The organism is Coprococcus hominis (ex Arizal et al. 2022) (genome assembly GCF_040094675.1).
Lineage (GTDB): Bacteria > Bacillota > Clostridia > Lachnospirales > Lachnospiraceae > Coprococcus_C > Coprococcus_C hominis.
Map to the genome: position 1 here is coordinate 1 of NZ_JBBNHG010000016.1, position 46,252 is coordinate 46,252.

Here is a 46,252-nt window from a genome sequence, read left to right on the forward strand (position 1 = left end):
TGCAGGCTTTCGCCTGCACATAACAGGCACTTCGTCTCCGCTTCGCTCCGACTCAGTGTCTGTTATCCCCCAAATACATGCATTCGCTTGCAAGCAAGCTTGCAGCGATGCATGTGCTTGGGCGATTATCACGCAAAAATTTACCCCGCGCTATGTGGAGTAGCGCGGGGCTGTTAGAGAAAGGAGTCGATTATAAATTCCATGTACGCGAATTTATGTTTCGTTGTGGTTAGTTGTTGCTAACTACATGTTGTATGTTAACGTAAACTAACTAAAAAGTCAACCACTTTTTTCATATTTTTTACTTGTTGATAATTATTCTTAACTGGACGATATTCCTTGTGGATTACTCCGCTTGTTTGCTCTATTTCTGTGTTTTTTTCGGTGCATGACAGACACTTCCACAGTGACTGCAATCCCCGCCACAGCTTGACTTGCCGGCACGCTTATCCTTCACCATCCCCCGGATGACCAAACCAACCACCGCAACAACTACCAATAATATTAAAAATGTACCTAAATTCATTTCCACGACCTCCTTACAAGGTAATATTTATTGTATTTGCAAACCATATAAACCAATGGTGTAGATGGTTCATATGTTTCCATCTAATATCCATAATATAGAATATGTTTGTGGCTTAGAAGTTCTTGGTGTTCAACTCATTTACCCAGCCATGTTTGAACACGATGTTCAAACAAGCCGCCACTGAGCCATTGACGGCGAATTGGCGGCGTTGGCGTCCACTCACAATACTTACATTGAACACCTAGAACTTCTTAGCTACAATACATCCCTATATTATGGATATCAGATGGAAATATATGCACCTTCTATCTCATCTTTTCCATGGTTTACAAACACAATTCCCACATACTTAATATAGCACCGGATATGCTCCGGTGCTATACAATCTTTCTTGAAAACTATGAATTAGTTTGTCTTGATCTTTGCAAACTGTGCATTCTTGTTTGGTCTGAACAGCATATACAGGAAGAAGGCGATGATCAAGAACGCTACAACCGTTCCTACACCAAATGTACCTGCTGTAATGAGCACACCAATCTGATATACAACGAGTGATACAAGATAAGCAAGACCACACTGATATCCGATTGCGAACCAGAACCACTTTGCACTGTTCATCTCTCGCTTGATCGCACCCATTGCTGCGAAACATGGCGCACAGAGAAGGTTGAACAACAGGAATGACAAACCACTTGGCTCTGTAAACTTGCTTGCCAGTGTCTGGTAAACAGTTGCGTCTCCGCCACCGTACAGAATACCCATCGTACCAACGATATTCTCCTTTGCTACAAGACCGGTTACACTTGCAACCGTTGCCTGCCAGTTGCCCCAGCCCTGTGGCTTGAAGATCCAGCAGATTGCGTTACCGATCTTAGCGAGGATACTGTAATCCATCTGATCCTCTGAAAGCATTCCGAAGCTTCCGTCAACCCATCCGAAGTATGTTGTAAACCATACAACGATTGTAGAAAGAAGGATGATTGTACCGGCCTTCTTGATGAAGGACCAGCCACGCTCCCACATGCTGCGTAAAACAGCGCCAACCTTTGGCCAGTGGTAAGCTGGAAGCTCCATAACGAATGGAGATGTATCACCAGCAAACATCTTTGTCTTCTTCAGGATGATACCTGAACAGATGATTGTAATAACACCGATGAAGTAAGCACCGGTTGAAATGATTGCGGAACCATTGAAGATAGCACCAGCGATCATTGCGATAAATGGAACCTTTGCACCACAAGGGATAAAGGTTGTTGTCATAATTGTCATACGACGGTCTTTCTCGTTCTCAATTGTACGAGAAGCCATGATACCTGGAACACCACATCCCATACCTACGAGCATTGGGATGAAGGACTTACCAGACAAACCAAACTTACGGAAGATACGGTCCATGATGAATGCAACACGGGCAAGGTATCCACAGTACTCAAGGATTGCAAGAAGGATGAACAGTACCAGCATCTGAGGTACGAAACCAAGTACCGCACCAACACCGGCGATGATACCATCAACGATCAATCCCTGTAACCAATCTGCGCAATTTGCTTTCTCAAGTCCTTTTGATACAAGATCCGGAATAGAAGGAATAAATACGCCATAATCTGCAGGATCTGGCTCTTCACAACCATAAGACTTGTATGTATCAACTGCGCTCTGCAGATCTGCATATGTAGACTCTGTCTCGTCAGTTGCCAGTGTCTCCTCATCTTCTACAAGATAAGTTGCTGTTGTATTGGCATCAAATACTGTCAGCAGTTCGTCAGCAGCCTTTGCAGCGTTTGCTGGATCAAACTCATCTGACTCTGCATCCATAGCATCTGCAATATCACCAACTTCTACACCATTTTCTTCACCATAAGAGATGAATCCATCGATGATCTGCATTGCCTCTGCGTAAGCATCTGCATCGTCGCTGTAAGCAACGCCATCGTCATTCTTCTCCATACCAAACAAATGGAAACCATCACCAAACAGGTTATCATTTGTCCAGTCTGTTGCAGCAGCACCGACGGTCTGCATTGCAATGTAATATACTAAGAACATGACAATTGCAAAAATAGGAAGTGCCAAAATACGGTTTGTTACAATCTTGTCAATCTTATCAGATACAGAAAGCTTCTTTCCTGACTTTGCCTTCTTCAAACATTTTCCAATGATAGAAGAAATGTACGCATAACGCTCACTTGTCACGATTGACTCTGTATCGTCGTCAAACTTATCTTCCAGTGTCTTGATCTCTGCAGATACATCTGGGATAACTTTAAGCTGATCGCCAATCTTGCTATCTTTCTCAAGAACCTTGATTGCGAAGAAACGCTTCTGTGCTTCTGCTACTGAATCATCCAGCTTTGCTTCCACTGCATCAATAGCAGCTTCCACTGCATCGTCAAACTTATGTACACGTGCAACGGCTTTCTTTGCCTTTGCAGCTGCAACTGCCTTGTCAGCAGCTTCCTTAATTCCTTCGCCCTTCAAAGCGGAGATCTCAACAACTTCACAGCCAAGTGCATTGGAAAGTGCCTTGATATCAATCTTGTCGCCGCTCTTTCTGACTACATCCATCATGTTGACAGCCATAACAACCGGGATGCCAAGCTCGATGATCTGTGTAGACAGATACAGGTTACGCTCCAGGTTCGTACCATCAATGATATTGATGATTGCGTCTGGATGCTCACCGATCAGATAATTTCTTGCTACAACTTCCTCCAATGTATATGGAGAAAGAGAATAAATACCAGGTAAGTCCATGATGGCAACATCTTTATGTCCCTTTAACTTACCTTCCTTTTTTTCTACCGTAACACCTGGCCAGTTACCAACATACTGGTTTGCGCCGGTCAAGGCGTTAAACAATGTCGTTTTACCGCAGTTCGGGTTACCTGCGAGTGCAATTGTAATTGCCATGATTTCTCTCCTTATCTTTCTTACATTTCACGCAATCGTAAATATAATACAGTTGTCCATGATTGTAATTCTTCACAGACCCGCTCTCGCTCGGTTCAGCACGCAGTGGTACTAAATTCACTCCAACTAGTTGTCGTTCATTAAGTACCAGCGTGCTTCAACGGTCTGTTTTAGAATTACAATCACGTCCAACCTGTATACCATATTTACGATTATGTGAGAATTACTCTACTTCGATAATCGCTGCATCTGCCTTACGAACAGACAGCTCATAATTACGAACTGTAATTTCAACCGGATCTCCAAGTGGAGCTACCTTACGCACGTAGATCTCAACGCCCTTTGTGATACCCATATCCATGATTCTTCTCTTGATAGGGCCTTCGCCTGCGATCTTTGTTACCTTTACGGTCTCCCCTACTTTTACCTGATTCAATGTCTTCATTGTTTCACTTCCTCTCTTACGAATACGTTCTTCTAGGCTACCTGGATTTTACTTGCCATGTCACGACCAAGAGCCACTCTTGAATCTTTCACCTTCAAAATCATGTTTCCGCCCAGCGAAGATACAACGGTTACAACTGTACCGTCCACAAAGCCGAGGTTCTCAAGGAATTTACGAACTTCCTCTTTTCCCCCCACTTTCACGATGGTTTTTGGTTCTCCTTCTTCTACCATTGACAGTGGCATAAAAATCACTCCTTTTCTGTAGTATTCATACTTTATTTCAGGTTAGTTTAGAACAACTAACTTTCTGTCGACACAATATTAGCCCAAACTAACTATTTTGTCAATAAAAAATACATCGGATTTTTATATTTGTATTTCTTATTTATAAAGCATTTTTGCAAAGCGTTTGCAAACCTGTAAAATTTGTGTTAGTATTCAGACATAGCGACGTTAACAGCACTTATTATGTAAAGGGGATTGGTTTATGAAAATACAGGAATCAGCCGAAGATTACCTGGAGGCAATTTTATTTCTTGGCAAATCACACGAGCACGTTCGTTCGATTGATGTCGTACACCATCTTGGATTATCCAAGCCGAGTGTCAGCGTGTATCTGAAGAACCTCCGTGTAAACGGATATATAAATGTCGATGACAAAGGATATTTATCACTCACAGAGGAAGGCATGAAGATCGCATCCAAGATCTACGAGCGGCATGAAACGCTTGCCCATCTTTTTATGTCTCTTGGTGTGAACGAAGAGACTGCTTACGAGGATGCCTGCCGAATCGAACATGACTTGAGCGATGAAACATTTCAGGCGTTAAAGAATCATTACATCAATCACATGAGTCAGGCATAAATGACCGCATGAAAATATTGTTCAGATAACGATATATTACATAAAAAGCACGATTTGATTCACATCAAACCGTGCTTTCTTATTTTAATTTCCAGATTCAAGTCCTGACTATGCTTTCCCGACTTCCAGCTGCCGCGCGACCTTGCGTTTACACAGGAAGAACGCCGGAATCAGGAATGCATCCGCAAGCAGCCATGCGAGCGGGCTGGAATAGCAGGCTCCGAGATAGCCAAACGCCGGCACGAGCAGCATACCCGCGATACCGCGCGCGATCATTTCCATCACACCTGCGATAATGGCGAGTGATGAAAATCCCATACCTTGAATTGTAAAGCGAACCGTATTGACCAAGGTAAGCAGACAGTAAAATGCCGATACAATGATCAAAAACTGTGTTGAATTCTGCATGATAACCGGATCCTTCTCATCTAAGAACAGCATTGTAAGCTGGTCTCCGAACAACTTCACTACGATTACCATCAGTCCAGACACGATAAATCCAATGATACATGCGGCACGCAGACCTTTCCCTACACGATCCAGCTTCCTTGCTCCGATGTTCTGTCCGGCATACGGTGCCATCGTCTGACCAAGCGCATCAAACGGACACGCAAGAAATATATTGATCTTCGAGCCGGCTGTCATAGATGCAACATAGATGGAACCTAGTCCATTTACCGCTGTCTGCAGAATTACCGAACCGATTCCCGTGATGGAATACTGCAGTCCCATCGGAATTCCAACACCCGTCAATTTTCCTGCCAGATGTCTCTCCAGCTTCCAGTCTCCCTTCTCCATCGCAAGAATATCGAATTTTTTCTTAATATATATAATGCTGATCACACCTGATACGCCCTGGGAAACAACGGTTGCAAGCGCCGCACCATCGACGCCCATCCTGAACACTATGATGAGCAGCAGATCCAGACCGATATTGATGGCAGACGAAATCGCAAGGAAGATAATCGGCGATTTGCTGTCTCCCAGCGCACGCAGGATAGCTGCCGTCATATTGTACAGAATCGTACACGGAATTCCCGCAAAGATTATAAATATGTAAATATATGCGTATTCAAATATATTCTCCGGGGTGTTCATCCATGTTAAAACCGGGCGGCAGAACAAAAGCATCAGAGTTGTAATTACAACGCTGAAAAATGTACACAGCCACACAGAATTTGTCACCATCTTCCGCAGCAGCGGAAAATCCTTGGCACCAAAGCTCTGTGAGATCGGAACCGAGAATCCACTGCAAAGTCCCATACAAAATCCAATGACAATAAAATTCAGACTGCCTGTCGAGCCAACGCCTGCAAATGGATCCACGCCCAGATATTTTCCTACGATCATCGTATCAACCAGACTGTAAAACTGCTGGAACAACAGTCCCAGAAACATCGGAAATGCAAATCCGAGAATCAGTTTCATCGGCGATCCTACGGTCAGATCTTTCGCCGGGCTGGATGATTTTTTCATTTCTTTTTTCTCTTCTGACATCTTCCAGATTCCTCCTAATTATATCTCTCAAATCTTGTACATACATCTGTGCATGGCAGTTTTTGCACATAAAGAAATCGCCATAAGCAAATACAGGCGTTGCTCACAGCGATTTCTATTCATTCCTCGTTATAAGAGAACGATTTTTATCCGATTAATCCAGATGCTCTTTGATTGCAGCAAGCAGCTCATCGTAAGTCTCATATGCTGCAAGCTCCGGATTATCCTTCTTGATCTGTTCTGTACTCTTAAACAGGAAGCCTGCCTTGCTAGCCTTGATCATACCAAGGTCGTTATAACTATCTCCACTGGCGATGGTCTCAAATCCGATCGACTGTAATGCCTTAACCGTTGTCAGCTTTGACTGCTCACAACGCATCTTGAAGCCTGTGATTTCTCCACTTTCTGCAACCTCCAGAGAGTTACAGAAAATCGTCGGCCAACCAAGCTTCTTCATCAGTGGTGTTGCAAACTGTGCAAAGGTATCACTGATAATGATTACCTGTGTCAAACTGCGCAACTCATCTAAGAATTCCTTTGCACCCGGAATCGGATCAATCTTCGCGATTGTCTCCTGAATCTCTTTCAAACCAAGTCCATGCTCCTTCAGGATGCCAAGTCTCCATGTCATCAGCTTATCATAATCTGGTTCATCTCTTGTTGTCTTTTTCAGTTCCGGAATTCCACTTGCCTCCGCAAATGCGATCCAGATCTCTGGTACCAATACGCCCTCTAAATCTAAACATACAATATTCATTGCCATAACTCTATCCTCCGTTTTTTATTTTTATCATCCATTTAACCTGATGTTAAATTTTCTATTGAATTACGATATACGGGTGCATATCTTTCGATAATTCTGCCAGATATGCAAGCACCATATCCTCCGTTGTTGCAATGCATCCCAGTGTCGGCTGCTGCCCCACATGGAAGAAAATCGCCGAACCACGCCCCGGCTCCACCGGATTCTGATTGTACTCCACGACAAATCCATATTTGTAAGCATCCGTGTATTCAATCATACGTTCTGCACTCTGCCAGGTCTTTTCTCCATCAAGTTCTATGCGTTGATTATATAATTCACTGTCCTCATCGTCAACCCAATATGTATTTTCTGTAATTTGAAATGTTGAAAGACCCGTTTTCGGTTTCTCTTCTATATAAAATGCTTCGCCGATTGGAAATACCCCGGCAGGTGTCATCCGGCTTCCCTCATAAGACTCCCGGCTCACACCATTTGCCCCGACATAGCCCTCGGTTGTCAGTCCGGTATCCGTCCATTTTCCGTCCGTATCACAGATATACATGGATATCGTCGCTTTATCGTGATCTGCATCTACGACAACCAGTTGTCTGCAGGAAACCTCCGCCAGTTGTGCATAGCTGACCAGACTCCGATTCAAAATCTCTGTCAAAGCTTCCGGCTGTGCCTCATCAGGAACCGCCGCATCTGTCCCAGTCGCATCTTGGGCTGTATGCATCTGCTCCTCCATCGGCGTTGCCACATCCCCTGCCGTTGCATCTGCAGTCGCAGTCACCTCCGTGGCTGCCATCTGTGCGTGTTTCTTTTTCTGCTGATTGTGTGTGAGATTTGCGATTACAATTCCCAGAACTGAACCGATCAAAAGCCCCATCAACATACAGAACAACATCCGCAAATTCTTCATAGATACCCCCTAATTCAATGTAATCTCAATATGTGGATTCATGTTTCCATCCAACAGTTTCAACAATTCTGTCATATTTTCTGCTGAAATATCAATACAGCCTGCTGTCTCACTGACATTGCTATAATTTCCACAGATCGTAATGACTGAGCCTTTTCCCGGTGTCACGCCATCCGAAGACAAGCCATCTCCATTATGTTCGATAAAGATAATTGCATTTAATTTTCCGTTTACGATATTGCTTCCGACATGATCAACACTCACATCGCCTACCGTATTCGTATCGACAAGTGTGTTATACAGTTCGGATTCTGCATCATCTACGATTGCGGCTGAGTCACTTGCCAGTTTAAAATTCATGTTATTTTTCGGATCAACATTTGCCATCACAAAGCCAAGCTTAAACGTTCCCATCGGTGTGACACCTTTTCCTTCTCCGTAGTCAGAACCGATTCCATTTCTGCCAAGCACACATGCAACAGAATATTTGTTAACCCAGTCGCCATGTTCCCAGTTATAAACGGTCAGCGTTCCAGATGTGCTTCCCGCATGTGCGGTTACCGTAATCTTCTGGGAATATTCATATGGACATTCCGCTTCCTCTGTGGTTGCTTCAGTCATCTCCTCTGTCGTCGTTGCTTCGGTCGTTACCTCCGTGGTTGTTGGCGCCGCGGTTGTCGTTTCTTCCTCCTGATTGACTGGATGGATCAATACAACATAGATTGCAACAGCCGCACCTATGATCAGCACAATCAGAATTGGCAGTAAAAACCGCAACATCAAGGACGCCTTCTGCGTCTCCCTTGTCACTTTTTCTTTTTTCGGTTGCAGATGCATCTCTTCCTGTGTATTATATGCATCCGCCTGCTGTACATTTCTTCGGTGATTGACCAGATCTGTTGGTTGCTGCGCCGGTGACTGTCTCCTTGGCTGCTGTACCAATGGCTGCCCGCAAGTTGGCTGTTTCGATGATTGCTCCTGTTTCTGCGCGTACATTGGCTGCATCGATGGTTGCTCTGTTTCCCGTACATACATCTGCTGCCCGGTTCCTACCGTTGGCTCCTGCAAAATATCCGCAAGCATCTGTAATTCCTCTGCAAATTCCAATGCCGTCGCATAACGTCTCGCCGGATCTGGTTCACACGCTTTCTGGATAATCTCGTCAAACACACCACTGATGCCCTGTTTCGGAATCAGCGATTTCATCAGCATGCCGAGTGCATACACATCCGTCCCTGCATGGTAAGCGCCACCCTGTGTCAGCTCCGGTGCAACAAATGTCGGGATTGTCCCCTCCGGATATTGCCGCACGTTCTCATACCCGATCAACTGATAATTTCCGGGTGACACAACCAAGATATTCCCCGGCTTTACATCCCCATGCACACGTCCCTGCTGGTGGATCACGGAAAGCGCTTCCGCAATCTGCGCACCCATACGTGCAAGCTCTGCTTCCTGCATCGGCATCTGTGCAATATATTGTTCCAAAGTCAATGGATAATTCATCCTATGTCTCCTTTTTATCATATTTAAACTAGGCATAGTTTACCACCATTTATCCCGGTTGACTAGCCGCTATCTTGAATTTATATATATTTGCTTTACCGGAAAAATGTGGTATTCTATATATTGTTATTTGTTTCCTTTTTGCGTTTGTTATGATTTGAAACAAACGCATTCACAGAAGATATGAGGATTTACTATGCGAAAGATTATCATATTTTTTATTATTCTGACGATCATCGGCACGGTCAGTCTCGTCGCGATCAATCTGCGGAAGGATTCGTCCCATACAGATGATACCTCCGAGGCAGAAATCTCACAGCCGATCGACCTTTCCGGGCTGGATTCCTATCAGCCAGTTAGTGGCAGCGTTGCAACGGTAACCAACGCCGGGGCAGATGAAAAACCAGCTTCCCAATCCTTTACCATCAGCATGAATTTCGTCGGCGATATCATGCTCGCGGGTAACGACACCGCTACCAGCAGCATCGACGCCATGGCGAACAGCCAGCCGAGCACGTATTTCTTCGAAAATGTACGGGATTATTTCTTAAATGATGATATCACAATTGCGAATTGTGAAAATGTTTTCTCCGACAATGACAATCTGGCGAAAACGGATAAGGGCGAAGCCGCCGCACTCGAACAATACAATAATGCGGTTGCGGAATATAACTCTGCAGTTGCACTTGCACAACAATCCGGAACGACTGTCAGCATGGAGAAGCCGGAATATACCTTCCGTGCATTCTGGTTCCGCTCCCACGCTGCAACTGCCAAGCTCCTGCCGGAAAATGGCGTCGATATTGTCTCGATTGACAACAACCACACTTATGATTTCGGCACCGATGGCAACATGGATACGCGTGCTGCCTTAGATGTGGCAGGTGTTGACTGGGGCAAGGACGGAAAGATCGTCTACAAGGAAATCAATGGTTTCAAGATTGCATTTGTATTCGGAAGCATGTACTCCGCCGGAGCTGAACAGGCAATGTTAGTGGATCTGGAAGAGGCAAATGCAAACAGTGATTATCAGGTTGTATATTTCCACGGCGGTGAAGAGAAGGTACACGCCTACGAGGACTGGAAACAGGCGTCCTGCCATAACTTAGTCGACCACGGTGCCGACCTCGTCATCGGTTCCCACCCACATGTCTTACAGCCGATGGAGACTTACAACGGTGTGAACATCGTATATTCACTGGGGAATTTTATCTTCGGTGGAAATAATTACCCGGAGAACAGAACGTTGATCTATAACCAGACTTTGACGATCACACAGGATGCAGCGACTGGTGGTTTCACCGTAGCGAATACAGACATCACCTTGATTCCATGTTATGTCTACACCGGGGAATCCAACAACTACCAGCCTGCCGTCATTGAAAACGAGACGGACAAGCAGCTTGTAATCGACTTTATGCAAGGAAAGCGGGAACTGCCTTACTAGGCATCCCGCTTTTTTCTTCGATACTTTTTTCTTTTTTTGCGCACAGTCTTGCCGCGTTTTGCCGCCTGTGCCTTACGGAATTCCTGAATCTCCGCAAGCATCGCGGTGTAATCCCGCTCAAATAGCGCATCACTGATTTCCTTATGAACCACCTCGACCGGTAACCGGTCTACAATGATTGTACGGACAAAATCCTTGCTTTTCTGCTTGTACATCGGCAGTCCGTATTTCTCCTGAATATGGGCAAGCTCCGGGCGCCACAGCACACGGATCGTCCGAAGAAGCTGCGCATACGGATTGTCCTGCATCTCCCGCACAATATAGAAATCCACATGATCTTCTTGCTGTTCTACCGACACGATCCCCCAGTGTGCTGGCACATGCTCCGCGACGTGACTCGCATGTGAGCTCCCGACAACCACGATATTCGCATCGAAATACAGATCATAGTCTGCGACCTGCCGCTCCAACCGCGTGTATGTATCCGCGTCACTTTTTATCTCGATTCCAACGATTTTTTCAGGAATCACCATCACAACATCCGCCCGCGAACGCCCGACGGTTTTCTCCTCCAAGATGCGCACCTTGCCGTACCGCTCTTCGAGGAACTCAAATAACGGTTCCCGTATATCTTTATCTAGTAACATCGTATGTTCCATCCTGTTTTTCTAGCACATTCTGAACACCATTTTAACAAGATCTTACATCAAAAACAAGAGTCCGAGGAACATCCCTGCACCGATTACATTTGCCTTCGCAGGAAGCTTCGTCGGCAATGTGACGACAGCTAACGGAAGCAGATTGAAGATACATGCCCATCTTGGCATCCCCCGAAACGAAACACTCGACTTCTCATAATCCTTCAAGTCCGTCAGGTTCACCTTGCCATTCGGTGCATAGATGAGCAGACAGTCCGATGCTCCACAGAAAATATGTCCGATCAATCCCAACAATAACATGAATTTCATTTGTTCTTCCCTCCCGCAGTGTTGGTCTATATGCGATTTATACAGCATGCACCAAGTGCAGAGTCAAGGAGAATTTATGACTTTAAATATATTTTCCCGTAATACTGTCTTTATTTGCTGCGATCTGCTTCGGTGTTCCAACCGCAACGACACGGCCACCGGCGGCACCACCGCCCGGTCCCATGTCTATCACATAGTCGGCGTTCCGGATCACATCTAAATCATGCTCGATCACAAGCACGGTTGCACCCTGATCGACAAGCGCCTGAAATACGCCAAGCAATGTCTGCACATCCAGCGGATGCAGCCCAATCGTTGGCTCATCGAATACAAAGACCGAATCTGCCTGTCCTTTTCCCATCTCGCTGGCAAGCTTCAACCGCTGTGCCTCTCCACCAGACAGGCTCGGCGTCTCCTCGCCCAGCGTCAGGTAACCAAGTCCCAGATTCTTCAATACCTGCAGGCGCTGGCGCACAACCTTCCACTCCGCCGCTGCTTCCAACGCAGTATTCACATCCATATCCATCAACTGTGGCAGGGAATACTTCGCTCCCTGTTTCGTCTCATAGCCGATCTGCCATGCTTCCTTCCCATACCGCGATCCGTTGCATTCCGGACATGGTACATCTACATCCGGCAGGAATTGCACATCAAGACTGATTTGCCCTGTTCCATCACACACCGGACATCGCAGCTTTCCGGTATTATAGGAGAAATCGCCTGCCTTATAGCCCGCTTCCTTCGCATCTGGTGTCTTTGCATATATCTTCCGCAGTTCATCGTGTACATTCGCATACGTTGCGACTGTCGACCGCACATTGATTCCGATTGGCGATGCGTCAATCAACTTCACATGCGCGATTCCCTCTGCCGAAATCTGCTTTACATGTGCTGGTAGCGTGGCTTCCTGCAAAGATGCTTCCAAGCCCGGAATCAGGCTTTCTAAAACCATCGTTGTCTTTCCGGAACCAGACACTCCGGTTACCACAGTCAGACGCCCCTTCGGGATATCCACTTCCAACGGTCTGACCGTGTGAATCGTATCCGTCGACAGATGCAGTGCTCCAAAGTCAAACATTTCCTCCGCGCGTGCCTGCTTGCGCACACGCATATCCGCCTTCCGCGCCAGAAATGGTCCGATCATCGAATCCGGATTTGCGATAATCTGCGGAATATCACCCTGTGCGATCACATAGCCACCACCGGCACCTGCCTCTGGTCCCATCTCAATAATCCAATCCGATTCCGATAAGATCTGTGTATCGTGGTCGACCAGAAGCACCGAATTTCCGTCTGCAACAAGGTCATGCATAACAGCATTCAAGCCTTGAATATTCGATGGATGCAGTCCGATCGACGGCTCGTCCAATACATATAATACACCGGTTGTACGATTCCGCACGGCGCGTGCAAGCTGCATCCGCTGCCGTTCCCCCGTCGAAAGTGTAGATGCTACACGATCAAGCGAAAGATAAGAAAGTCCCAAATCCATCAACCGTCTGGCTACGGTCTGGAACGACTCACAGATTGCCTCTGCCATCGGCCGCATCTCCTCCGGCAAAGAATCCGGCACACCAGCTACCCAGTCGACCAATTCCCCAAGCGTCATCTTACAGGCTTCAACCAATCCAATTCCGCGCAGCCGTGGTGCCCGCGCCGCTTCAGAAAGCCGGCTGCCACCACATGCCGGACATACCTCTTCCTTAAGGAATTTCTCAACACGCTTCATGCCCTTTTCATCCTTCACCTTCGCCAAGGCATTTTCCACTGTATAAATGGCATTGTAATATGTAAAATCAAGTTCACCCGCCTGATTCGATTTTTTCGCCTTATATAAAATATGCTTTTTCTCCGCCGGTCCATGATAGACAATGTCTTTCTCCCGCTCCGTCAGCTCACGAAATGGAACGTCTGTACGCACGCCCATCTCCCGGCAGACATCTGTCATCAAAGACCACATGAGACTGTTCCAAGGTGCAACGGCGCCATCGTCAATGCTGATGGAATCATCCGGCACAAGCGAATCAATATCCACCGTTCGGACACTGCCAGTTCCGCCACAGTTCGGACACGCCCCCTGCGAATTAAATGCCAGTTCCTCCGCACTTGGTGCCTGCACCTTCGCCCCGCACTCCGGACACAAAATCTCCTGTTCTGCTGCCACCTTTAATGTGGGCGGCACATAATGTCCGTTCGGGCAGCGATGGGATGCCAGCCGGGAATACATCAACCGCAGGCTGTTCAAAAGCTCCGTTCCGGTTCCAAATGTACTGCGAATCCCCGGAATGCCCGGCCGCTGATGCAGTGCCAGTGCTGCCGGTACATATAACACTTCATCCACCTTTGCCTTTGCCGCCCCGGTCATCCGCCGCCTTGTATAAGTCGACAACGATTCCAGATATCGTCTGGAACCCTCAGCATACAACACGCCAAGCGCAAGTGATGATTTGCCCGATCCGGACACACCTGCAATCCCAACGATCTGATGTAATGGCACATCCACATTGATATTCTTCAAATTATGTACGTTTGCGCCTCGTACTACAATCTTCTTCGGTTCATTCTCCGTCATGTTCGTTCCTCTTTTCGTCCAACGATCCAATCAATCTGTATTTCTAATTTTTTTATTCCGCCGTGCCGCCCTTCGCGACATACTCCGCAAGTGTCAAGTTCTCCGCCTTCATCCGTGCACGCATCTTCGCATAGGTTGCACATGCATTCTTTCCGCTGTTGCTGTAAAATACACACACGCCGCTCTCACATAGGATAAGGATTGCCGCATGCCATGCAAATTCCTTCATCGGTGGTGCCGCAAGCACCAGCTCCATCAATAAAACGCCAAATGTGCAGACAGAAAATACAAGCACATTCATAATCAAACTTCTTCGGTAATCGTACTGCTTATCCAGCTTCTCCATGAATTCTTCTTCGGATAATGGTGTCTGTCCTTATCTCCTGCGCCGTTCATTTTTCTTATAGTTCGTAACTGCATTTACGATATAATATACGACGATGTAAACGGTCGGAAGCGTAACTGCAACCCACGCCGGCACATTGATGGAATACCGGTTGGCAAGTACACAAGTAATTATAACGCTGGCAAACAACAGAACAATATAGATGGCATTGAGCGCGGTCGCGTTTACCTTCCGCTTCTTCACAAGTGGTCGGATCAGAAGATATATAATCAGAATCGACAAACTACCACTCAGTCCACCGAGCACAATAGCACCAATGGCACCGATATCGCTGCCCGACAGCGCGCCATCTCCGATGACAAGATCCAGAATTGCAAAGACCAGCATAATCCAAGCCATACGATATAGCGTCTTCAGAAAATCTACGAACCGGTTGCCAAGCTTGTACTCACTGAAAAAAATCTCACAGAATCCCTCGATATCATCTCCGACAATCGTCGAAACCGGTTTGCCTTCCTCCTGCGCCATAAGCATATGGTCGAGCAGTTCCATCATCAGTTCACTCTCGGTATCTTCGCCGATCAGATTGCTTGTGCTGTACATCTGTACCTTCTGAAATGCATCTTTGTATTCTCCTTTCAGCCTATCCTGTAATAAAATATAATCTGCTTTCATCCGCCTCACTCCTCCATCCTTAATATTTTCTTCGCACTTTCCGTAATGCTCTTATAACTCTCGCGGAATTCCTTCAGATGCTTTGTTCCTGCATCGGTCACCGAATAATATTTTCGGATCGGCCCGAGCGGTGATTTCTCTTTGCGGCATTGGATATAGCCGTTCTTCTCCAGCCGCGTGAGCACCGGATACATCGTTCCTTCGGCAAGCTCGGTGAATCCGGATTCCGTCAGCCGTTGCAGAATCTCATAGCCATACGTCTCATGCTCTGCAATCACCGATAGCACGCATCCTTCCAGAATTCCTTTCATTAATTGTGTATCTATCATGATAGTTCCTCCGTTATGAGGCAGTTTTCGTATTTCTTCCAAAGCGTATCCTGCCTTTCTACTTTGTATCGCCAAGTAGTATGGCAAGAAAATACCACAGCTACTTTGTATTGTCAAGTAGCTGTGGTATTTTTATTCTAGTAATTTAGAGCTATTTATTTTGCCAGACAATTGCCTCATACGGTTTCATTTTCCCTGTTGTATGCTGTTTATAATTACCAATCAGGATTGTCGAATCTTTCGAGATGCATTTTTGTACCGTTTCCGGAATCGTAACTTCATGATCTGAAAAATTACATATCACAGTTAAATTCGCATCTTCCAGGCTTCTTCGATAAATGAATAAATCCTTATGTTCCGGCTCAAGCAATTCATAATCTCCATACACAATAATTGCATTCTCATGACGCAGGCGGATCAACTCCTTGTAGTAGGAGAATACAGACTCCGGATCTCCAACTTGTCTTTGTGCATTGATCTCCTGGAAATTCGGATTGACACGAATCCATGGAATACCCGTTGTGAATCCCGCATTCGCACTGTCATCCCACTGCATCGGCGTTCTGGCGTTGTCACGGCCGATCTTCTTTAGATATCCCATCATTTCATCATGGGAAACCCCACAATTCTCAGTCAACTCCCGGTAAGCATTGATACTTTCAATATCCCGGTAATCCTCGAGATTGTCAAAATAAGCGTTGGTCATTCCCAGTTCTTCGCCCTGATACACATATGGAGTTCCCTGCATCATATGCAGACAGGTTGCAAGCATCTTTGCCGATATCTCCCGATATGCCTTACTGTCATTTCCATACCGTGAAACCGACCGCGGCTGGTCATGGTTTGACAGATACAAACTGTTCCATGCTTTACCAGCAAGTCCTGTCTGCCATTTGGACAGACATGCCTTCCATTCCGGAAGAGGCATTTTCTCACTATCCCATTTTCCATAATGATTCTCTGCGGTTGTTCTCCCTTCGCCAACATGCTCGAACTGGAATACCATATTCAGCTCCGTACCATCCGCATTTGCATATTTCATAGCCTCTTCAACGGTAACACCGGATGCCTCCCCAACCGTGATCAGATCATAGTGTGACAAAACCTTCTGATTCATTTCCTGCAAATATTCATGCACATGTGGTCCATTTGCCGCAGTATTTGCTGCATAACCAGTCTCTCCCGGCACGCCATCCGGAAATTCCATATCCTTTGAAATCAGACTGATGACATCCATCCGGAATCCATCAATGCCCTTTTCACACCACCAATTCATCATCTCAAATACCCGCTGTCGCACCTCCGGGTTATCCCAATTCAAGTCCGGTTGACGTTTTGAAAACAGATGCAGATAATACATATCCGTCTGTGCATCGTATTCCCATGCAGAACCACTAAATACAGATCCCCAGTTATTCGGTGCACTGCCATCCGCTTTTGCAGGTCGCCAGATATAAAAATCGCGATACGGATTATCCACGCTCTTTCGACTTTCTACAAACCATGCATGTGCGTCCGATGTATGATTGACGACCAGATCCATCATAATTTTGATTCCAAGCTCATGTGCACGAGCCAATAGCTTGTCGTAATCCTCCATCGTACCAAAATCACGCATTATCGCCTGATAATCACTGATATCATATCCATTATCATCGTTTGGAGACTGATACACTGGCGACAGCCAGATCACATCAATGCCTAATTCCTTCAGATACTCAAGCTTCTCTGTGATACCATTTAAATCTCCAATTCCATCCCCGTTAGAATCCTTAAAACTTCTCGGGTAAATTTGATACACAACTGCTTCTTTCCACCACGTTTTCTTCATCCTAGTTTTCACTGCAGTTTCTCTCTACTGCTTTCTCCCTTCCTTCTTCAACCAGACGGTTGACTTTTCCAGATCATATGCCCTCGTATAACCGTCATCGTCATATAACTGATAGGTGCTATTCGCATATCCAATCAGCTGCAGGCTGTCCATATCAATCTCATCCACGCACTCTGCGGCATCCACAAGCGGAATGCACTTGCCTTGACGGATAAATAATATAACCTCGTTCAACGGAACCTCGACAAAATGATGTCCCTTCGGCATTTCCGTCTGTTCGATTTTTCCGTCCGGGCAAAAACGGACAAGCATCATCGCTTCCGGCAGGTACACATATCTGCCGATTGCATTCTGCGTATACACAGGTGCGATCATGATTTCATTTCCGAGCATCAACTGATCTTCCACATTTACAGCCATCCGATCTTCCGGGTACTCAAATGCAAGCGGCTTAAACATCATGTCATCGGTCAGTGCAGCCTTCATATATTCGCTGTAAATATACGGAATCAACCGATACCGCACACCGATTATATGCCGGAAATCCTCCATGTGTTCAAACTGGTAACATTCCTGTTCTCTTGTATTCTCGCAGGTATGATCCCGCATAAGCGGCGTAAATACACCGAGTGCCAGCCAGCGGAGCAGCAGATCCCGTGTCGTGTTACAGCCAAAACCACCCAGATCGGCACCGGTATATAAGAACCCACACATGTTTAAGGATGGCAGCATCTTCAGATTCAGCAGAATATGTGACCACCAGGATTTATTATCGCCGGTCCAGATTCCACCGTAGCGATGCATTCCAATGTAGGATGAACGTGAGAACAACAGGCAACGCTTATCCGGCGAAATCTCACGGAGTCCTTCCCCCGCTGCACGCGTCATGTTATATCCGAACAGATTGTGCACCTGATCATGCCGCACCATCTTGCCATCTACATTGTGATACATAGATGCATAATCTTCCGCGTTGTTCGCAAGACCGGTCACCTGCGCCCCGATTGCCCATACGTCCTGCACGGTTTCCTCTTTGTCTATGAACGCTTTCATCGCTTCCTTTACATCTTTTACACCCTCCGGTGTAAAAAATATCGCCGGTTCATTCATATCGTTCCAAAATCCCTCTATGCCGGCATCCGTCAGGCGCTTATATTTCTCTCCAAACCATTTTCTGGCATCTGGATTTAATACATCCGGAAAATGTGTATATCCGGGCCAGACAGCGGCTACGAAATCACTTCCGTCCTGTCTCTTACAGAAATAATTCTTCTCGACTCCTTCCTCGTATACATCATATCCCTCTTCGATTTTTACGCCTGCATCAATGATCGGAACAAGCCGGATATGATCCTTCTTCAGGTTCTCTACGTACTGCGGGAAATCACGGAACTCCTCATTTACCGTAAAATCTTTATAGTTATCCATATAGTCAATATCCATATAAACCATATCTAACGGAATATGATTTTCCCTGTATTTTTCTGCCACCGCAACAAAATCCTCCGGCGTTTTATATCCCCAGCGGCTCTGCCCGAATCCAAACGCGAATTTCGGCGCAATATAGCTTCTGCCAATCATCTTCCGAAACTGCTTTGTAATATCGTATGGATTTTCGCCTGTAATAACATACAGATCCAGATCTGCCCTTTCACAGAAGATATGAAGCTCGTCCGATCTTGTGTAACCGACATCAAAGGTGAGCGTTGACGGATAATCAAAGTAAAGTCCAAACGTCTGCTCCCCTGACACGATAATAAAATTATGCGCAGCATACAGCGAATATACATCTTCATGATGATGGGGATTATCTGAATTGTTGCTGATATACTGGTAGCCGCGTTTGTTGATGCTACGGTTTGCTTCACCGAGTCCATATACGACATCCTCATCACGAAGCTTATAAGTGAAAGAAAATCCTTCCTGTAAATGAATGACGCCAAACTCCGGCATTCCTTTCGATGCTGCAAATCGCTCTGTCACTGACTCTGTTGGAAACGGGGTTCCATAGGTATATTTTTTAATCATTTCGCATTCTCCTTCCGATTGTTTTGTCCTGCGTTTTGTTAATATCATTATATTGTCAAGCAAGCTAATATTCTTGCATTATCTTCGTTATTTTATGACACAATATTGACTTTTCTTAAAATATAGCATATTTTAACTATAAGAACTTATGCAGGCACAGGTCTGGCACGAGTCTACTTACAAAAAAGGAACGATTATACGATATGAACCAGGACATTTCTCTAAAAGAAAATATTCATTACGGAACAAAAGAACATCCTATTTCCAAATTACATTTTGATACCGGGGCCGGTACACCCTATCCGGAATATTTCTTTGTTGCGCGCCACTGGCACCACTATATGGAAATTCTCTATATTGAGAAGGGGAGCTTTGAATTTGAAATCAATCTGCAGAGCTTTACTTTATCACAAGGAGATATCTGTATCCTGAATCCCGGCGACCTGCATCAGATCAAGGGGAATTCCTCCGATACCAAGCACAACGTAATCTTATTCGACCCGTGTATTCTGGATTTTTCCTATGAAGATGAAATGCAGGAAAAATGTATCAGACCACTGATAAACCAACTGGCTCTATTGCCAAATATCTACCATTGCGGTTCATCCATCCATGCCGCCCTTTCACCTAAAATCAAGGCTCTTATGGATACTGCCGCAGAAATGGATTCCTGCTGGTATATGACAAGCAAACTACTGATTCTCGATATTATATCATCCATTTATACAGCCAATCTCATGCAATCAGTCCAAAATGCACACGCACAGACAAACCAAAAGAAAATACAGAACTATAAGTCTGTCATCTCTTATATGGAGCATAATTATAACCAGCCGATCACATTGCAGGACCTGGCGGATACCATCCCATGCAACAGCCAGTACCTCTGCCGTTTTTTCAAAGATATTGCAGGTGTTTCTCCGATTCAGTATCTGCTTAATTACCGCATTCAAAAGGCATGTATTCTGCTTGAAACGACAAACAATCCAGTGCTTGATATCGCACTGGATTGCGGATTTGAAAATGTCAGTTATTTTATTCGCAAATTTAAAGAAATTATGTGTTGTACGCCCAAAGCCTATCGGAACAAACATATGCAAAGGTAATACAGGCGAATTATTCTCCGTACTGTCATCCGATCGTTTATTATTCCCAGGATAGCAGGCAATCCTGCGGCTGGATGTTCCCGCTTCCACCGTATCGTCCGGATCTTTCTGCAAAGCTCCAAGGGCACCGTTCGATATTCTTCCCAGATTTTTCACGTTCCTTCCACCTATGGACGAAGTAAACTTACAGGAAGCCTCAAAGCTTTCCGGGTGCAATCCGTAGCATTCTGTCAAGGCTGCCTGCGAGGCACCCCAGACATCCCGAGCTTCATTTATAATCATCTGTTTTTTTGTCTTATCGATATACCCAAGCAATGTCGGAACCAGAAACGCCATTTTCCGCCTTATGCATAGGAGCAAACACACACCGTGTTTATTCAGTGCAGGATTTTCGGCCATGATTTTCTGAGCGCCACATAAGAGATCAGAAAGTTTGCTAGCCAGCCGGCAGGTACGGCAAGCCAGACAAATGCGATTCCAAACCTCGGTGCACAGATCAAAGCAACTGCCAGACGAATTGCAAGATTTACCATATTGGCAACCAGAAACGGCCGCATGATTCCAAGTCCCCGAAGGACTCCATCTGTCGCCATCTTGATACCCATGAAGATAAAGAAATACCCAAGCCACCTCATATAATCCCCGGATACCTGATATGCAAAAGCAGTTCCGTCTTTCCCCAGGAACAACGAGGAAATCTGCGTATGCAGTGTTTCAATGACGATAAACGCAAGGATTGCAAAACACGCATCTAACACCAATGCAGCATGATAGCCCTTCTTGATACGCTGTGGTTTCTTCGCACCAAGATTCTGGGAAACGTATGGGGACACCGCATTGCCAATAGATACAAATATCAGTGAAAAAACATTTTCTACCCTCATCGTCGCAGCATAGCCGGCAAGTGCCTGTGTACCGAACGGATTTACAACTGCCTGTACAATCATCATACCGATTGACACGGTGGACTGCTGGAGAACCGAAGGAACGGCAATACGAAGCATGGAATACAGCTCCTGCCGTTCAAACCAGCGAAAAGGGCTCTGATACTGCCGCATCCGATGAATAAAAATCAGGAAGGACAGCACCGCGGAGATCCCTTGTGCAATAAGAGTCGCAAGAGCTGCACCAAACACGCCCAGCCCCAGACCGGCCACCAGCCAAAGATCCATAAGAATATTCAATATCGACGATACGATCAAAAGCACCAACGGAATCTTTGACTCCCCGATGGAAGTAAACATGGTTGATAGAATGTTATACATAAACAGAAACGGAAATCCCATAAAATAGACCCGCAGATACAGCACCGCATCATCCAGTATATCCGCTGGTGTGTGTAATAACCGCATCATCAAATCGGAAAAGCAAAATCCAAGGACACTCAGAAGTATGCTCAAGCTTAAAAAACTGATCAACGATGTTGATACTATTGTTTTCATTTTTCCATAATTTCTGGCACCAAAATAACGGCTTACAAGCACACCGGCACCTACACCGGCGCCCAATGCCACACAAATAAAAACATTGGTAAGTGCTGCACAGGCACCAACTGCCGCAAGCGCGGAGGAACCAACAAACTGACCAACGATTATGGAATCGGCCATATTATATACCTGCTGGAAGAAGCTGCCGAGAATCATAGGCATTGCAAATACGGTCAACGCTTTCAAAGGCGCATCTGTAATTAAATATTCATCTTTTGACATTATTGTTTCCTCCTGAACTTTCCCGGTCTGTTCATAATGTCTTTTTTAATCTTTCCAGATCATCCGCATCCGGGTGGGATAAAGCACGATCAAAATTCTCAATCAGCATATCAAGATTCGCCGGATGTTCCGGATTCTCTTTCATTTTAATATAGCGGTCACGCACAGACTGCGGCATCTTTCCCTGACACATATACGCTCCGATAACTTCATTGCTGGAATCAATAGATTGTCTGACCTGCCCAAGAATTTTGTTAAAATATGTGTCGCTTCCACCGAAGCCGGCTGTTCCAAACAAAAAAATCTTCTTATTTTTTAGTTTCGATAACAATTCTAATGTCTTATTATCTGCGTTTCCTTTGTCCGTCCAAAAACCGATATACAGCAAATCAGATTCCGGTACCTGTAATTCATTCCCGCCAAAATAATCACACATATCCTGAGGCAGCGTTTCATGGATTGTGTCTGCCAGTTTCTTTGTATTACCGGTTACGCTGCTGAAAATTATTGAATAATTATTTGTTGTCATCCTTCTTTATCTCCCTTCATTTCCTGCTAACTTCTATTAGAGTAACATAATAATAGCATATCCAGTCCAAATAAGTCGTGATAATATTTTCTTGCACGCGCTATGTCTTTCACGACAATGAGTATATTTCTTAATTTCATATTTGCTTCTCCTTATAATGCAGAAACTTCTATTCCACATTTCTCCTCAGAACAGATCCAACATATTATCCAGATAAATCGCTTCCCTCACATGAATCTGATACTCCGGCTTCGTCATGTAATAAAGCAGGAATTCCAACACCAACGCACTTCCTAATCCGCGTCCTTCAATCTTGAAATTGGAAAATCCCATCGGCAGATAGACGTCTTTTATCGCATCAACTCCAATAAATCCCGGATTCGACATTGCCTTTGAGAACCGGTATCCCTGTTCCGACTCTGGTGCCATGCATCGATGATCCGGTGCTTTTATGCCAAGTGCTTTCCGGCTCACATCCTCATAACATACTTTCCGTTCTTTGCACCCAAACCAGCAACATTCATTGCACAAAAACTCAACCTTCGCCTTTTCTTCATCCGTCAACGTATGCAGATCTTCAAACCGTTTATTCAACCGGAAATCAGGCACTACATAACGAAAGTCGTCCCGCTTTAGTTCATCCCGGAACTGTTCAAACTCCGTCAGAACCTTTGTGGTCGATGAGACAAGATACAAGCCCGGATACTGCCTCTTCAGATACGCCAGTAATAAATCCGAATGCACAATCACTCCATTTTGCACTGTTCCACCTTTTTCAAATAACGTGCAAAGTGTGTTGCATTTCTTGTCAGATAAGTGTTCTTCCTGCAGCAACGAATTACTGAATGTCAATCTCGTGGAAATACCATATTCCTGCATCAGATGCAGCACTTCCTGCGCACTGTGATCTCCGCCTCCGATCCGTCCGCCACCCCAGATACAATCTATAGGTGCCCCATAGATGGAGCCAATCTCACACCAATCATAAAAGTATTCCCGATGCTTACGAAATAACGGCAGAAATAATTCGTATAACTCATAGAATTCAAATAGCCCGGGAAGGTGGAAATATGCTGTTTTCTGTGTGGTTTGCTTCATTTATCGGTTCCTATCTCTTCATACTCTAATCTCTAGTACAAATTTCTTGCTCTTGTATTTCGCACATTTGTATCCAGCTCAACTACAACAATAACTACGCAAAAATCGAAACAGCTCTACGTTTGTCTTACCATTTACACCCTCTGCCTGAAAATATTCCGGCAGGGCAATCGCCGTAGAGCATTCCCCGCAGATATCTATACCATATACGGATGCCCGCTCCAGAAAATATTGAAGCATATGTTCAAGCATCCCCAGCGTCAGTTCGCCCTGATTCCAATTTGTTTCACTGTATTGTTCAGAAAGCACATCCTTGTCGATTGAAATGTACAACGGTACACCGCCGTGAATCCGTTTTAACCGTTCCACACCTTCTCCTTTACGGATTTCCTCTGCAGAAAAAGTTATCAGCTTATCTGGGTGCTTTGTCCGAATCTGCCGTATATCGTCTTCCGCCGGTCCGATCAAAATAAATTGTTGCAATGCCGGATTCTGATCAAGAACCATTCCCGCCCAATCGCCACAGCTCATCATTCCTTCCATTAACGGTTGCTGCATATCTGTATGATGATCGAAAACAATCAAAGAAAATGGCCTATGAATTTGATCCGTAAATATCTTTGTAACATAATGATAATTGCCAGAATCCACAAAATGGATTCCATGCACTCCATACGGCTCTATTCTCCTGCAAATCTCCCGCTCTGCCTGTGGCGAACAATACAGGTCGCTGCCTTCAATATCCGAGCAGTCAATCCACGAAAATTGCTCTCTGTCTGCACATATTTCATCATCATATACATGTGTAAAATCCAAAATCAAATGATATGGTTTCATCTGTAATTCACCCCTAATAATATACAAACAGAAAGTTATCTTTTAATAGTATCATTTTTTTCGTATGGTATTGGAAGATTATGTTCTTTCTGTAATTGCCCTATTTTATCACAAATAATGTCATACAAATTATTATCTGTATAAGCAATTTTATCAATATCAACCTCATTTTCTGGAATTATACCGCTGTTAAATTTTTGAGCATACATACCACACTCTTTTATATAAGACATTATTAACGTTATTTCTTCTTTTTCTATGTTCGAAAATATTGACTGTTCTAATAATTTCTTACTAATAAAATTGCAGAAATAAGAATGATCTTCATCCCAATTTATATTACCATCGTCTTGCGCTTCACAACGAAGTTCTTCTATTTCTCTTAACAACTCTCCCTGTAAATTATCTGCCTGTCCACTTTTAGGAACATAATTTTTCCATATATATTTACACTCATCAAAATACTTTTGACTATAATCTGTTGCTATAATTTTTTCAATTGTTAAACTACTGCTTTTCCTTTTTAATTTATCAAATATTCCCATTATTTATCCTCATAATCCATCAATAACCTGTTATATACGGAAAGCAGGACAGTTGACTTTCAATCATCTATCCTGCCTTTATTTACCTCATAACTATTTACACTTTTTCGTTTTCCCGTGCTTCCGGCACTTCCATAGTAATCGCATCCACATCGTATTCCGGAGCATGCTTCTTCACAATATCATAGATTGCAGACTCATAATCCTTACTTGAATACTCCTGTATCTTAAATTAAATGAATTGAACTATGTCGTCAAGCATTTTTATATTTATTGTGTTTTTCCTATCTGATCAACCGTGTACCAAACTGCAAGTCACACTTCACCTCTTAGAAATTATAAACTTTTACTCTTGCGGATATGGTTCGATTCCCAAAGAATACTTCACCTCGTCACACAATTCTTCATAGGATAAATCATATGGAAAAGGCTCTGCATCATCCATAATATTGTTCATTAGCTCATCCAAATCCCCACATTCTATTACAATAAAGGGCTTTTTACTAAAAAGGACTTCATCCACTCTGAAAAATAATCCTTTATATGTAAATACTGATCGTTCAGAACGATGCATTTCTTCAAAATCATCTGAACAGCTTGTTGTTTTAACCTCATAAGGTAAACGGATTTCGTATTTTGAAGCACCTAATTGAAGCATAATTTGTTCTATCGTATCTTTAACCGCTTCAAAATCAGCTCTTGATACATCTTCATACCACCACATCTTTGTCCCCTCTGCTATTTCCAATGTTACTCTCCAGCCTTTTATTATATGCAGTCAATATTCTTCCTGAATGATCCTCTGTATGTTCAAATAAAAGCCATTGTTCACATTCCTCTTCATAATGCGGATAAGCATTGGAAATATAGCATTCTATTCTCACGCCGTTATCCATTTCAACGAACAAATCATTGGATTTACTAATGGATATGCTTGTCACTTTTCCACCAATTATCTGATTCCGAAACTTATCTGTATTGAACCATTCATCATTATGTTTGCTCTCTTCTTGATCCCAAGAATTGTAATCCATCGTTGTTATTATCAAGTCATCATTAAGAAAAATTCTAGTCAATCCCAATCCATGCAATACGAGATTATCGCTGAAACAGAAATCCAGCATTTCACATATGCAGTTAAGCCCTTCAAGCCGTTTTCCAACCCAAAGATTAATAAAATCATTTATCGTTTTATCCATGATAATCCTTTCCTTATGAGTGGTCTCACCTAACACTCATATATTTTTCTGTACTTTCACTGACAATGGTTAGAATCACGAAAGTTTATATTGCATAAAATTTTTATTCGGAACAAATCCAAAGTTCGAATATAACTTAACGCCCATATCTGACGCTGTGATCTGCACTGTTCCACAGCCATATTCTTTTGCATCATGAACAACGCGTGTTAACAGCTCTTTTGCGATACTTTTTCTTCTGTAGTCCGGATCAGTAAACATGCTGGATAGTAACCCTATCTTTCCACTTGGGCAGCCAAAATATGGCGGTTTCTCTACAAAAGATATCCCACTCGTTCCAATAATCCTATCCCCGTCAAAAGCAAGCCAAGACACGAATGTTCCATCTCCCATATGGCGTATATAATACTGCTTTAATGCAGGTACCAAATCAATATCCTCCTTAGCACCTTCTTCTCTCAGTTGCTTTATCCGCATATCAATAAACGTATTCAGTTCTTTCTCTGTCAGTCTTCTATACTCTATTTTCATGATATTCTCCCATCATTCCGACCTTTTATGTATTTCATGCTTATATCATTTTTTCTTAAACAATCTCTGCTTAAATGCCTTGACTTTTGCACCATAACGGCTTGACATTATAATCCCACTAAAAAGTATTCCTACCGCTAACCCCTGCGCAAAATTCAATCCATTTCTAATAACTTGATTGTTCGCATAAATTCCTGTATCTTTCAATAGCATGTATGCCATTATCAATAACAATGCAATTAAATTGCATATGCGCACCCGTTTATTACGTTTTTCAGCCTCTGAATTTTTATAATCTACATATTACATTCTCTTTATCGGATGCCGGATAACCGTTTTCCATTTTTCAGGAGCAACTTTTCTTGCATCTGAAAGATAAATTTCATGATGCAATCTATCTTTTGACAGATCATTTTTATATCCATTTTCCTGTAAATATGTATCCATCATTTCAACAGTCGCCGGTTCATCATCAAATGCTCCGAAATGCATAATCTGAACGCATAAGCCTTCTTCTATCGTGATAAACTCTGCCGACGAGCAATCCAGTTTCTTCTTTTTTGTAGCGGTTTCTACCGCCCAGTCAAAATCCTTCTTCGTAATAAAATCTGGAAGTCTTATCACGGAAATCCAATTAAATGCATCCTTATTCGAGTAATCAATCCCATCAACATCATCCTGCCACCAAAAGCCTTCGAGCGGTGGCACAACATATTCGAAGAATCCATCTATTTTGTAATCCGTCTTGTAACTCATCTTAAGTGTATATGCAACTGCATATAAAACGCCAATCGCCTGCTGATACGCACCATCCTTTTCATTCGGATTGCCTTTTCCTCTTACTGCAATATAGTTTGCCTTTGGAACATTCACTATCTCCGGCTTGTTCTTCGGCATATAAAATTCCTTGTATTCCTTCTTAAAATCAAACGCCATTTGTTCTCCCTTTTACATTCTTTCGCTTCAACACCTCATACACGCCAAGCAATATACACCCAACGGCATAACACAGGATATCTTTCCAATCAAATACGGAACCGACCAGAATACTTAAGAAACGATTTTTCTGCCAGCCTAATGCTTCCACAATATGGAACATCTGCAAAGCCTCGACCAGTGCCGCAAAAATAAATACATACAGCGGTAACAGTTTGCATCGCTCCGGTACAAATATTCTTATAAACGTATATATCACAACCACAACCAGCACGTCACCAATATATGGTCTTACAAATGCATCATGCACATATATCGCAATCAACACTTCAATCAATAGCAAAATCACAGTTGCTATTGCATATCCGATTCGCTTCATGTTCTTCTCCATTCAACAACATGCACTATAATCTTCCTCTGTTTTCTTCTATCCATTTAACCGCATAGTCAACGATCTGTCTCTGACTCATTAATTTGACTGTTGCATTTCCAATCTGAACGGTATGTACTGTATGGAATTTCTCGAAATCTTCTCCAATCTGTGTAAAATCTTCTCCCCATATGTCTCATTATGTTTCATTTTCTGTTGAAAACACCCGACTAATTCCTTTAAAATTCATACTTTCTTAACTCACAATTCTTTATCCCAAATGCTGCAAATTCCTCGTTCGTCATATCCCGGAAATACGACTCAATAATACGGGAGATTCCGTTATGCGCCACCAACAGGTACACCGTCCCATCACTTTCCGCTTCCTTCTTAATATCATCCAGCAGATTATAGATTCTCTGGGAAAGCTTCAGCATGGACTCCCCACCATCATAACTGTTGACAAACTGCGCCTTTGCAACGGAAAATTCCGCACCATTTCGCGGTGTGGACTCATACCGTCCAAAATTCTGCTCCTTCAATCGCAGTTCTTCCTCTGCCGGAACGCCGGTCACTTCCGCGATATGCTTTGCGGTATCTGCCGCACGCATCAGCGGCGAATACAGAATCTTATCAATATGGATTCCTTCTGCCTTGATCCGTTCGCCCAATTCCTTTGCCTGTGTATGTCCAAGTTCTGTAAGTGCAATATCCGTCGCGCCACAGATTTTATTCTCTACATTCCAGATTGTCTGTCCATGTCTTGTAAAATAGAAGTATGCCATCGTATCTGTTCCTCCTGTCTTTTCTACCAAGATACTACCATATCTAATCCTTGAATTCCACCGCATGTTTTCGCTTCCAGATCGGGAAGAGGTTCCGCTGGCAGATATAATTCTCGCGCTCTTTGATTCCAACCGCATGGAAAAATGTCTTCCACATATCGGTATATTCATCCTCGTACTCTTCTGTCTTCCGAAGCGTCTTAAATTCCGCATCAGTCAGATAGCGCAGGTAATTCGTCCCGTCCTTTGGATGCACGCACGCAGTCTTCCTTGTATCATCAATGATCATCCAATATTCGGACGGCATACGATCTGCAAAATGTCTGCCAACCAGCATGATCACATCGCTTTTCGGTTCCAGATGGCACACATAGACTTTCCCATTTAACGACTGAAACCGCGCGAATTCCCGGAAATGATGGCTCTCATTTCCCACCTTCCGCCGCAGTTCCAATATCCGCATCACATGCGGATTCGTATAATAATCAAGCACGCGGCAGCCAACCGCAAATCCTACCCGCAGGAAATTATAGATTGCCTGCAATGCATCTTCCTCCGCGGAGAGTGTTGCATAATAGACATCCAGGTACGCCTCATCCGAGATATCTCTCCGAATCGAACGGATCACCTTCTCTGCCTTTTCGGCATCACCGTCCACATGGATATACTCGTCAAACATCGTCTGTTGAAATACCGGTTCTTTCTTCACTTGTATCTGATTGTGACCAATCCGCAAGGCTTCCACCCATGCATCATAGATGCAGGTCATGATATCCTCCAACCGGTCTTTACATGTATATATTTTCATAGCTACAATCTACCCAATCCCGAAATCCGCCAGAGACATCTGCGTAAACGATTCATTCGCGTGCTCCGTCTTCCATATATCCTTCTGATCGATACCGGTCAACTGCCTTGTGATATACCCTTCCTCGATCGGCGTGTGATACATCTGCCTGCCACCGCAGGTAATGAAATATTGTGCCCGCTTCAACACGACACCCATCTTCTTCAAGGAAGGGAAATCCAGCCTGCCGTAACGTCTTGCATATGTGATCCTCCCTGCCGATTTCGGTCCGATGCCCGGCACACGGAGCAGCATCGCATAGCTTGCTGTCTGCACTTCCACCGGGAATTGATCCAGATGCCGCAGTGCCCAGTCACACTTCGGATCGACCAGTTCATTGAAATTCGGTTTCTCCTCCGATAGCAATTCACCCGCCTGAAATCCATAGAACCGGAGCAGCCAGTCCGCCTGATACAACCGGTGTTCCCGCAGAAGCGGTGGCGGTGTTCCGATCTGCGGCAATACCTTATCTTCATTCAGCGGAATATACGCCGAATAAAATACACGCTTCAAGTCGAAGCCCTGATACAACTGCTGTGTCGTCTGCAGCAACGTATAATCGCTCTCGCCGGTTGCCCCGATAATCATCTGCGTACTCTGTCCCGCCGGTGCAAACCGCCGCTTTAATTTCGACATATCGAGCGGTGCGAGCTGATATGCGTTGTCCCATGTGAGAGCACTGTCCAGAACCGTTCCGTTCATCTTCGCAGCCAGATTCGCAATCGTATTCTGCACATCTGTCTCTCCCGTTACCGAACCACCTGAACCTGTGCCATGATTCTTCCCTTGATCTATGCTTCCATATGCCCCCGCATCATCACGCACAACATTTTCCGTTCCAAGTGCTGCTTTCTTCTCCTTCATCAATCCATCCGCGAACTGCTTCTTCGACTCTGTCCCGAAGATACTCTGACTCAGGAACTGATTGCCTTTGCTTCGCTCCATGTGTGCGGATTTCCCGATTGCCATCCGATGCGACGCGATCGTGTTCCGCACCTTTCCCATCGGATCTAAGATTGTCTGCATCGTCTTATTCGGTGCCAGTGTCCGCAATCCTTCCTCCGTCGGAAGCTCCATATTCACGCTGATACGGTCTGCCAGATATCCTGCTGCCGCAAGCAGTTCATCCGATGCGCCGGGAATCGTCTTCACATGGATGTAGCCGTTAAAATGATATTTCGTCCGAAGCAGAAGCAATGTCTCGCACATCTTCTCCATCGTGTATGTCGGATTCTTCAGAACGCCGGAGCTTAAGAACAATCCTTCAATATAATTCCGCTTGTAGAATTCGACCGTCAGCTCGCAGATCTCCTGCGGTGTGAAGGTCGCCCGCTTCACATCATTGCTTGCACGGTTGATGCAGTATTTGCAATCATAGACGCAGTGATTCGTCATCAATATCTTAAGCAGAGAGATACACCTGCCATCCGACGCAAAGCTGTGGCAGATGCCACACGCCGCAGCATTGCCGAGTTCTCCTTTCTTTCCCCGGCGATCCGATCCGCTCGACGTACATGCCACATCGTATTTGGCGGCATCCGCAAGAATCTGCAACTTCTCCTGTGTTGTATATTCTTCTATGTAATTGTTTGTAATCTCTGTACTCATATCCTCATTATACGAACAAACGTTCTTAGATGCAAGGATTTTTTGCGAACATCCGTTTGTTTTTTGTTCATAAATTTTCTAAAAACATCAAAACAGGCGAAGCAGAATTTCCACTTCACCTGTTTCAAGATTACGCCACTACCCGTTTCTTCGCCGACACAATATTTGCCACAATAATATAGAACACGCCATATAAAGCCATCGCCAGCATATTGATAAATACCGGTTTCAGCCCCGAGACACTTACCGTCTCCAGTGTCTTCAGATATTCATTCGTCTGAATATACCAGTACGCCGGGAAGATACGGCCCACGGCAAGCACACCATCCGGCAACCATTCAACCGGAATAAATGCACCACACAGAAATGCCGAGCCGAGTGCCACAACATTCACGATTCCATTGACCGCTTCCTTGTTGTTGAAGATGCTTGATATCAGAAATGCCATCGTCAATGCACACAAGGTAAATACGAACGAATTCACCAGATACATGGCTCCCTGCGCACTGAACATTGCCTTTCCAACAATCACAAAACTGATCAGACCATAGAACAGCCATAATGCCATCGCGAATAACAGATTCGATGCAAGCAGGATCGCATTGTGCTTCTTATAATTCATACTGCTGATCGTAATACGCTTGCGGATCGGCAACCCCTGAAAGCTCGTAAGCACCAGACAGATCACGAAGATCGCACCGGCAAGCAGACTGTAGCTTGCAAAATTATAATAACCCGCTGCCTTCGACATACTGTTTGTATCAAGTGTCGTTGTCACATGAACCGTTGACGTCTGCTCCAGCGTCTGCGTGATATCCTCGCAGACTTCCGCCTCATTCAGGGATATGTTCATTTCATCCGGATTCGCCTGCAGCGCGGCATCCACGTAGTTTTGCTGTATGGCAAGATAGCTTTCGACCATCATCTGTGCGAAGCTCGCATCCGCCGACTGGCAGCTCTTATATCGAAGTTCCGGGGTTTCGCCGTTCAGTACCGCCTGCCGGTAGCCCTGCGGAATATAGATCACAAATGCCACCTGCCGGTAGAAGATTGCATCGTCTATGTCCTCTTCGCTTTTCAGTTCTTTCAATTCACTGTGTGCCGCAATATAATCCGTAAAATTCTTCGTGATTCCGACATTTTCATCCTGATTTACAATGACGATTTCCGGCTTGTCTGCAGTAAACTGGCTCGCGGTATCCCCGCTTTTCGAGTTGATACCACCGAACAATAGAAGCAACGCCGTATACAGGATCACCATGCCTTTACATTTGTTCAATACATGCAGAAATGCTTTAAATACTGTCATACTTCTGCCTCCTTAATCCCTGTGCGGACACAAGCAGCATGAAGGCAGAGAAGATTCCAAGACTCGCTACATCCATCCAGAAACGCTTGTCCACGCCATAATAATACAGTGCATAATATCCATCCGTGATCATCGACGCCGGGTTGATCTTATCTAAGAACGGCACATGTTTCTCGATGATATATTTCATGGTAATTCCCATCATGCCAGACAGGAAACAGCACGCCATCGTGATGCCGATCAGGATTCCAAGTTTTCCATTCTCGCCGGTCTTGACAACCGTCGTCACCATAATCGCAAGCGTCAGCCCCGCCAGACTCCCCGCAAGTGCCAGCAGGATCACATATGGCAGATTCTCCCCGTAATCGACTTTCATCACGAAGATTGTATACACAAACAGAATCGCAAGCCCGATCAACTGCGTGCAATATGCAGCAAGCAGCGAGGAAAACATTGTCTTTGCCTTGCTGATTGGAACGATGGCTGTACGCTTTCCGAGATTCCCCATGTTCGGAAGATTCCGACTCAGCGCCGTCATTCCAAGGATACCGCCATACAGACACGCCATCGCAATCAATGTGTAATACTCAATCATCGTATAGCTTAGGTTCTTGCGGGATGCATCGACCAGGTTCGACTCTCTGCCTGCAACCTGTTCCATTACGTCTTTGTAGAGTGCCTCGATATCCGGCATAGTGCCCTGCTCAATCTCATTTTGTACACGTTTTTCCATGATTGCAGAGGTATGTACGATCTCGTCTACCACATATTGAAGCACTGTCTGGTTGATACCATTTTCGTGAATCCAGATCTCCGGCTCCGCGCCATTCATGTACAGCACGCCGTCGACATCCCCATCCGAAAGCAGCGTATCTGCTTCATCCTTCGACACATACACCGTGTCAAACATCTGCTCATCGCTTGATTCATCGCTCAAAGTCTCAAATGTCCGGCGGAATGCTTCGTTTCCCTGAAAATCCTCGTTATCGACAATCGCAATCGGGATCACGTTCAGCTTCTCGCTGTTCTCGATATTGGAGAATGCCAGCTTGAACATCGTGCCAAGCACGAGCGGAAACACAAATGTCCAGAACAAAAGCATCCGGTTCCGCATCAGGACTTTGAATGTATACTTAAAGTTATGTCCAAACATCAGTCTCTAAGCTCCTTTCCGGTCAGCTCCAGGAACACATCGTTGAGCGTCGGACGCTCGGAGAAGATCTTGTTGCAGGTGATTCCCGCCGCACTCAGTTCCTCGATCAGCTTCGCCACGTTATTTTTGCCGCTCTTATAGGTGATTACAAGCTGATGGCCGGCATATTCTGCCTTGTCAACATTCGGTGCCGCCTGCAGCTTCTCTAAGAATTCCGGTTTGAAATGCTTCGTCTCGATCGTAACCTTCTCCTCGATCTTCGCAAGTGCCTTTAACTCGTCGGACGTTCCCTGCGCAATGATTTTTCCCCTATCCAATATGATGATCCGGTCACACAGAATCTCGACTTCTTCCATATAATGTGTCGTGTAACAGATTGTCGCGCCATCATCCCGCAGCTTCCTGATACCATCCAAAATGTTGTTCCGGCTCTGCGGATCGACTGCAACGGTCGGCTCATCTAAGAAGATCAGCTTCGGCTTGTGCGCGATACCACATGCGATATTCAATCTCCGGAGTAATCCGCCCGACAACTGCTTCGGATAATATTTGCGGAATTCATCCAGTCCGACTAATGCAATTGCATCCTCGATATCTTTCTTGCGTTCCTGCTTGTCCTTCACGTACAAGCCACAGAAATAGTCAATATTCTCATACACCGTAAGCTCCTCAAACACCGCTACCTCCTGGAAGATGACTCCGATATCCCGCTTGATCTTATAGGCATCCGGTGTCATTTCCTCGCCGAAGATCTTGATACTTCCCGCGCTGTATTTTAACAGCGAGAGGATGCAGTTGATCGTGGTTGATTTTCCACTTCCGTTTGGACCAAGCAGCCCAAGGATTTCTCCCTGCCGGATCTCAAACGACAGGTCATCGACTGCCTTTTTCTGTTTATATTCCTTTGTCAGATTCTTTACTTCTACAACTGCGCTCATTTCGCTTTTCCACTCTCCTTTTTATTCCCAGCAATTGCGATATTGTTTCTATATATTTCAATATTGATTTATACGATATACAATGTATTGAATCTGAGAAGTTCTAAATGTTCTGATCTATATTTCCATCCAATACGCCACCGCCGCCAATTCGCCATCCATGGCTCAGTGGCGGCTTGTTTGAACATCGTGTTCAAACATGGCTAATATAATTACAGAACATTAAGAACTTCTATGATTCAAACATATCGTATATCTTTATAAATCAATATTAAAATATATACTGAAATCAATATCGCAATTTCCGTGGTTCATATTTATTCATCCCTCGGCTTCTTGTCATACATGCTTCCGATCTTCATTTGTCTTACGGTGTCCGTTAGCAGTTCTTCAATCTGCTCATCCGTAAATGCAACCGTTCCCGTTGCAACCATGCTGGCGATTCCATGTGTGAAGATCCACACCTTCAGGTGAAATGCCTCCTGTTCCGTCCTGTCATAACCGGTGAACTCTGCACCTTTCTCTAAAATCTGATTTCCCATATTATCCTTCTCAATAAATTCCGTCGGAGAAATCTTCGAATCTCCCATAAATAATATCTTGAAGAAATCCGGGTAATCCTTCGCGAACCGGATATACGCAAGTCCCATGCCCCGATATGCCAGCTCTTCCTTAGAGCCTTCGATCATATACGACTGGTATATCTTCTGGATGTGTAAGATCGTCGCCTGCTTTAAGTCCTCCATGTTCTCAAACTGATAGAAGATCGGCTGTACCGAACATCCAAGCTCCTTTGCCACCCGCCGTGCATTGATCGCAGATAAACCTTCTTTCTTCACGACAGCACTCGCCGCCTCAATAATATCTTCCTTCAAAAACTTTGTTGCCCTTGGCATAATGTCCTCCACATTTTATAACTTTTGTTATGTAACTTGTGTTATATTATAAAGAACAAAAAAAGAAACATCAAGCAGATCTCGATGAGATGCAGCTACATTCCTGTCTCCTGCACATTCATCTGCCCAACGTTTCCTTTTCTGATTCTATATTCTCACTGATTAATCATTATTGTTGCTACAATTTGCGGCGTCGATTGCGAGTACGAGCATCAATCCTAAGATCTCATCCTCTGGATTCGCAATGTCTATCACATAGGTATCGCCCCAGCGGAACAATTCCTTGCCGATATGTGCGATGCAATAACTGCCATCATACACGTCGTAATCCCATCCGAAGAGATCACCCTGCACCTGCCAGCCATGATATTCAATATCATATCTCGGCGTAAAGAGGGAGAATCGTCTCTGAATCCGACCGATTGTCCGTCCGCCGATCTCGACTTCGAACACCGGAAGCAGATGAAATATCTCCTGATGGATCACGCCTACTTCCTGATCATACATATCATAGATATGCATATGATGACCGATATTGAAGAATTCCGTCTTCACAAAATATTTTGGATTGCCATATTCATCGTAGATATCATACGTATCCGTCCACGCAAATACGCGCTGCTTTATCATTAACCGCATAGGTTATCTCCTTATAATACAAGGTCCTTCATCGAATGCAGCCCAATTGCCAGTGTCGATGTGTTGTGCATCAACGCCGAGGTTGTCGGCTGGATCACGCCTGCAACACCAAGTACGATCAGTCCGGTATTAAATCCAACGATCGTTCTGTAATTTCTTCGGATTCGTCTTGTCAGTGCGGTACTGATCTTCCGCAATGTGATCAGTTCATTCAAGTTATCTGCTCCAACGGTAATGTCCGCGATCTCCCGTGCAATCTCTGCACCATCACTGATTGCAATACCGATATCCGCTGCCGAAAGTGCCGGTGAATCATTGATGCCGTCTCCGATCATGATAACCTTGTGACCTTCTGCCTTCACACGCTCCACGTAGCTTGCCTTATCCTCCGGAAGCACCTCGGAATAATACTCATCCACGCCAACCTTCCGTGCGATCGCACTCGCTGTACGCTCGCTGTCTCCGGTCATCATAACAATCTTCGCAAATCCAAGTTCTTTCAATGTCCGGATCACATCAGCCGCCTCATCGCGGATTGGATCTTCGATACAGATCACGGCAGCCAGCCGTCCTTCGACTGCCATATACAGATGGGAGTATTCCTCCGGCAATGCATCAAACTTCTCCTGCATACCTTCCGGAACCACGCAGCCCTCATCTTCAAATACAAAATGATAGCTGCCGATAATGGTCTTTCTTCCTTCTACCGTAGTAGAAATTCCGTGTGCCACGATATAGGACACCTTCGAATGAACTTCTTCATGTACCAGATTCTTTTCGCTTGCCGCATCGACAACTGCACGCGCCATCGAATGTGGGAAATGTTCCTCGAGACATGCGGCAACCCGCAACAGTTCATCGCTATTTTCATCGCAGAAGGACACAACATCTACCACGCGCGGAGCTGCCTTCGTCAGCGTTCCGGTCTTGTCAAATACGATTGTATCTGCTTCTGCCATCGCCTCTAAGAACTTGCCACCCTTTACCGTGATGCTTGACTTGCTCGCCTGTCGGATTGCGGACAATACGGAAATCGGCATTGCCAGCTTCAACGCACAGGAGAAATCAACCATCAGGACCGACAGTGCTTTCGTCACATTCCGCGTGAAAAGATACGTTGCGGCTGTACCAAGTAACGTATACGGTACAAGCTTGTCTGCCAGATGCGACGCCTTACTCTCCAGAGAAGATTTGAGTTTCTCGGATTCCTCGATCATCGTGACAACCTTCTCATACCGGCTCGAACCACCGACCTGGCGGACACGGATGCAAAGCTCACCTTCTTCCAGCACCGTTCCTGCATAGACATAGGAATCTGCCTGCTTATGTACCGGCAAAGGCTCACCTGTCATCGACGCCTGATTCACCATCGCATCGCCATCAACAACGGTTCCGTCGAACGGAATTACATTCCCGACATGAATGACAATCTCATCGTCCACGTGGATAGATTCTGCTGATACCTGCACTTCCTGTCCGTCCTTCTTCAACCAGACTTTTCCGATATTCAAGGACATGCTCCGTGCAAGATCCCCGACAGACTTCTTGTGTGTCCACTCCTCTAAGATCTCGCCGATTCCAAGCAGGAACATGATGGAACCTGCTGTCTGGAAATCTCCACGGAATACGGATACACCGATTGCCGTGCCATCCAGAACCGGAACTTCGATCTTTCGTTTTGCTAATGTTTTCAATCCGTTCGTGATGTATTTTACCGAACGGATGGCAGTCAGGGTGTTCGCAATCGGCACCGGCAGCAACACCCGGTTGATACACCGCAGCAAAACCTTATCTACCAGTTTTTCTTTGTACTCTTCATTCACCTGTCTTCCGGAATTAGCAAGATAAGATTCCGGCACATCTGCCGTCTCATAATGGAACCGCCGGAGCGCCGTTATCATCGCTTCCCGGTTTCCCTCATAACAGACAATCGCATCACAGGTCGAATGATTCACCTTCGCAGAACTGACATGTTTCATGCTGTCAAGATAATACTGAAGCATATCGGCTTCCCGGTACGACATATTCTTCTGTGCAACATGAAAACGAATTCTGCCCCGTATTTCATGTTTAATCACAAATTTCATTTTCTTCCGCCTGCTCTTCTGTTTCTGCTTCATCCTCAACTACCTGTGCCTCAGCCTCGATCTCGCGGTCTGCGTTGATCTGCTTTGCCTCAGCATAGATGTCGCTTGCATTCTCCTGTACATTTGTCACAGTTTTCATGACACAATCCTTTGCACGAAGGACTGCGGCTGTACCATGCGAGTAAACCTTCTTTGCATCACGGCTTGTCAGAAGCTTGATTCCAGCTGTTCCGAACAATACACCTGCTGCAAAAATCCCTGTTTTCTTTCCATCGATCTTCTTAAAAAAATTTGACATAATATTTACCTCCTGTTAGTTTAATCTAACTACGTATATTATCACAAATTTTCTAAAAAATAAATATTTTTTTACCAATCTCTTCCAAGTTTACTGCAAGCCGATATTACACTGTCTATTCCTAATATAATCAGGTATGTACCTATCAAAAATCCGACTGAGAACAAAGCAATCTGCGGCCAGAATATCATCAGCACACCTACTACCAGACCGATCACATTGATGACCAGTGAGACATAGAAATACCTTCCTCTGTACAAACTCCGGATAAATCCAAGATGACACAGCTTCGATACGCTGTGTGCAATAAACCATAGCGGAAGCAGCAATGTTACAACCAGTTCGCCTATGTGCGGATATGCCATCAGCGCCAGACCGGTGATCACGCTGATCACCCCGGCAGCCAGAGACACGCACGGTGCAAACCCAATGTAACGTTCCGACTTGGCATAGAAGATAATATCGGTAATTCCGGTCACGATTGCCATCACACCATAGAAGATCGTAATCCAACGCAGAATCCCCCCCGGCGATGCAATCGCCAAAGCGCCAAGGATTATAAGAAGAATACCCTCGATCAGTTCCAGCCATCCATAGCCTGTGTGTCTTTTCATAGAGCGGCTCCCCCTTCCTTATTCAGAATCTCCATAAATTCATCACCGGTGATTGTCTCTTTCTCATAGAGGTGCATTGCCAGAATATCCAGCAGACGCTTGTTATCGACAAGCAGCTTCTTCGCTTTCTCATGCTGTGCGCGCACAAGCTCGACCACCTTATGGTCAATCTCTTTCTGTGTATCTGCAGAACAGCAAAGAGAGGTATCCCCACCCAGATACTGGTTTTCTACCGTCTCCATCGCAACCATATCGAACTCCTCGCTCATACCATAGCGGGTAATCATCGCACGTGCCAGCTTCGTTGCCTGCTCGATATCGTTCGAAGCGCCGGTTGTGATTTCACCACATGCCACTTCCTCTGCGGCACGTCCACCGGTGAGTGTTGCGATCTTGTTCTCGATTTCTTCCTTCGTCATCAGATATTTGTCGGCCTGCTCCACCTGCATTGTGTAACCAAGTGCACCGGATGTACGCGGAATGATCGTAATCTTCTGTACCGGTGCTGAATGGCTCTGCAACGCAGCCACCAATGCATGTCCGACCTCATGATATGCAACCGTCTTTTTCTCCTTATCCGAAAGCACGGCATTCTTCTTCTGATAACCGGCAATTACAACCTCGACACTTTCTTCCAGATCTGCCTCGGTTACAAATGTCCGGTTCGAACGGACAGCACGAAGCGCGCCCTCGTTGATGATATTCGCAAGCTCGGCTCCAGATGCACCGGATGCCATACGTGCAATCGTATGGAAATCTACATCATCGCCAACCTTGATTTTTCTTGCATGTACCTTGAGGATTGCCTCACGGCCTTTCAGGTCAGGCAGTTCCACCGGTACACGCCGGTCAAAACGTCCCGGTCTGGTCAGTGCCGGATCAAGGGATTCCGGACGGTTCGTTGCCGCCAGAATGATAACACCATTATTTCCTTCAAATCCATCCATCTCAGTTAAGAGCTGGTTCAATGTCTGCTCCCGTTCATCGTTGCCGCCGTACTTGCCGCCGTCACGCTTCTTACCGATGGCATCAATCTCATCGATAAATACGATACATGGGGCTTTCTCCTTTGCCTGCTTGAACAAATCACGCACCTTTGATGCGCCCATACCAACAAACATCTCGACGAACTCGGAACCGGAGATTGAGAAGAACGGTACATTTGCCTCACCTGCAACCGCCTTCGCAAGCATTGTCTTACCAGTTCCCGGAGGACCGACTAACAAAAGTCCCTTCGGCATAGATGCACCGACGTCCGTATATTTCTTCGGATTATGCAGATAATCGACAATCTCGGCTAAGTTTTCCTTCGCCTCATCCTCGCCGGCAACATCCGTAAAATGAATTCCTTCGGTGGACTGCACATATACCTTCGCATTGCTCTTTCCACCCATACCGAACATCATGGAATTCTTACCGCCAGCCTGTTCCATCATCTTCCTTGCGAGGAATCTTCCAAGAATCCAGAACAACAACAGTGGAAGAACAACCGACATCAAAAAGCTCATAAATGGAGATGTCCTCGTCTCGATTTCTTTCGAGAACTTCGCACCGCTGTCATAGAGCCGCTGTGTCAGATCATCGTCCGGCATAAGTCCGGTCTTGTAGATCGCGCTCTCCGCCTTATCTGTAAATGTGATCTGTGTGCTGTCGATCTGTACCTGACCGATATCCTTATCCTCGGTCATCTTCATAAATGTTCCGTAGTCAACTTCCTTTACCTGCCGCTCTGCCAGCATTGGGGTGATAAATAAATTAAACACCAGCAATACTACCAGCACGATTCCATAATAGAAGATCAACGGACGTTTTGGTGATTTTACTTCTTTCATCTCTGCATACTTCCTTTCTTTGTCTAGATTATTACGAACTATACAGCAATTGTATATATTGAGTCGAATTTTCCAAATATAAGATGTATTGAAGCTAAGATGTACTAGATGTTCTGTTGTATATATTCTTACCGCACGCAACCGCCGTCAATTCGCCATCCATGGCTCAGTGACGGCTTGTTTGAACATCGTGTTCAAACATTGCTGTGTATCCACAGAACATCAACTACATCTAAGCTCCAAACATAATTACATTTAGAAAACTCGACACATCTATATACTTAATTGCTGTATAGTTCATAATAATCATTTACGCTTTCTACTCTCCGTACTTCTCCTTCAATACCTTCACGATCATCTCGTAGTTCGGCATCTCTACTCCATATTGTTCTCCAAGACGAAGCGGCTCATACAGCAATCCATCGATTTCCGATGGTTTTCCTGCCCAGATATCGCGCTGCATGGAAGTCGAAGCCTCCGGTACAAGCGCATCTAAGATGTCCAGATTCGTCTTCTCAATATCAACCAAAAATGGGATTCCCATCGCTGTTGCAAGTGCGTCGATTTCCTTCATACACCGGATCAAAAGCATCCGCTCTTCTCCTGCGCGCTGGAATACTTCTGCCGTCGCATCATAATACAGACCGCAGGCTGCCATCGGCGATACATACGCGTATTTCTGAAATGCATCCCGCTCGATCTGGTCAGAAAGTACCGCATCAATGCCTGCTGCCTTTAATTCCTGCTCTAAGAGGAACATCTTCCGGCAAAGCGCCTGTCCCTTCCGTGCGCCAAATACGATACGGAAGATATCGCCTTTTTGTAAGATCACACCCGGCTCCTTGATCTCCGCCGCAATGTAGATACAGCCATCTACAACTGTTGCATCCGGCAGCGCCTGCTGCAGCTTTGCACCGGTTCCGTAGATGTTCAGGATCGGAACGATCAACGTCTCCGCATCACTATGTTCTCTCAAAAATGGAATGATATCCGGAATCGAATATCCTTTGACACACACAAACAGGACATCCGGAATCTCCGCATATCCTGCCTCATCAACTGCCTTTATGTCTGTCACGGTAAATGTCCGGCTTGGTGACTCCACACATATACCATGTTCTCTGATTGCTGCAAGATGCTCGCCACGCGCAATCAATGTTACATCCTGTCCGGCTTCCGCTAAGAATGCACCAATGCTTCCGCCGCATCCACCGGCTCCTATAATTGCATATTTCATATACGATCTGCCACTTTCTATATGCTCAAGTGGTTTCTCCTTCCCTCTTTTTTCTTCTGTCTCTGATCTGTGATACATATTCTATAACAGATTTATGTTTGTTTTGTGAACAAATCCGTTATTGGAAGAATTTTAATGAAAATATCGTTATTTGTCCTGTTTTTTCACCTTCACAATCACAATTGTAAGGTAGCTTGCCGCCTGTGTCAACGCATCTATCCCATGCATCACACGTTCCTCCGGCAGTCCGCAGTTCGAGACGCCATAGACCTCCAAATATTCTCCCTGCTGTCTTCTCCGCACAAGCTCTGTCCGAAGCATGCCGATCAGCTGTTCCAGCTTCTTCCCCGACTTCATATAGATCCGTGTCCCGTCATAGTCCGCGGTATCTTCCACCGCGTAGCTGCCCGGAATAATATGGATCTCCTCGCCCTGATCCGCAAGGGAGATTCCAAGTCTTGCCGCCACCGCACAGAAAGAAGGCACGCCGCTGATCATCGACGCAGGCATCCCCGCCGCAAGCACTCGCCGGTGAATATAATGATAGGTCGAGTACACACTTGGATCACCGATCGTAAGAAATACAAGCGTCTTTCCCTGCCGCATCCGTGCCTGCACCTCGGCAAAGCAGCGATCCTGTGCCGCACGAAGCACATCCGCATCCTTCGTCATCGGAAACTGCATCGGGCAGATCTCCTTTTCTTCGATCTCCGGTACGACCTGCCGCACGATCTTATAAGCATAACATTCTTCTTTCTTCTCATTTGGCAGTAAGATGCAGTCACTCTCCCGGATCGCACGCACCGCTGCCAGCGTCAGAAGCTCCGGATCTCCCGGGCCGACTCCGACGCCAATCAATCTTCCTTCCATCTATCTGTTTCCTCCTGCAACACATACCAGCCAGATTCGCTAACTGATAGCTGTCTGTCATATTTTAATTTTCCAGGTAATTCTCCAGTGCCGTTTTTCCACGATACGTGCTCACATTAAAGGTCCGGATACCCCGTCGGCTCGTACATAGATTACTATGATAGGTAAGCAGGCTCTGCGCCTCATCATCGTTCTCATCGGTCCAGATTCCACGTGCCTGTGCCCACTCCAAAAACTCAAACACCGCAGGCGTCCGATCCGCCGAGCCAGCCTGCAGATCATATTGCATCAGGTCGATCAGCCGGATCTCCATATCGTCCGTATCGACATCCTCCGCCATCCATGTCTGCACATCCGCACGTGCACACGCAAGATTATAACGCGCGATATACGTATCCGGATGTGACAACGCAAACGCGATATACAAACCGCCACATGCAACGATCATATATTTCATCAGTGGGAATGTATTCTTATACAGATAGATGATCGTGCCAGTGAAAAGCACAACCAATACCAGCAGTCCAAACAGCACCAGCACACGCAGATACGTCAGATGATATGCCCGAATGTACATCAACATCCGCACTGCCGAAGAGCCGATCATCACATAGGTACAGCCACACATGATCGTAAGAATCGTCCGAAGCACCCGGCTTTCTGCAAATGCACGGTTGCAAACCAGAACAATTACCAAATTTACAGCCGCAACAAAAAGCAACTGGAAGAATCCCTGTCTCGCATATTCCGAATACGAATACCCGGCTGGCAGCATCTGCTTTCCAAGAAATGGCGACAGGATCTGAATGATTGCGAACACTGCATATAATGCAGTCAGCAGACCACAGAACGTAATACCGATCATCGGCTCCACCATCCGCTTTTCTTCACAGTCGATCTTCGGCGGCTGTATCACCATCTTGCAGAAGATTCCATATACGATGACAAATACCGCAACGAGCATCATCACGAAGCCTGCCAGATTCCCGGATAACTGCAGATTTCCAATACTCCGGTCGACAATGTATTTGAAGATGGCATCAGCCTCGGACAGCACGATCAACATTAAAACCAGAAATGGCAGTGCAATCAGCACACCAACCAGCACATAGATTGCCTTGGATTTTTTCTTTTCCTGAAGCTTCACATACACGTAGCAGTCACTGAACCCGCGGAACAGATACCCAAGCGGCGAGAACACTGCACCGAGCACGGCACGGATGTATTTCCCGACACCCCATTTGTCCGCATCGCAAAAGCAGGTAAAAAACACGGTCATCGAAAGCAGGTAAATTCCTATGTAATTACATGTAATCAGGAATCGGTCTGCAGTCAGGAACGTTGACACGCCAAGCAGCAAAATTCCTATATAGTAGATCATCGTATGCGGATTCGACGTCTTATCCTCGCGGTTATCGTACGCCTTACTCTGCGGTGCGTGCGAACAGACGTAATATAAGAAGCCAATCGTTGCTGCGGCAAATAAAACCGTCATAATACCATATGCATTTTTATACAGGCAGATGGTTGTCACAACCGCGTATATGATTGCCGCAAATCCACCCGTTCCAAACCGGGTTGCCCGTTCCTTCATATCCTGATTATCTACATATGGCATCATCTGTTTTGGCTCTTGTTCCTGTATATTCTGATTGTTCAAATTTTCTTGTTTTTGTTCATTTCCCATATTGAAAACGCTCCTTTCCAGATACGTTCTATCTTATTCGTCGTTATCCTCTTCATCCTCATAGATCAATATATCTCCCGGCTGGCAGTCGAGTGCCTTACAGATCGATTCCAATGTGGAAAACCGCACCGCCTTCGCCTTGTTATTCTTCAAAATCGACAGATTCGCAAGCGTAATATCAACTTCCTTCGCAAGCTCTGTCAGCCCCTTTTTCTTCTGTGCCATCAGCACATCCAGATTCACCTTTATCGCCATATCACCACCGCCTTTTCTTATATGGTAACGTCCCTAAATCGTAAAATCATTTTCTTCCTTGTACTGCACCGCTTTGTCAAACACGATGGCAAGCACGCGGGAGAAAAGACCTGCGATCAAAAATACTACAACAATGATAAATACAGCTGGCGTGAAGTAAAGTGGAATCCTGCAAAGCATCACCGCCATGATTGCGAAGCTGTATATGCCCATCCGGTTCAGGCTCTTCACATTTTCCTTCACGAAGCAGTCATCCGCAAGCACCGTCCGAAACATCTTCCGAAGCTCTCTTAGAATCAGCACTGCGAACACACCTGCCGTCATGAAGATCAGCACCATCCAGATATAATATTCTCCGAAAAATGGATTGATCACAGTTCCATACCATTTGAATGACACCGGTAAAGTCAGCGTCACAACCATTCCAACAAAATACATGATATCCAGCAGGACCTTCGTCGCGCCGGCAATTTTATTTTCTTTCATACCTATATGTCCTCCCACATCTTTTCTAAACTGCGCGTTTTATTTCTTAACCTTTCTACACTTTACACGATTCATTATTGAATGTCAATATATTTTTATTGTTTTTCGATAACTTTTTATTGTTTATCAACCAAATGAGGAATTGTGCATAAAAAAGAGGGTGAAATGTAGAATGAGAGTCCCGTTTGTAACGCAAGAGTCCCTCTTTGTAAATGAAAATCTCATTTTGTAAAC

At 45.2% G+C, this 46,252-nt stretch carries 47 protein-coding genes and 1 pseudogene; 3 read left to right on the forward strand and 45 right to left on the reverse strand.

All coding sequences use genetic code 11. The features are described 5' to 3' along the window. Positions 1-364: 364 nt before the first annotated feature. The 4 genes from AAAT93_RS00555 to AAAT93_RS00570 all read right to left on the reverse strand — a co-directional run bounded on the left by AAAT93_RS00555 (position 365) and on the right by AAAT93_RS00570 (position 4,129). Complete coding sequence (locus tag AAAT93_RS00555) at positions 365-526, reverse strand: FeoB-associated Cys-rich membrane protein (RefSeq protein ID WP_021986246.1); 162 nt, start codon at positions 524-526, stop codon at positions 365-367. 408 nt (positions 527-934) lie between these two features. Continuing rightward, positions 935-3,439, reverse strand: coding sequence for a ferrous iron transporter B (gene feoB / locus AAAT93_RS00560; RefSeq protein WP_021986247.1), 2,505 nt, complete (start codon positions 3,437-3,439; stop codon positions 935-937). Between the two features lie 223 nt (positions 3,440-3,662). Further along, on the reverse strand, positions 3,663-3,884 hold the full coding sequence (locus AAAT93_RS00565) for a FeoA family protein (RefSeq protein WP_021986248.1): 222 nt from the start codon (positions 3,882-3,884) through the stop codon (positions 3,663-3,665). Positions 3,885-3,916: 32 nt separating this feature from the next. Then, on the reverse strand, positions 3,917-4,129 hold the full coding sequence (locus tag AAAT93_RS00570; RefSeq protein ID WP_021986249.1) for a FeoA family protein: 213 nt from the start codon (positions 4,127-4,129) through the stop codon (positions 3,917-3,919). Positions 4,130-4,373: 244 nt separating this feature from the next. Here AAAT93_RS00570 and AAAT93_RS00575 point away from each other — a divergent pair, with 244 nt between their 5' ends. Further along, positions 4,374-4,751 carry a metal-dependent transcriptional regulator gene (locus AAAT93_RS00575; protein WP_021986250.1) on the forward strand — a complete coding sequence of 126 codons (378 nt, stop codon included), beginning with the start codon at positions 4,374-4,376 and terminating at the stop codon, positions 4,749-4,751. Between the two features lie 108 nt (positions 4,752-4,859). On the opposite strand, the gene AAAT93_RS00580 is transcribed toward AAAT93_RS00575, so the two are convergent. The 4 genes from AAAT93_RS00580 to AAAT93_RS00595 all read right to left on the reverse strand — a co-directional run bounded on the left by AAAT93_RS00580 (position 4,860) and on the right by AAAT93_RS00595 (position 9,421). Then, positions 4,860-6,248 (reverse strand): MATE family efflux transporter, encoded by a 1,389-nt coding sequence (locus AAAT93_RS00580; RefSeq protein WP_227573545.1) that lies wholly within the window; start codon positions 6,246-6,248, stop codon positions 4,860-4,862. Positions 6,249-6,402: 154 nt separating this feature from the next. After that, positions 6,403-7,005 (reverse strand): bifunctional phosphoserine phosphatase/homoserine phosphotransferase ThrH, encoded by a 603-nt coding sequence (thrH, locus tag AAAT93_RS00585; RefSeq protein ID WP_117780141.1) that lies wholly within the window; start codon positions 7,003-7,005, stop codon positions 6,403-6,405. 61 nt (positions 7,006-7,066) lie between these two features. Then, positions 7,067-7,915 carry a L,D-transpeptidase family protein gene (locus AAAT93_RS00590; protein ID WP_021986253.1) on the reverse strand — a complete coding sequence of 283 codons (849 nt, stop codon included), beginning with the start codon at positions 7,913-7,915 and terminating at the stop codon, positions 7,067-7,069. Positions 7,916-7,924: 9 nt separating this feature from the next. Continuing rightward, positions 7,925-9,421: a protein kinase domain-containing protein gene (locus AAAT93_RS00595; RefSeq protein WP_021986254.1), complete on the reverse strand. Its 1,497-nt coding sequence runs from the start codon at positions 9,419-9,421 to the stop codon at positions 7,925-7,927. A gap of 196 nt (positions 9,422-9,617) precedes the next feature. Here AAAT93_RS00595 and AAAT93_RS00600 point away from each other — a divergent pair, with 196 nt between their 5' ends. Then, positions 9,618-10,868, forward strand: a complete 1,251-nt coding sequence (locus AAAT93_RS00600; RefSeq protein ID WP_021986255.1) for a CapA family protein — start codon at positions 9,618-9,620, stop codon at positions 10,866-10,868. On the opposite strand, the gene AAAT93_RS00605 is transcribed toward AAAT93_RS00600, so the two are convergent. From AAAT93_RS00605 to AAAT93_RS00640, 8 genes are all read right to left on the reverse strand, one after another. Continuing rightward, the gene (locus tag AAAT93_RS00605; RefSeq protein ID WP_117780086.1) at positions 10,865-11,515 is read right to left on the reverse strand and encodes a sce7726 family protein; all 651 of its coding nucleotides are present in this window, start codon (positions 11,513-11,515) and stop codon (positions 10,865-10,867) included. The genes AAAT93_RS00600 and AAAT93_RS00605 overlap by 4 nt on opposite strands. A 54-nt stretch (positions 11,516-11,569) precedes the next feature. Further along, the gene (locus AAAT93_RS00610; RefSeq protein WP_117780085.1) at positions 11,570-11,836 is read right to left on the reverse strand and encodes a hypothetical protein; all 267 of its coding nucleotides are present in this window, start codon (positions 11,834-11,836) and stop codon (positions 11,570-11,572) included. A gap of 82 nt (positions 11,837-11,918) precedes the next feature. Further along, positions 11,919-14,408 (reverse strand): excinuclease ABC subunit UvrA, encoded by a 2,490-nt coding sequence (locus tag AAAT93_RS00615; RefSeq protein ID WP_227573544.1) that lies wholly within the window; start codon positions 14,406-14,408, stop codon positions 11,919-11,921. Positions 14,409-14,460: 52 nt separating this feature from the next. Beyond that, a complete protein-coding gene (locus AAAT93_RS00620; RefSeq protein ID WP_227573543.1) occupies positions 14,461-14,754 on the reverse strand; it encodes a hypothetical protein in 294 nt (97 codons plus the stop codon). A 30-nt stretch (positions 14,755-14,784) separates the two neighbouring features. Then, a complete protein-coding gene (locus AAAT93_RS00625; RefSeq protein WP_227573542.1) occupies positions 14,785-15,429 on the reverse strand; it encodes a DUF1048 domain-containing protein in 645 nt (214 codons plus the stop codon). Between the two features lie 5 nt (positions 15,430-15,434). Then, positions 15,435-15,758: a PadR family transcriptional regulator gene (locus AAAT93_RS00630; protein WP_227573541.1), complete on the reverse strand. Its 324-nt coding sequence runs from the start codon at positions 15,756-15,758 to the stop codon at positions 15,435-15,437. 151 nt (positions 15,759-15,909) lie between these two features. Continuing rightward, positions 15,910-17,589 carry an alpha,alpha-phosphotrehalase gene (locus AAAT93_RS00635; protein ID WP_227573540.1) on the reverse strand — a complete coding sequence of 560 codons (1,680 nt, stop codon included), beginning with the start codon at positions 17,587-17,589 and terminating at the stop codon, positions 15,910-15,912. A gap of 24 nt (positions 17,590-17,613) precedes the next feature. Then, positions 17,614-19,617, reverse strand: a complete 2,004-nt coding sequence (locus AAAT93_RS00640) for a glycoside hydrolase family 31 protein (protein ID WP_227573539.1) — start codon at positions 19,615-19,617, stop codon at positions 17,614-17,616. A 203-nt stretch (positions 19,618-19,820) separates the two neighbouring features. On the opposite strand from AAAT93_RS00640, the gene AAAT93_RS00645 reads away from it, so the two are divergent. Beyond that, complete coding sequence (locus tag AAAT93_RS00645; RefSeq protein ID WP_227573538.1) at positions 19,821-20,723, forward strand: AraC family transcriptional regulator; 903 nt, start codon at positions 19,821-19,823, stop codon at positions 20,721-20,723. Positions 20,724-21,100: 377 nt separating this feature from the next. Here AAAT93_RS00645 and AAAT93_RS00650 read toward each other — a convergent pair whose 3' ends face one another. The 29 genes and pseudogenes from AAAT93_RS00650 to AAAT93_RS00785 all read right to left on the reverse strand — a co-directional run bounded on the left by AAAT93_RS00650 (position 21,101) and on the right by AAAT93_RS00785 (position 46,018). After that, positions 21,101-22,432 carry an MATE family efflux transporter gene (locus AAAT93_RS00650; protein WP_021986024.1) on the reverse strand — a complete coding sequence of 444 codons (1,332 nt, stop codon included), beginning with the start codon at positions 22,430-22,432 and terminating at the stop codon, positions 21,101-21,103. Positions 22,433-22,463: 31 nt separating this feature from the next. Continuing rightward, the gene (gene bilS / locus AAAT93_RS00655; RefSeq protein WP_227573537.1) at positions 22,464-22,961 is read right to left on the reverse strand and encodes a flavodoxin family protein BilS; all 498 of its coding nucleotides are present in this window, start codon (positions 22,959-22,961) and stop codon (positions 22,464-22,466) included. Positions 22,962-23,011: 50 nt separating this feature from the next. Beyond that, positions 23,012-23,101, reverse strand: a pseudogene (locus tag AAAT93_RS00660) (VOC family protein); the annotation flags it as partial. Between the two features lie 46 nt (positions 23,102-23,147). Beyond that, the gene (locus tag AAAT93_RS00665; RefSeq protein WP_227573536.1) at positions 23,148-24,059 is read right to left on the reverse strand and encodes a hypothetical protein; all 912 of its coding nucleotides are present in this window, start codon (positions 24,057-24,059) and stop codon (positions 23,148-23,150) included. A 78-nt stretch (positions 24,060-24,137) separates the two neighbouring features. Further along, positions 24,138-24,896 carry an arginase family protein gene (locus tag AAAT93_RS00670; RefSeq protein WP_227573535.1) on the reverse strand — a complete coding sequence of 253 codons (759 nt, stop codon included), beginning with the start codon at positions 24,894-24,896 and terminating at the stop codon, positions 24,138-24,140. Between the two features lie 35 nt (positions 24,897-24,931). Beyond that, positions 24,932-25,441 (reverse strand): hypothetical protein, encoded by a 510-nt coding sequence (locus tag AAAT93_RS00675; protein ID WP_227573534.1) that lies wholly within the window; start codon positions 25,439-25,441, stop codon positions 24,932-24,934. Between the two features lie 346 nt (positions 25,442-25,787). Next, the gene (locus AAAT93_RS00680) at positions 25,788-26,165 is read right to left on the reverse strand and encodes a hypothetical protein (protein ID WP_227573533.1); all 378 of its coding nucleotides are present in this window, start codon (positions 26,163-26,165) and stop codon (positions 25,788-25,790) included. Further along, positions 26,152-26,640 carry a hypothetical protein gene (locus AAAT93_RS00685; RefSeq protein WP_118546266.1) on the reverse strand — a complete coding sequence of 163 codons (489 nt, stop codon included), beginning with the start codon at positions 26,638-26,640 and terminating at the stop codon, positions 26,152-26,154. Before AAAT93_RS00685 ends, AAAT93_RS00680 begins: the two co-directional genes overlap by 14 nt. Positions 26,641-26,715: 75 nt before the next feature. Beyond that, positions 26,716-27,171: a GNAT family N-acetyltransferase gene (locus AAAT93_RS00690; protein WP_227573532.1), complete on the reverse strand. Its 456-nt coding sequence runs from the start codon at positions 27,169-27,171 to the stop codon at positions 26,716-26,718. Positions 27,172-27,474: 303 nt separating this feature from the next. Next, entirely contained in the window at positions 27,475-28,107 is a 633-nt protein-coding gene (locus tag AAAT93_RS00695; protein ID WP_227573530.1) for a GyrI-like domain-containing protein, read from the reverse strand. After that, positions 28,097-28,486: a DUF2809 domain-containing protein gene (locus tag AAAT93_RS00700; protein WP_330594653.1), complete on the reverse strand. Its 390-nt coding sequence runs from the start codon at positions 28,484-28,486 to the stop codon at positions 28,097-28,099. The genes AAAT93_RS00695 and AAAT93_RS00700 overlap by 11 nt, the downstream gene beginning before the upstream one ends. Before the next feature lie 25 nt (positions 28,487-28,511). Next, a complete protein-coding gene (locus AAAT93_RS13625; protein ID WP_118374061.1) occupies positions 28,512-28,670 on the reverse strand; it encodes an AAC(3) family N-acetyltransferase in 159 nt (52 codons plus the stop codon). A gap of 46 nt (positions 28,671-28,716) precedes the next feature. Then, entirely contained in the window at positions 28,717-29,262 is a 546-nt protein-coding gene (locus AAAT93_RS00705; protein ID WP_227573529.1) for a histidine phosphatase family protein, read from the reverse strand. 43 nt (positions 29,263-29,305) lie between these two features. After that, positions 29,306-30,070, reverse strand: a complete 765-nt coding sequence (locus tag AAAT93_RS00710; protein ID WP_227573528.1) for a TIGR03915 family putative DNA repair protein — start codon at positions 30,068-30,070, stop codon at positions 29,306-29,308. Between the two features lie 9 nt (positions 30,071-30,079). Beyond that, entirely contained in the window at positions 30,080-31,717 is a 1,638-nt protein-coding gene (locus AAAT93_RS00715; protein WP_227573527.1) for a putative DNA modification/repair radical SAM protein, read from the reverse strand. A gap of 130 nt (positions 31,718-31,847) precedes the next feature. After that, on the reverse strand, positions 31,848-33,026 hold the full coding sequence (locus AAAT93_RS00720; protein ID WP_227573526.1) for an ABC transporter permease: 1,179 nt from the start codon (positions 33,024-33,026) through the stop codon (positions 31,848-31,850). Then, on the reverse strand, positions 33,013-34,179 hold the full coding sequence (locus AAAT93_RS00725) for an ABC transporter permease (RefSeq protein WP_118374038.1): 1,167 nt from the start codon (positions 34,177-34,179) through the stop codon (positions 33,013-33,015). The genes AAAT93_RS00720 and AAAT93_RS00725 overlap by 14 nt, the downstream gene beginning before the upstream one ends. Further along, positions 34,179-35,117, reverse strand: a complete 939-nt coding sequence (locus tag AAAT93_RS00730) for an ABC transporter ATP-binding protein (protein ID WP_118374039.1) — start codon at positions 35,115-35,117, stop codon at positions 34,179-34,181. Before AAAT93_RS00730 ends, AAAT93_RS00725 begins: the two co-directional genes overlap by 1 nt. 317 nt (positions 35,118-35,434) lie before the next feature. After that, positions 35,435-36,013 carry a TetR/AcrR family transcriptional regulator gene (locus AAAT93_RS00735; RefSeq protein WP_118374040.1) on the reverse strand — a complete coding sequence of 193 codons (579 nt, stop codon included), beginning with the start codon at positions 36,011-36,013 and terminating at the stop codon, positions 35,435-35,437. A 162-nt stretch (positions 36,014-36,175) separates the two neighbouring features. Further along, positions 36,176-36,652 carry an LURP-one-related/scramblase family protein gene (locus AAAT93_RS00740; protein ID WP_021986004.1) on the reverse strand — a complete coding sequence of 159 codons (477 nt, stop codon included), beginning with the start codon at positions 36,650-36,652 and terminating at the stop codon, positions 36,176-36,178. Between the two features lie 11 nt (positions 36,653-36,663). Beyond that, positions 36,664-38,739, reverse strand: a complete 2,076-nt coding sequence (locus tag AAAT93_RS00745) for a heavy metal translocating P-type ATPase (RefSeq protein ID WP_021986003.1) — start codon at positions 38,737-38,739, stop codon at positions 36,664-36,666. Beyond that, positions 38,723-39,037, reverse strand: a complete 315-nt coding sequence (locus tag AAAT93_RS00750) for a DUF6110 family protein (protein WP_021986002.1) — start codon at positions 39,035-39,037, stop codon at positions 38,723-38,725. Before AAAT93_RS00750 ends, AAAT93_RS00745 begins: the two co-directional genes overlap by 17 nt. A gap of 71 nt (positions 39,038-39,108) precedes the next feature. Beyond that, on the reverse strand, positions 39,109-39,651 hold the full coding sequence (locus AAAT93_RS00755) for an HdeD family acid-resistance protein (protein WP_021986001.1): 543 nt from the start codon (positions 39,649-39,651) through the stop codon (positions 39,109-39,111). Beyond that, on the reverse strand, positions 39,648-41,483 hold the full coding sequence (gene ftsH / locus AAAT93_RS00760) for an ATP-dependent zinc metalloprotease FtsH (protein WP_021986000.1): 1,836 nt from the start codon (positions 41,481-41,483) through the stop codon (positions 39,648-39,650). The genes AAAT93_RS00755 and ftsH overlap by 4 nt, the downstream gene beginning before the upstream one ends. 319 nt (positions 41,484-41,802) lie before the next feature. Beyond that, a complete protein-coding gene (locus AAAT93_RS00765; protein ID WP_021985999.1) occupies positions 41,803-42,798 on the reverse strand; it encodes a ketopantoate reductase family protein in 996 nt (331 codons plus the stop codon). Between the two features lie 69 nt (positions 42,799-42,867). Next, positions 42,868-43,590 carry a precorrin-2 C(20)-methyltransferase gene (gene cobI, locus AAAT93_RS00770; protein WP_021985998.1) on the reverse strand — a complete coding sequence of 241 codons (723 nt, stop codon included), beginning with the start codon at positions 43,588-43,590 and terminating at the stop codon, positions 42,868-42,870. A gap of 64 nt (positions 43,591-43,654) precedes the next feature. Next, a complete protein-coding gene (locus AAAT93_RS00775) occupies positions 43,655-45,277 on the reverse strand; it encodes a DUF4153 domain-containing protein (RefSeq protein ID WP_117780063.1) in 1,623 nt (540 codons plus the stop codon). A gap of 33 nt (positions 45,278-45,310) precedes the next feature. Next, positions 45,311-45,532 carry a helix-turn-helix domain-containing protein gene (locus AAAT93_RS00780; RefSeq protein ID WP_021985996.1) on the reverse strand — a complete coding sequence of 74 codons (222 nt, stop codon included), beginning with the start codon at positions 45,530-45,532 and terminating at the stop codon, positions 45,311-45,313. Positions 45,533-45,565: 33 nt separating this feature from the next. Continuing rightward, a complete protein-coding gene (locus AAAT93_RS00785; protein WP_021985995.1) occupies positions 45,566-46,018 on the reverse strand; it encodes a DUF2975 domain-containing protein in 453 nt (150 codons plus the stop codon). Positions 46,019-46,252 lie beyond the last annotated feature (234 nt).

What these genes read in the sequence shown, in the direction of transcription:
- AAAT93_RS00555 (WP_021986246.1), bottom strand. Translation starts at nt 526, where the DNA reads ATGAATTTAGGTACATTTTTAATATTATTGGTAGTTGTTGCGGTGGTT.
- feoB (WP_021986247.1), bottom strand. Translation starts at nt 3,439, where the DNA reads ATGGCAATTACAATTGCACTCGCAGGTAACCCGAACTGCGGTAAAACG.
- AAAT93_RS00565 (WP_021986248.1), bottom strand. Translation starts at nt 3,884, where the DNA reads ATGAAGACATTGAATCAGGTAAAAGTAGGGGAGACCGTAAAGGTAACA.
- AAAT93_RS00570 (WP_021986249.1), bottom strand. Translation starts at nt 4,129, where the DNA reads ATGCCACTGTCAATGGTAGAAGAAGGAGAACCAAAAACCATCGTGAAA.
- AAAT93_RS00575 (WP_021986250.1), top strand. Translation starts at nt 4,374, where the DNA reads ATGAAAATACAGGAATCAGCCGAAGATTACCTGGAGGCAATTTTATTT.
- AAAT93_RS00580 (WP_227573545.1), bottom strand. Translation starts at nt 6,248, where the DNA reads ATGTCAGAAGAGAAAAAAGAAATGAAAAAATCATCCAGCCCGGCGAAA.
- thrH (WP_117780141.1), bottom strand. Translation starts at nt 7,005, where the DNA reads ATGAATATTGTATGTTTAGATTTAGAGGGCGTATTGGTACCAGAGATC.
- AAAT93_RS00590 (WP_021986253.1), bottom strand. Translation starts at nt 7,915, where the DNA reads ATGAAGAATTTGCGGATGTTGTTCTGTATGTTGATGGGGCTTTTGATC.
- AAAT93_RS00595 (WP_021986254.1), bottom strand. Translation starts at nt 9,421, where the DNA reads ATGAATTATCCATTGACTTTGGAACAATATATTGCACAGATGCCGATG.
- AAAT93_RS00600 (WP_021986255.1), top strand. Translation starts at nt 9,618, where the DNA reads ATGCGAAAGATTATCATATTTTTTATTATTCTGACGATCATCGGCACG.
- AAAT93_RS00605 (WP_117780086.1), bottom strand. Translation starts at nt 11,515, where the DNA reads ATGTTACTAGATAAAGATATACGGGAACCGTTATTTGAGTTCCTCGAA.
- AAAT93_RS00610 (WP_117780085.1), bottom strand. Translation starts at nt 11,836, where the DNA reads ATGAAATTCATGTTATTGTTGGGATTGATCGGACATATTTTCTGTGGA.
- AAAT93_RS00615 (WP_227573544.1), bottom strand. Translation starts at nt 14,408, where the DNA reads ATGACGGAGAATGAACCGAAGAAGATTGTAGTACGAGGCGCAAACGTA.
- AAAT93_RS00620 (WP_227573543.1), bottom strand. Translation starts at nt 14,754, where the DNA reads ATGGAGAAGCTGGATAAGCAGTACGATTACCGAAGAAGTTTGATTATG.
- AAAT93_RS00625 (WP_227573542.1), bottom strand. Translation starts at nt 15,429, where the DNA reads ATGAAAGCAGATTATATTTTATTACAGGATAGGCTGAAAGGAGAATAC.
- AAAT93_RS00630 (WP_227573541.1), bottom strand. Translation starts at nt 15,758, where the DNA reads ATGATAGATACACAATTAATGAAAGGAATTCTGGAAGGATGCGTGCTA.
- AAAT93_RS00635 (WP_227573540.1), bottom strand. Translation starts at nt 17,589, where the DNA reads ATGAAGAAAACGTGGTGGAAAGAAGCAGTTGTGTATCAAATTTACCCG.
- AAAT93_RS00640 (WP_227573539.1), bottom strand. Translation starts at nt 19,617, where the DNA reads ATGATTAAAAAATATACCTATGGAACCCCGTTTCCAACAGAGTCAGTG.
- AAAT93_RS00645 (WP_227573538.1), top strand. Translation starts at nt 19,821, where the DNA reads ATGAACCAGGACATTTCTCTAAAAGAAAATATTCATTACGGAACAAAA.
- AAAT93_RS00650 (WP_021986024.1), bottom strand. Translation starts at nt 22,432, where the DNA reads ATGTCAAAAGATGAATATTTAATTACAGATGCGCCTTTGAAAGCGTTG.
- bilS (WP_227573537.1), bottom strand. Translation starts at nt 22,961, where the DNA reads ATGACAACAAATAATTATTCAATAATTTTCAGCAGCGTAACCGGTAAT.
- AAAT93_RS00665 (WP_227573536.1), bottom strand. Translation starts at nt 24,059, where the DNA reads ATGAAGCAAACCACACAGAAAACAGCATATTTCCACCTTCCCGGGCTA.
- AAAT93_RS00670 (WP_227573535.1), bottom strand. Translation starts at nt 24,896, where the DNA reads ATGAAACCATATCATTTGATTTTGGATTTTACACATGTATATGATGAT.
- AAAT93_RS00675 (WP_227573534.1), bottom strand. Translation starts at nt 25,441, where the DNA reads ATGGGAATATTTGATAAATTAAAAAGGAAAAGCAGTAGTTTAACAATT.
- AAAT93_RS00680 (WP_227573533.1), bottom strand. Translation starts at nt 26,165, where the DNA reads ATGTGGTGGTATGAAGATGTATCAAGAGCTGATTTTGAAGCGGTTAAA.
- AAAT93_RS00685 (WP_118546266.1), bottom strand. Translation starts at nt 26,640, where the DNA reads ATGGATAAAACGATAAATGATTTTATTAATCTTTGGGTTGGAAAACGG.
- AAAT93_RS00690 (WP_227573532.1), bottom strand. Translation starts at nt 27,171, where the DNA reads ATGAAAATAGAGTATAGAAGACTGACAGAGAAAGAACTGAATACGTTT.
- AAAT93_RS00695 (WP_227573530.1), bottom strand. Translation starts at nt 28,107, where the DNA reads ATGGCGTTTGATTTTAAGAAGGAATACAAGGAATTTTATATGCCGAAG.
- AAAT93_RS00700 (WP_330594653.1), bottom strand. Translation starts at nt 28,486, where the DNA reads ATGAAGCGAATCGGATATGCAATAGCAACTGTGATTTTGCTATTGATT.
- AAAT93_RS00705 (WP_227573529.1), bottom strand. Translation starts at nt 29,262, where the DNA reads ATGGCATACTTCTATTTTACAAGACATGGACAGACAATCTGGAATGTA.
- AAAT93_RS00710 (WP_227573528.1), bottom strand. Translation starts at nt 30,070, where the DNA reads ATGAAAATATATACATGTAAAGACCGGTTGGAGGATATCATGACCTGC.
- AAAT93_RS00715 (WP_227573527.1), bottom strand. Translation starts at nt 31,717, where the DNA reads ATGAGTACAGAGATTACAAACAATTACATAGAAGAATATACAACACAG.
- AAAT93_RS00720 (WP_227573526.1), bottom strand. Translation starts at nt 33,026, where the DNA reads ATGACAGTATTTAAAGCATTTCTGCATGTATTGAACAAATGTAAAGGC.
- AAAT93_RS00725 (WP_118374038.1), bottom strand. Translation starts at nt 34,179, where the DNA reads ATGTTTGGACATAACTTTAAGTATACATTCAAAGTCCTGATGCGGAAC.
- AAAT93_RS00730 (WP_118374039.1), bottom strand. Translation starts at nt 35,117, where the DNA reads ATGAGCGCAGTTGTAGAAGTAAAGAATCTGACAAAGGAATATAAACAG.
- AAAT93_RS00735 (WP_118374040.1), bottom strand. Translation starts at nt 36,013, where the DNA reads ATGCCAAGGGCAACAAAGTTTTTGAAGGAAGATATTATTGAGGCGGCG.
- AAAT93_RS00740 (WP_021986004.1), bottom strand. Translation starts at nt 36,652, where the DNA reads ATGCGGTTAATGATAAAGCAGCGCGTATTTGCGTGGACGGATACGTAT.
- AAAT93_RS00745 (WP_021986003.1), bottom strand. Translation starts at nt 38,739, where the DNA reads ATGAAATTTGTGATTAAACATGAAATACGGGGCAGAATTCGTTTTCAT.
- AAAT93_RS00750 (WP_021986002.1), bottom strand. Translation starts at nt 39,037, where the DNA reads ATGTCAAATTTTTTTAAGAAGATCGATGGAAAGAAAACAGGGATTTTT.
- AAAT93_RS00755 (WP_021986001.1), bottom strand. Translation starts at nt 39,651, where the DNA reads ATGAAAAGACACACAGGCTATGGATGGCTGGAACTGATCGAGGGTATT.
- ftsH (WP_021986000.1), bottom strand. Translation starts at nt 41,483, where the DNA reads ATGAAAGAAGTAAAATCACCAAAACGTCCGTTGATCTTCTATTATGGA.
- AAAT93_RS00765 (WP_021985999.1), bottom strand. Translation starts at nt 42,798, where the DNA reads ATGTATCACAGATCAGAGACAGAAGAAAAAAGAGGGAAGGAGAAACCA.
- cobI (WP_021985998.1), bottom strand. Translation starts at nt 43,590, where the DNA reads ATGGAAGGAAGATTGATTGGCGTCGGAGTCGGCCCGGGAGATCCGGAG.
- AAAT93_RS00775 (WP_117780063.1), bottom strand. Translation starts at nt 45,277, where the DNA reads ATGGGAAATGAACAAAAACAAGAAAATTTGAACAATCAGAATATACAG.
- AAAT93_RS00780 (WP_021985996.1), bottom strand. Translation starts at nt 45,532, where the DNA reads ATGGCGATAAAGGTGAATCTGGATGTGCTGATGGCACAGAAGAAAAAG.
- AAAT93_RS00785 (WP_021985995.1), bottom strand. Translation starts at nt 46,018, where the DNA reads ATGAAAGAAAATAAAATTGCCGGCGCGACGAAGGTCCTGCTGGATATC.